The 56,814-nt window shown below is 67.0% G+C and carries 48 protein-coding genes (2 of these 48 cut by a window edge); 26 read left to right on the top strand and 22 right to left on the bottom strand.

What is annotated here, in order from left to right; translation table 11 throughout:
- Window positions 1–854, bottom strand: the 5' portion of a protein-coding gene (locus ACYQ4W_RS10740; RefSeq protein WP_459856296.1) for a transglycosylase SLT domain-containing protein. 439 nt of this gene lie to the left of the window's left edge; 854 of the gene's 1,293 nt are visible here — the first part of the coding sequence; its start codon is at window positions 852–854; its stop codon lies beyond the left edge, outside the window.
- A gap of 151 nt (window positions 855–1,005) precedes the next feature.
- On the opposite strand from ACYQ4W_RS10740, the gene ACYQ4W_RS10735 reads away from it, so the two are divergent.
- Window positions 1,006–2,289 (top strand): adenylosuccinate synthase, encoded by a 1,284-nt coding sequence (locus tag ACYQ4W_RS10735; protein WP_459856294.1) that lies wholly within the window; start codon window positions 1,006–1,008, stop codon window positions 2,287–2,289.
- Between the two features lie 16 nt (window positions 2,290–2,305).
- Window positions 2,306–3,199 (top strand): DNA polymerase III subunit delta', encoded by an 894-nt coding sequence (locus ACYQ4W_RS10730; RefSeq protein WP_459856292.1) that lies wholly within the window; start codon window positions 2,306–2,308, stop codon window positions 3,197–3,199.
- Between the two features lie 5 nt (window positions 3,200–3,204).
- Here the strand turns inward: ACYQ4W_RS10730 and ACYQ4W_RS10725 are convergent, their stop codons facing one another.
- The 3 genes from ACYQ4W_RS10725 to pgm all read right to left on the bottom strand — a co-directional run bounded on the left by ACYQ4W_RS10725 (window position 3,205) and on the right by pgm (window position 9,146).
- Window positions 3,205–3,411, bottom strand: a complete 207-nt coding sequence (locus tag ACYQ4W_RS10725) for a hypothetical protein (protein ID WP_459856290.1) — start codon at window positions 3,409–3,411, stop codon at window positions 3,205–3,207.
- A gap of 181 nt (window positions 3,412–3,592) precedes the next feature.
- Window positions 3,593–7,477 (bottom strand): class I adenylate cyclase domain-containing protein, encoded by a 3,885-nt coding sequence (locus ACYQ4W_RS10720; protein WP_459856287.1) that lies wholly within the window; start codon window positions 7,475–7,477, stop codon window positions 3,593–3,595.
- A gap of 16 nt (window positions 7,478–7,493) precedes the next feature.
- Window positions 7,494–9,146 (bottom strand): phosphoglucomutase (alpha-D-glucose-1,6-bisphosphate-dependent), encoded by a 1,653-nt coding sequence (gene pgm / locus ACYQ4W_RS10715; RefSeq protein ID WP_459856284.1) that lies wholly within the window; start codon window positions 9,144–9,146, stop codon window positions 7,494–7,496.
- A 405-nt stretch (window positions 9,147–9,551) separates the two neighbouring features.
- Between pgm and ACYQ4W_RS10710 the strand changes: the two genes are divergently transcribed.
- Window positions 9,552–10,421, top strand: coding sequence for a tetratricopeptide repeat protein (locus ACYQ4W_RS10710; RefSeq protein WP_459856281.1), 870 nt, complete (start codon window positions 9,552–9,554; stop codon window positions 10,419–10,421).
- Between the two features lie 71 nt (window positions 10,422–10,492).
- Here ACYQ4W_RS10710 and ACYQ4W_RS10705 read toward each other — a convergent pair whose 3' ends face one another.
- The 7 genes from ACYQ4W_RS10705 to ACYQ4W_RS10675 form a co-directional block, all read right to left on the bottom strand.
- Window positions 10,493–12,973, bottom strand: a complete 2,481-nt coding sequence (locus ACYQ4W_RS10705) for a PAS domain S-box protein (protein WP_459856279.1) — start codon at window positions 12,971–12,973, stop codon at window positions 10,493–10,495.
- Window positions 12,974–12,979: 6 nt separating this feature from the next.
- Window positions 12,980–15,037, bottom strand: a complete 2,058-nt coding sequence (locus tag ACYQ4W_RS10700; RefSeq protein WP_459856277.1) for a response regulator — start codon at window positions 15,035–15,037, stop codon at window positions 12,980–12,982.
- 476 nt (window positions 15,038–15,513) lie between these two features.
- Window positions 15,514–15,882 carry a response regulator gene (locus ACYQ4W_RS10695; protein ID WP_459856274.1) on the bottom strand — a complete coding sequence of 123 codons (369 nt, stop codon included), beginning with the start codon at window positions 15,880–15,882 and terminating at the stop codon, window positions 15,514–15,516.
- A gap of 148 nt (window positions 15,883–16,030) precedes the next feature.
- On the bottom strand, window positions 16,031–16,681 hold the full coding sequence (locus ACYQ4W_RS10690) for a DUF1641 domain-containing protein (protein ID WP_459856271.1): 651 nt from the start codon (window positions 16,679–16,681) through the stop codon (window positions 16,031–16,033).
- A gap of 16 nt (window positions 16,682–16,697) precedes the next feature.
- Window positions 16,698–17,936, bottom strand: coding sequence for a type III sulfide quinone reductase, selenoprotein subtype (gene sqr, locus ACYQ4W_RS10685; RefSeq protein ID WP_459856268.1), 1,239 nt, complete (start codon window positions 17,934–17,936; stop codon window positions 16,698–16,700).
- A 45-nt stretch (window positions 17,937–17,981) separates the two neighbouring features.
- Window positions 17,982–18,554: an RrF2 family transcriptional regulator gene (locus ACYQ4W_RS10680; RefSeq protein WP_459856265.1), complete on the bottom strand. Its 573-nt coding sequence runs from the start codon at window positions 18,552–18,554 to the stop codon at window positions 17,982–17,984.
- A gap of 339 nt (window positions 18,555–18,893) precedes the next feature.
- Window positions 18,894–19,328, bottom strand: coding sequence for an RrF2 family transcriptional regulator (locus tag ACYQ4W_RS10675; RefSeq protein ID WP_459856263.1), 435 nt, complete (start codon window positions 19,326–19,328; stop codon window positions 18,894–18,896).
- A gap of 349 nt (window positions 19,329–19,677) precedes the next feature.
- Here ACYQ4W_RS10675 and ACYQ4W_RS10670 point away from each other — a divergent pair, with 349 nt between their 5' ends.
- Together ACYQ4W_RS10670 and ACYQ4W_RS10665 are read left to right on the top strand one after the other, a co-directional pair.
- Window positions 19,678–22,092, top strand: coding sequence for a bifunctional diguanylate cyclase/phosphodiesterase (locus ACYQ4W_RS10670; protein WP_459856260.1), 2,415 nt, complete (start codon window positions 19,678–19,680; stop codon window positions 22,090–22,092).
- Between the two features lies 1 nt (window position 22,093).
- Window positions 22,094–22,567, top strand: coding sequence for a DUF202 domain-containing protein (locus ACYQ4W_RS10665; protein ID WP_459856257.1), 474 nt, complete (start codon window positions 22,094–22,096; stop codon window positions 22,565–22,567).
- Between the two features lie 210 nt (window positions 22,568–22,777).
- Here ACYQ4W_RS10665 and ACYQ4W_RS10660 read toward each other — a convergent pair whose 3' ends face one another.
- The 9 genes from ACYQ4W_RS10660 to ACYQ4W_RS10620 all read right to left on the bottom strand — a co-directional run bounded on the left by ACYQ4W_RS10660 (window position 22,778) and on the right by ACYQ4W_RS10620 (window position 31,771).
- A complete protein-coding gene (locus tag ACYQ4W_RS10660; protein WP_459856254.1) occupies window positions 22,778–23,428 on the bottom strand; it encodes a CatA-like O-acetyltransferase in 651 nt (216 codons plus the stop codon).
- Between the two features lie 650 nt (window positions 23,429–24,078).
- Window positions 24,079–25,932: a methyl-accepting chemotaxis protein gene (locus ACYQ4W_RS10655; protein ID WP_459856251.1), complete on the bottom strand. Its 1,854-nt coding sequence runs from the start codon at window positions 25,930–25,932 to the stop codon at window positions 24,079–24,081.
- Between the two features lie 302 nt (window positions 25,933–26,234).
- Entirely contained in the window at window positions 26,235–26,444 is a 210-nt protein-coding gene (locus ACYQ4W_RS10650) for a TOBE domain-containing protein (protein WP_459856248.1), read from the bottom strand.
- 214 nt (window positions 26,445–26,658) lie between these two features.
- Complete coding sequence (locus ACYQ4W_RS10645; RefSeq protein ID WP_459856245.1) at window positions 26,659–26,868, bottom strand: TOBE domain-containing protein; 210 nt, start codon at window positions 26,866–26,868, stop codon at window positions 26,659–26,661.
- Window positions 26,869–27,002: 134 nt separating this feature from the next.
- Window positions 27,003–28,583 (bottom strand): nif-specific transcriptional activator NifA, encoded by a 1,581-nt coding sequence (gene nifA / locus ACYQ4W_RS10640; RefSeq protein WP_459856242.1) that lies wholly within the window; start codon window positions 28,581–28,583, stop codon window positions 27,003–27,005.
- A gap of 217 nt (window positions 28,584–28,800) precedes the next feature.
- Window positions 28,801–29,574, bottom strand: coding sequence for a sulfate/molybdate ABC transporter ATP-binding protein (locus ACYQ4W_RS10635; RefSeq protein WP_459856240.1), 774 nt, complete (start codon window positions 29,572–29,574; stop codon window positions 28,801–28,803).
- Between the two features lie 10 nt (window positions 29,575–29,584).
- Window positions 29,585–29,764, bottom strand: a complete 180-nt coding sequence (locus ACYQ4W_RS10630) for a hypothetical protein (RefSeq protein ID WP_459856237.1) — start codon at window positions 29,762–29,764, stop codon at window positions 29,585–29,587.
- 21 nt (window positions 29,765–29,785) lie between these two features.
- On the bottom strand, window positions 29,786–30,475 hold the full coding sequence (gene modB, locus ACYQ4W_RS10625) for a molybdate ABC transporter permease subunit (RefSeq protein ID WP_459856235.1): 690 nt from the start codon (window positions 30,473–30,475) through the stop codon (window positions 29,786–29,788).
- Between the two features lie 180 nt (window positions 30,476–30,655).
- Window positions 30,656–31,771, bottom strand: coding sequence for a LeuA family protein (locus ACYQ4W_RS10620; protein ID WP_459856232.1), 1,116 nt, complete (start codon window positions 31,769–31,771; stop codon window positions 30,656–30,658).
- A gap of 307 nt (window positions 31,772–32,078) precedes the next feature.
- Here ACYQ4W_RS10620 and nifH point away from each other — a divergent pair, with 307 nt between their 5' ends.
- The 11 genes from nifH to ACYQ4W_RS10565 all read left to right on the top strand — a co-directional run bounded on the left by nifH (window position 32,079) and on the right by ACYQ4W_RS10565 (window position 42,984).
- Complete coding sequence (gene nifH, locus ACYQ4W_RS10615; RefSeq protein WP_459858536.1) at window positions 32,079–32,909, top strand: nitrogenase iron protein; 831 nt, start codon at window positions 32,079–32,081, stop codon at window positions 32,907–32,909.
- A gap of 33 nt (window positions 32,910–32,942) precedes the next feature.
- Window positions 32,943–33,290 (top strand): P-II family nitrogen regulator, encoded by a 348-nt coding sequence (locus ACYQ4W_RS10610; RefSeq protein WP_459858534.1) that lies wholly within the window; start codon window positions 32,943–32,945, stop codon window positions 33,288–33,290.
- A 4-nt stretch (window positions 33,291–33,294) separates the two neighbouring features.
- Entirely contained in the window at window positions 33,295–33,669 is a 375-nt protein-coding gene (locus tag ACYQ4W_RS10605; RefSeq protein ID WP_459856230.1) for a P-II family nitrogen regulator, read from the top strand.
- Between the two features lie 34 nt (window positions 33,670–33,703).
- Window positions 33,704–35,338 (top strand): nitrogenase molybdenum-iron protein alpha chain, encoded by a 1,635-nt coding sequence (nifD, locus tag ACYQ4W_RS10600; RefSeq protein ID WP_459856228.1) that lies wholly within the window; start codon window positions 33,704–33,706, stop codon window positions 35,336–35,338.
- A gap of 14 nt (window positions 35,339–35,352) precedes the next feature.
- Entirely contained in the window at window positions 35,353–36,726 is a 1,374-nt protein-coding gene (gene nifK, locus ACYQ4W_RS10595) for a nitrogenase molybdenum-iron protein subunit beta (protein ID WP_459856226.1), read from the top strand.
- A 73-nt stretch (window positions 36,727–36,799) separates the two neighbouring features.
- A complete protein-coding gene (locus ACYQ4W_RS10590; RefSeq protein WP_459856223.1) occupies window positions 36,800–38,110 on the top strand; it encodes a NifB/NifX family molybdenum-iron cluster-binding protein in 1,311 nt (436 codons plus the stop codon).
- Between the two features lie 31 nt (window positions 38,111–38,141).
- On the top strand, window positions 38,142–38,444 hold the full coding sequence (locus ACYQ4W_RS10585) for a (2Fe-2S) ferredoxin domain-containing protein (protein ID WP_459856221.1): 303 nt from the start codon (window positions 38,142–38,144) through the stop codon (window positions 38,442–38,444).
- A gap of 71 nt (window positions 38,445–38,515) precedes the next feature.
- Complete coding sequence (nifE, locus tag ACYQ4W_RS10580) at window positions 38,516–39,955, top strand: nitrogenase iron-molybdenum cofactor biosynthesis protein NifE (protein ID WP_459856219.1); 1,440 nt, start codon at window positions 38,516–38,518, stop codon at window positions 39,953–39,955.
- A gap of 2 nt (window positions 39,956–39,957) precedes the next feature.
- Entirely contained in the window at window positions 39,958–41,373 is a 1,416-nt protein-coding gene (locus ACYQ4W_RS10575) for a nitrogenase component 1 (protein WP_459856216.1), read from the top strand.
- 32 nt (window positions 41,374–41,405) lie between these two features.
- Complete coding sequence (locus ACYQ4W_RS10570) at window positions 41,406–42,701, top strand: NifB/NifX family molybdenum-iron cluster-binding protein (protein ID WP_459856214.1); 1,296 nt, start codon at window positions 41,406–41,408, stop codon at window positions 42,699–42,701.
- 64 nt (window positions 42,702–42,765) lie between these two features.
- Window positions 42,766–42,984: a hypothetical protein gene (locus ACYQ4W_RS10565; protein ID WP_459856211.1), complete on the top strand. Its 219-nt coding sequence runs from the start codon at window positions 42,766–42,768 to the stop codon at window positions 42,982–42,984.
- 75 nt (window positions 42,985–43,059) lie between these two features.
- Here the strand turns inward: ACYQ4W_RS10565 and ACYQ4W_RS10560 are convergent, their stop codons facing one another.
- Window positions 43,060–43,668, bottom strand: a complete 609-nt coding sequence (locus tag ACYQ4W_RS10560; protein ID WP_459856209.1) for a hypothetical protein — start codon at window positions 43,666–43,668, stop codon at window positions 43,060–43,062.
- A gap of 541 nt (window positions 43,669–44,209) precedes the next feature.
- Window positions 44,210–45,169 carry a sulfite exporter TauE/SafE family protein gene (locus ACYQ4W_RS10555; protein WP_459856207.1) on the bottom strand — a complete coding sequence of 320 codons (960 nt, stop codon included), beginning with the start codon at window positions 45,167–45,169 and terminating at the stop codon, window positions 44,210–44,212.
- Window positions 45,170–45,410: 241 nt separating this feature from the next.
- Between ACYQ4W_RS10555 and ACYQ4W_RS10550 the strand changes: the two genes are divergently transcribed.
- From ACYQ4W_RS10550 to ACYQ4W_RS10505, 10 genes are all read left to right on the top strand, one after another.
- The gene (locus tag ACYQ4W_RS10550) at window positions 45,411–46,490 is read left to right on the top strand and encodes a TOBE domain-containing protein (protein WP_459856204.1); all 1,080 of its coding nucleotides are present in this window, start codon (window positions 45,411–45,413) and stop codon (window positions 46,488–46,490) included.
- A 16-nt stretch (window positions 46,491–46,506) separates the two neighbouring features.
- Window positions 46,507–47,592 (top strand): AmmeMemoRadiSam system radical SAM enzyme, encoded by a 1,086-nt coding sequence (amrS, locus tag ACYQ4W_RS10545; protein WP_459856201.1) that lies wholly within the window; start codon window positions 46,507–46,509, stop codon window positions 47,590–47,592.
- Window positions 47,592–49,454 (top strand): hypothetical protein, encoded by a 1,863-nt coding sequence (locus tag ACYQ4W_RS10540; RefSeq protein WP_459856199.1) that lies wholly within the window; start codon window positions 47,592–47,594, stop codon window positions 49,452–49,454. Before amrS ends, ACYQ4W_RS10540 begins: the two co-directional genes overlap by 1 nt.
- Before the next feature lie 48 nt (window positions 49,455–49,502).
- Window positions 49,503–50,777, top strand: a complete 1,275-nt coding sequence (locus tag ACYQ4W_RS10535; protein WP_459856196.1) for a radical SAM family protein — start codon at window positions 49,503–49,505, stop codon at window positions 50,775–50,777.
- 188 nt (window positions 50,778–50,965) lie between these two features.
- Entirely contained in the window at window positions 50,966–52,321 is a 1,356-nt protein-coding gene (locus ACYQ4W_RS10530) for a dicarboxylate/amino acid:cation symporter (RefSeq protein ID WP_459856194.1), read from the top strand.
- A 158-nt stretch (window positions 52,322–52,479) separates the two neighbouring features.
- On the top strand, window positions 52,480–53,265 hold the full coding sequence (locus tag ACYQ4W_RS10525) for an ABC transporter substrate-binding protein (RefSeq protein WP_459856191.1): 786 nt from the start codon (window positions 52,480–52,482) through the stop codon (window positions 53,263–53,265).
- Window positions 53,266–53,387: 122 nt separating this feature from the next.
- The gene (locus tag ACYQ4W_RS10520) at window positions 53,388–54,098 is read left to right on the top strand and encodes an amino acid ABC transporter permease (protein WP_459856188.1); all 711 of its coding nucleotides are present in this window, start codon (window positions 53,388–53,390) and stop codon (window positions 54,096–54,098) included.
- A 4-nt stretch (window positions 54,099–54,102) separates the two neighbouring features.
- Window positions 54,103–54,888 carry an amino acid ABC transporter ATP-binding protein gene (locus ACYQ4W_RS10515; protein WP_459856186.1) on the top strand — a complete coding sequence of 262 codons (786 nt, stop codon included), beginning with the start codon at window positions 54,103–54,105 and terminating at the stop codon, window positions 54,886–54,888.
- A complete protein-coding gene (locus ACYQ4W_RS10510) occupies window positions 54,885–55,580 on the top strand; it encodes an amino acid ABC transporter permease (RefSeq protein WP_459856185.1) in 696 nt (231 codons plus the stop codon). Before ACYQ4W_RS10515 ends, ACYQ4W_RS10510 begins: the two co-directional genes overlap by 4 nt.
- Window positions 55,581–55,621: 41 nt before the next feature.
- A protein-coding gene (locus ACYQ4W_RS10505; protein ID WP_459856184.1) for an FAD-binding oxidoreductase crosses the window boundary here: on the top strand, window positions 55,622–56,814 show its 5' portion. Its footprint extends 226 nt past the window's final position; 1,193 of the gene's 1,419 nt are visible here — the first part of the coding sequence; the start codon lies at window positions 55,622–55,624; the stop codon falls past the right edge of the window.

The raw sequence follows: 56,814 nt of genomic DNA, 5'->3' as shown, positions 1-56,814 counted from the left end.
CCGCGCACGCCGGTTGCGCTGACGGCCTCCGGCTTGAAGCGCGACTCCTGGTGGATGACCGCCGTGAGCAGGTATGGGTCCAGGTGCCATTTGCGCGCGGCCCGCTCGATGGTCTTGTGCAGGGGCGGCACTTCCGAGGCCAGGGTGCGGCGCAGGGTCTCCATCTCAAAGGGGTCCGGGTCGACCGGCAAAAAACCCAGGGTGCGCTCGCGCAGGGCGGGCAGGCTGCCGTCGGCCATGACCTTGTCCCAGAAGCCGTGCATGGCCTTGTTCAGGTGGGGCACGTCCGTGCGCCACACGAAGCGGTACGAGGCCACGTGGCGGGTGGGGGCCGTGTCGCGCACCTGGTCCACAAAGGGCAGAAGCAGGTGCAGGGCGTCCAGCGGCAAAGCCGGGGCCTGGCGCGGGCTGGTGGAGAACGAGGCGGCGATGCGCAGAAGCTCGTTCAGCGCGCCCGTGGTCTGCTCCGGCGGGTCGTAGCCCTCGTTCCAGTCTATGGCATAGATGGGCTGGCGGTCGTACTCGGGTCCGAAGGCGATCTTCGAGGCCTTGTTCGAGGCCTTGAGCTCGCGGGCGCTCATGTCCTCCGGCGCGACGCCGAGGGCCAGGCCCACCTGTGCGCGGCCATGCTCCACCATGTCCAGCGCGTCTTCCGGGGTGTCGGTGAAGACAAAGGTGAGATTGACGCCGTGTTCGCGCGCAAAGCGCTCAAGCAAAGTCTTTTCCAGGCTCATGGAGGCGTCGCCCGAAACGCGCGTTTGGCGCGGGGCGGCCACCACCAGGTTCCTGGGCATGGGCAGGGTCAGGGTGTGATGCACCACGAGCCCGGCCAGGGCGGCTGTGAGCAGGCCCAAGACCAGGCGATCTCGCCTGAATCTCGGCCTTGCCGCCGCTAACTTGTCCGGGGGGGTTGTTGACATGTGTGAATTCCTCTTTTACGCAATTGTGCCGCTTGCCGAAAAAATGTCGTCCTTGAGGACGGGCAAGTAGTCATAAGGAGCGTCCATGTCAAATATCGTGGTCTTCGGGTCCCAGTGGGGCGATGAGGGCAAAGGCAAGATCGTTGATATGCTGGCCCAGGAAAGCGCGGCCATCGTGCGCTTCCAGGGTGGCAACAACGCCGGCCACACCTTGGTGGTGGGCGGCGAGAAATGCGTGCTGCACCTCATCCCCTCGGGCATTCTGCACCCGGGTAAAATATGTCTCATCGGCAACGGCGTGGTGCTCGACCCGGCCGTTTTCCTGCGCGAGATCGACACCCTTGCGAAAAAAGGCGTCGATGTGAGCCCCGCCAGGCTCATGATCAGCAAAAAGACCCACGTGATCATGCCATACCATTGCGCTCTGGATGTCGCCAGAGAAAGTTTGCGTTCCGGCGGCGCCAAAATCGGCACCACGGGCCGGGGCATCGGCCCCTGCTACGAGGACAAAATGCACCGCTGCGGCATCCGCGCCGCGGACCTTGCCGACCCGGAGCTTCTGCGCGCCAAGATCGCCCGCGCCCTTGAGGAGAAGAACGTGCTCTTCAAGAGCCTCTACGGCACGGAGGCCATGGACCCCGAGCAGGTCTACAAGGACATGCTGCCCATTGCCGAGCGCGTGCGCCCCTACCTGGGAGACGTCTCCACCGCCATTCAGGTTGCGGTGGCCGGCGGCGGCACCGTGCTGTTCGAGGGCGCCCAGGGCACGCACCTGGACATCGACCACGGCACCTATCCCTTCGTCACCTCCTCCACCACGGTTTCGGGCAACGCGGCCTCCGGCTCCGGCTGCTCGCCGCGCATGCTGGAGCGCATCATCGCCATCGTGAAGGCCTACACCACCCGCGTGGGCGGCGGCCCCTTCCCCACGGAGCTCTTTGACGAGACCGGCGACTATCTGCAGAGCAAGGGCGGAGAGTTCGGCGCCACCACGGGCCGCAAGCGCCGCTGCGGCTGGCTCGACCTCGTGGTCCTGCGCGAATCCGCCCGGCTGAACGGCCCCACGGAGCTCGCCGTGACCAAGCTCGACGTGCTCTCCGGCCTGAAGGAGCTGAAGATCTGCGTGGCCTACGACTACAAGGGCCAGCGCGTGGACTATCCTCCCCAGGAGGAGAACGCCATGGCCCACGTGACTCCGGTGTTCGAGACCCTGCCCGGCTGGGACGAGGACATCAGCGGCGTCACCGCCTGGTCCAAACTGCCCGCCAACGCCATCAAGTATCTTGAACGCATGGAGGAACTCTCCGGCGTCAAGGTCGGTCTGGTTTCCGTCGGCCCGGACAGGAAGCAGACCTTCCCGCGCGGCTAGACGCGAGGAAGACGCCATGCCGAAACCGGCTGCCGGTCAGCCCGCGCCAGCACCTGCCCCGCATACGCCACCGCCTTTGAAGGTGGACGGGCAGGTGCTGGCCCGCATGCGCACGCTCAGTTCGCATGCTCCCCAAAGCCTTGTCATGGAGGGCGGCGGCGCGTCCGACCGCATCGCCGCGGCCCTGGCCTGGGCCGGCATCCTCAACTGCCCTGAGGGCGGCTGCGGCGCCTGCGCCGTCTGCAGGCAGATCACCGAACGCGTGTTCCGCGACCTCATCGTCGTGGACCGGGAGTTTTTTGAGGAGGCCAAGCGCGAGGGCGTTTCCGGCACGGACGCCATGCGCCGCCTGCTGCCGGTGTGGGGCCAGCCCCCCCAGGGCGCGGGCCGCCGGGTGACGATTTTTGTCGAGGCCCAGGACCTGCACGTCTCCGTGGCCAACCTGCTGCTCAAAACCCTTGAGGAGCCGCGGCCCGGCAATGTGTTCGTGCTGCTGGCCCCGCAGCGCGAGCGGCTGCTGCAGACGCTCGTCTCGCGCAGCTTCGTGCTCACGCTGCCCTGGCCCGAGGCCAAGGCGCTGGAGCCGGACGCGGCCGAGTGGATCGGCGCGTTGCTTGATTTCTGGGATTCGGGTCAGGGATGGTTCGAGCGCACGGGCACCAAGGGCGCGGCGGACCGGGCCTTGGCGCTGCGCATTCTCTCCGGGCTGCAGCACGAGCTGGTGGGCGCGCTTTCCGGCGCGTCCTCGCCGGTGGCCAAGCGGCTGGGCAAGCTTGGCCCGGCCGGGCTGCGCCGCCTGGACCTGGTGCTTGCCCAGGCCCAGGAGGCGTTCAGCCAGCCCACGGCGCCGGTGGCCCTGGTGCTGGACTGGCTGGCCACGGCGGTCATTTCCAAAGGCGTGCGGAAATAACGGGCCTATTCGCCGTCGTCGTCCCGCTCGTCGTCGTCGCCGTCGACCTTGTCTTCATCTTCCAGCAGAATATCCTCAATCTCGCCGGCCAGGTCGTCCAGACGGGTGCCGAAGGCGTCAAAGTCGCCGGACTCGTCGGTCTCCAGGTCGGAGAACACTTCGCGGATGAGGATGGCGGCCTTGTCGAGCTTCTTTCTGTAGGCGTTTTTCATTGTCGTATCCTTCTTGTGCGTTTGGTGTTGCGCTGCGTTCCGCTGGGCGCCGCTTCGCCGCGGCGCAGGCCAGGGGGGCTGGCTGTGCGGGCTGGGCAGCCCGCTCCCGGCGGCCCCTCGACCGGCCGGGCGGTCCTCTCTAGCTTTGGCCGCAACGGAACACAAGCCCCCAGAGCCGGGTCTAGATGGGTTTGAGCCTGGGGCAGGCGGCCCGCTTGGGGGTGAAGACCCGCAGGTCCACATTTTGCGGCAGGGGTTTCGCCAGCGAATCGCGCAGGAATCCCAGCGGCGACTTCAGCAGCGGGGGCGGCGGGTTGTCGAAGGTCTGGCAGAACACCTCGCCCCAGTTTGTGGCGTACAGGGCCGACACTGTGACGATCTTGCTCTTGTCCGGCGGCACGGGCAGGTTGACGATGAGATAGCAGCGCACCACGCGCTCCGGCCGCAGGTATTCGTCCAGATCGGGCTCCAGGGTGGCCCGGCGGGGAAAGAACGCCGCCAAATCGGCCAGCAGGGTCTGTAGGTCGGCAATGGCGATGGGCGCGAGGCTTTGCTCGGCCAGCACCGCCTGCCGGGGATCGTAAAGCCCGTTGAACAGCAGCCAGGCCAGCAGGCGCGCCACGTCATGGTCGCGCCGCACGGGCGCAAGCGACTCCACCGCGGCCTTGCCCGAGGCCCTGCCCTTGCCCTTGACCGCCCAGATGGGGCGCTTGCCCGGGGCTTTCTCCGCGCAGAACGAGAGTTCGGTGAAGGTCAGATCCTCGGACAAAAAGGGCACCAGGGCCACCTTGTGGGCCTGCTGCGAAAAGTTGGCCGCAATGCGCCGGCCCAGGCGCGTCAGGTCCTCCGGCGTGATGCGCGCGGCGCCCCCGGCGCGGATGCCCTCCTGAATGCGCAGGTAGGCCTGGACCATGAACATGTTCACCATGCCGCCCAGACGCAGCGCGGCGGCGAAGCTGCCCGCGGGCGCGTCGTCCCGGGGCAGGGCCTCCTGCTCGGGGCTGTCGGCGTCGAATTCCGCGGGCAAATCCTCCGGGGCCACATCGGTCTTGATGCGCAGGCATTCGCCGATGATGGCCAGGCTCGTCGCGTCCGCCAACTGCCGGTAGTGCTTGCGGATGGACGTGAAGAGCGAGAGATAGGGGTCCACATCGGCCATGAGCTTGCGGCCGCGCAGCACCGCCTCCTTGATGCGGTCGCACAGCAGGCGCAGGTCGCGGCCCTGGCCCGCGTATTTTTCCAGCAGGCCCAGCTTCATCACGGACTTGTACGGGCTGTGCAGGGCCTTGACGATCTGCCACAGGCAGGCCCCGAAATATTCCTCGGCCGGAATGGGCTTGGGCTGGCCCAGGTCCACAAGCTCCGCCGCCATGCGCGGGGCGAAGCGGGCCAGCTCGTCCCAAAGCGCCTCGGCCCCGGCCTGGTCGGCCATGGGCGGCGCGGCCCACCAGAGCAGGTCGCGTCCGGCCAGCTTGAGCGCGGTCCTGTAGAATTCCTCTTTCAGCAGCGCGGCCTGGGCCGAGCCGGAACTCTCCTTGTCGCTCATGCCGAAATCGTTGCGGCGCACCTGGGCCATGTCCATGAGGAAGAAGTGGACCTCCAGCCCGCACTGCTCCCAGGCGTAGGTCTCCAGCGCGGCCAGCTTGCGGGCGAGGCCCTCCCGCGCCGGGCCGCTTTTGGCCGGCGTCTCCGGACCGGCGCCGGGCGCTTGTCCCAGGCACACCCAGCAGTCCACGTCGGAGGACGGCTTTTGGGCCACGGAGCCCAGGCTGCCGATGGCGTACACGGCCTCGATGAAGAGCGCCGGAACCGGCCTTGGCGTGGGGGCCACCCCGGGGAACAGGCGCTCCAGCCCGGCGCGGGCCTCGCGCGGCAGCACGCCGGGCCTTGTGTGGCCGCTTATGGCGCAGGCGGGCACGGCCGCAAGGCCCTGCACCCGCTCGAAAACATCCGTGGCCAAGAGCGCGGGCATGAGCCTGAGCAACTGCCCCTGCGGTTCGGCCAAACGCTCCAGGGCCAGCTCGCGGCGGCGCTGGTCCTGGCCGCGCATGGCGGCAAGGGTGCCCTCGGCCTCGTCCACGCGCAGGTGCATGTCCATGCAGGTCCGCACGAACTGCGCGCCAGGGCCTTCCCGCAGGGCAGGGGCCAGGGGGACGGGGTCGGCCAGAGCACCCTCCAGCAGGCGCGCGCGCGTGGCGCGCCGGGCTGCGGCCAGGTCCGGGCTGTCCGTGTGGCCGCCCAGCACCTCCATTCCCGTGGCCGAGGAGCGTGAGAGGCCGAGCCCCAGGCATTCGCAGTCGAGCAGGCGCATGCGCGACAAGGCGCAGGCCTGCCACAGCGAGTCGCGGCAGATGCACTTTTCCCACAGCCCGCCGGAAAGTTCGGAGAGCGTGAAGCTCAGGCGCACCAGCGAGCATTCGCGCAGGCGCATGCCCGAAAGGGCGCAGGCGCGGAAGGTCAGGGCGTCGAGCCTGGACTTGTCCAGCGCGCCGCCCGCCACGCTCGTTTCCGTCAGGGTGCAGTCGATGATGGCGCAGCCGACGAAGCGCGTCCGGCTCAGGTCGCAGGAGTCGAAGGAACAGGACTGGAAGCGGCAGCCGGTCAGGAGGCTGTACGAGAGGTCCGCGCCCGTGAACACGCAGTCCTCGAACAGGCAGTCCTCGAACAGGCACTGGGCCATTTGCGTGCCGCTTATGCGCGCCCGCGCGAACCGGACCCCGGAGAAGCGGCAGCGGCCCAGGTCGCCGCCGCTGAGGGTGAGCCCTTCCAGGGACTCTTGCGCGACGCTGGCGTGCCGGAAATCCGCGTCCTTGAGCGCCGCGCCGCCGGGGCGCAGGCTCTCCGCCAGGCTGGGACGCTTGTCCTTGCCGTTTTTCGGCACGGCCGGGTCCGGGCCCACGGGCCGCAGGGGCGCGCTCTTCCATGCCTGCAGGTTGAACGGCGAGTCCGGGTGCCGCCCGGCGCGCAGCACGGCGGGCAGGTTGAGCAGATCGGCCACGGCCTGCGCGGCCTGGGGATCGAGATTCGTGCCGAAAGCCTTGGCGCAGCGGGTCAAAAAGTCCGGCCGCAGCATGGCGATGCATTCCAGCAGGCGCCCGTACACGGCCATGTGCATGTGCTCGGGCAGGGCCTCCAGGCAGGAGCGCACGCCCAGGCGCGGCAAGAGCGGCGTCAGGCGCAGGCCGGCGACGGCTTGCTGCCCGCCGTTCTGCATCAGGTCGGCCAGGACCAGGCCCAGGGTCTCCGGCTCGGTGCGCGCGGCGGCCAGCAGCTGGGGCGCGGCGGACTGGCCGAGGGCCAAGCTGCGCATTTCCGTGGCCAGGGCCGTGTCGCGCGGCTCCAGGTCCGGCGGCGCGGCCAAAAGGGGGCCCAGGCGGCTGGGGCCGCCGCCGCCTGCCGTGCGCAGGGCATAGGCCAGGGCCGCGGACTGCACGTCGGGCAGGGGCAGCACCTCCGCGGCCAGGAGCAGGATTTCGGCCGTGGCGGCCCCGGGCGAGCCGGCAAAGGCCTGGCTCAACGCCGCGCCCACGCCCGCGCCCAGCAGGGCATCGCGCAGGGGGCGGGCCAGCGGGGTCGACATGGGCACGGTGAGCGCCTTGAGGAACAGCAGGGCCTCGCGCAGGTCCAGGCGGCCCGGCGCGGGCAGAAGCGACCTGAGCCAGGCCGCGAGCTGCTTGTCCTCGGCCGGGGCGTTCAGGAGCATGTCGTTCAGCAGGGCCAGAAAATTGTGCGCGGGCATGGTTTGCAGCATGGGCGCGAACTGGGCCAGGGGAATGGGACGGGACTGGATGTGCTGGCTGGCGAAGGCCCGGCCCAGACGCCCGGCGAGAACCAGGGCCTGGAACAGCCGCGCGGAAAGGGCGGGGTCGCGCTGGGCGCGCAGGGCCTGGGCCAGCAGGAACACCCACTCCCCGGCCTTGGCCGCGGGCTCGCCTGCCGGCCGTCCCTTGGCCAGCGTCGCCGCCGCGCCTTCGATGAGCTGGGGCAGCGCCGTGAGCGCGTCCAGCTGGCCGGAGCGCAGGAAATGGCGCAGTGTTTCCGCTTTGGCGAGTTCAGCCGTGCTCATGCTGTCCTGTTTCAGCTTACGCGCCGGCGGCCTTGAAGGCCGCGTCCACTATGGCCTGGGCCTCGGCCTGGACACGCGCCAGGTGCCCCGCGCCCAGGAAGCTCTCGGCGTAGATCTTGTAGATGTTTTCCGTGCCCGAGGGCCGCGCGGCGAACCAGCCGTTCTCCGTCACCACCTTGAGCCCGCCTATGTCCGCGCCGTTGCCGGGCGCGCGGGTCAGCCGGGCCAGTATGGGCTCGCCCGCAAGGCTGTCGGCCGTGACCATCTCCGGGGTGAGGCGCTTGAAAGCGGCCTTTTGGGCCGGGCTGGCCGGGGCGTCCATGCGCTCGTACACCGGGGCGCCGAAGCGCGCCGTCAGCTCGGCGTAGGTCTCGCCGGGGTCGCGCCCGGTGCGCGCGGTTATCTCCGCCGCGAGCAGGCCCATGATGATGCCGTCCTTGTCCGTGGTCCACACGCTGCCGTCCTTGCGCAGAAAGCTCGCCCCGGCCGATTCCTCGCCCCCGAAGCCGTACGAGCCGTCGATGAGCCCGTCCACGAACCACTTGAAGCCCACCGGCACCTCGGAGAGCCTGCGGCCCAGGCTCGCGGCCACGCGGTCGATCATGGAGCTGGACACGACGGTCTTGCCCACTGCCGCGTCCGCGCGCCAGGCCGGCCGGTTGCGGAAGAGATAGTCCACGGCCACGGCGAGGTAGTGGTTGGGATTCAGCAGCCCGGAGCCCCGCGTCACGATGCCGTGGCGGTCGAAGTCCGGGTCGTTGCCGAAGGCCACGTCGAAGCTGTCCTTGTGCTTGATGAGCCCCTGCATGGCGTAGGGCGACGAGCAGTCCATGCGGATCTTGCCGTCCTTGTCCACGGTCATGAACGAGAAGGTGGGGTCCACGGCGGTGTTGACCACGGTGAGGTTGAGCCCCCAGCGCTCGGCAATGGGCGCAAGAAAGCCGATGCCCGAGCCGCCCAGGGGGTCGGCCCCGATCTTGAGGCCCGCCCCGGCGATGGCCTTCATGTCCAGAATGTCGCCCAGGTCTTCCACATAGGGGCGGATGTAGTCGTGGTGGAAGGTGGTGGCGGCCGTGAGCGCGCGCTCCGCGGGCATGCGCCGCACCCCGGCCAGCTTGGCGCGCAGGATGTCGTTGGCGCGGTTCTGGATGGCCGTGGTGGTGCCGGTGTCGGCCGGGCCGCCCTCGGGCGGGTTGTACTTGAAGCCGCCGTCCTGCGGGGGATTGTGCGAGGGCGTGACCACCACGCCGTCGGCCCTGGGGGCGGCAGCGTCGCGGTTGTGGGTCAAGATGGCGTGCGAGATGACCGGCGTGGGCGTGAAGCCCAGGCCGTCCTGGATCATCACCGTGACGCCGTTGGCGGCGAAGACCTCAAGGGCGGTCAAAAGCGCCGGGCGCGAAAGGGCGTGGGTGTCCATGCCCATGTAGAGCGGGCCTGCGATGCCCTTGGCTGCGCGGTGCTCGCAGATGGCCTGGCTGATGGCCAGGATGTGGTCTTCGTTGAAGCTGCCCTTGGCGCTGGTGCCCCGGTGCCCGGAGGTGCCGAAGCTTACCAACTGGGCCGGGTCTTCGGGGTCGGGACGCACGTCGGCGTAGGCGTCCAGCAGGCGCGGAATGTCGGTGAGGATTTCTTTCGGGGCGGGCTTGCCCGCCAGGGGATGAACAGCCATTTTCGCGCCTCCTGAACGGATTGTGCGGCGGTTTCGAAGCTGGCGCGGCGTGCCCTTGCGCGTTTTTCGCCAGTTCCGCGCGGAGATTGGGCACACTATGCCCGAAGATGACCCTGCGGGCAAGGAACAAGGGGCGCGCGGGTGAGGGTTTACAGGCGTTGGCGCGTTCCGCTTAGCCGTCCTGGTCCGTTCCCCGGGCCTGTGCAGCCGGGCCGCATTTGCGGCGGCAGGGAAAAAACCGTGCAAGAAGAGGCTGCGCCGATGCGGGTATAGAAAAACAAGCTTTGACGGGCTGTTCTGGTGTGATGCTTGATACTGTCTTGTGAATGCGGTATGTGGATGCGTACTGACCGGACTGAAGGACGCGAAGTGCGTCCGAGTTCTCTGCCGGCGGACGGGAGCAGCATGGAAGCAAGCCCGAAAAACGTGCGCGAGCATATCGCCCGTTCCAAATTTTATCTTCAGCGCAAGGATGTGCTGCGCAGCCTGCGCGCCCTGGCCCAGGCCCTGGGCATGCTTGTGGGCGCGCAGATCGTCGGGCGCGAGCGCATCGAGATCGGCATCCTCATGGAGGAGGCCGTGCGCCTGCTTATGGAACAGGAGACCATGAAGCGCGCCGTGCCAGGCGGCCTGGCCTACAAAAAAGGCCAGGAGCGCGAGCTGTGCCTGCAGTTCACGCGCATGGCCGATGTGCTGGAAGCGCTGATGGAAAAGGCCCGCGTGGAGGAGCGCCGCAAGCGCATGGCCGAACTGGACGAGCTGGTGCTGGCGGGGCAGGCCGCGCTGGACGCCAAGGAGCCCATGGAGGCGCGCAAGAACTTCCGGCGGGCGGTGGAGCTCTACGGCGACGAGCCCGGGCTCTACGTCGACCTGGGCAGCCGGCTCATGCTGGCCGGTCTGGTGGGCGAGGCCGTGGAATATTTTCAGAAAAACATCGAGGCCGCGCCCACGGACGCCCGCGCCTACAATTTTTTGGCCCAGTGCCAGGACGCCTTGGGCGACGGGACGAAAGCCGAAGAGGTTCTCAAGGCCGCTTTGCGGCGCTTCGGCCCCAACGAGTCCATGCTGGCCCGCCTGGCCAAGGGCGCGCTGGAGCGCCGGGACTGGAACAACGCCCTGGACAACGCGGTGGCGGCCCTGGCCGTGAACCCCAACAGCCGCGAGGGGCTGCGCTGCGCCGAGGCGGCCAGCACGCACATCTACGGCGACCCCAAGGGCTACTTGACCGGCCAGGAGCGCAAGGCCTCGGGCAAGACGGTGGAGATCAACTTCTAGGTCTGCGCCGCTCCAGCCTGCTTGCAGAGGCCGGTCCGCGCCTTCTGCGTCAGGCCATGCGGGGCGAGCCGCTACAGCTCCCCAAGGGCTTCATCACCCCGCTGGCCTTCCGGGCCGCCGCCAGCCCCCGGCAGCGGAAACACCAGCACGAAGCGCGCCCCGCGTCCGGCGCTTGGCCGCACGTGGATGGTTCCGCCGTAATCCTGCATGATGCCGTAGCTGATGGAGAGCCCCAGGCCCGTGCCCTTGCCCACCTGCTTGGTGGTGAAAAAGGGCTCGAAGATGCGCGCGGCGATTTCCTTGGGGATGCCGGGTCCGGTGTCCGCAACCTCGGCCAAGACGCTGCGCCTGCGGGCGCGGGTGCGCAGGGTGATGCGCCGCGGCCCGCCGCCGCTTCCGGGCGTGGCCATCCCGGCTGTCTCGGTCCCGCCGCCGCCCAATCCGCTTCCGCCCAATCCGCTTCCGTCTGATGCTGTTCCGCTTGTTCCGCTCCCGCCTGCTGCGCTCAAGTCCGGCTCGCTCCCGTCCGTCCCGGCGCGCTGCTCCTCAATGGCGTCGCGCGCGTTGAGCAGCAGGTTCATGAACACCTGCTCCAGCCGGCCCGCGTCGGCCTGCACCGGCGGCAGCTCCTCCGCCAGGTCGAAGACGATCTCGATGCCGCGCACCATGAGCTGCTGGCTGAAGAACTCGCAGGCCCGGCGGATGACCTCGTTGACGTCCACGGGCACGGCGTGCTGGGCCGCGGGCTTGCGGCCGAACTCGCGCATGTGGTTGATGATGCGCACCCCGCGCTCCACGTTGGACTCGATCTTCTCCGCAAGCACGCGCAGGGTTTCCGGGTCCACCGTGTCGCCGCGGGCAAGCTTGCGCCGGAACAAGCCCGCCGCCATCTTGAGCACGGCCAGGGGCTGGTTCAGCTCGTGGGCCACGCCCGTGGCCATTTCGCCCAGGGTGGCCATGCGCGAGGCCTGCACCATCTGTTTTTCGGCCCGTATGCGGTCGGTCACGTCCGTGGCCGTGGCCAGAATCACCGGGCGCTCCTCCGATTCTGAAAGGGCGCTGGTGATGTTGACGAAGAACACGCGGCCGTCCTTGGTCTGGTTGCGCGCGCGCAAAAGGTCGCCGCCCCCGGCCAGGGCCAGTATGCCCGCGCGGGCGTCCTCCGGCGGGAACAGCGCGGCCGCGTTCCGGCCCATCAGCTCGCCCCGGCGGTAGCCGTACAGGGCCGCCGCGCTGCGGTTCAAATCCAGAATGGTCATGTTCTGCGAGCAGATGACGAAGAGTGCGCTCGGAACGTTGTTGAAGATCTCCAGGTAGTTGCGCTCGCTCTTGCGCAACTCTTCCTCCAAGCGCTTGCGCCCGGTGATGTCCAGGCACATCTCCATGGCCGCGCTGACCGTGCCGTCCTCGTCGTACAGCGGCGCGGTGGTCACCAGCCAGTGGGCGCGGGTGCCGTCCTTGTACACGCCGGTCTCCTCGGCGAAGTGCGGGCGGCCGTCCTCAAAGGTCAGGGCCACCGGGCACTGGGCGCAGCGCTCCGTGCGGCCCTTGTAGGCCTCGTAGCAGTATGCGCCCTTGCGGGCGTGGAACAGGTCGGCGAAGGTCTGGTTGTAGCGCAGCAGCTTGTAGTTGCGGTCCTGCACGGTGATGATGCAGGGCACGCCCTCGAAAAGCTTTTGGTACAGCTGCCGCTGGTTGACGATCTCCTGGTGCTTGTGGCTTATGTCGCGGCACATGGCGGTGATGGCGTGGGCCAGCTCGCCCAGCTCGTCGCGCTGTGGAATGCCCAGCTCGCAGTCCATCTCGCCCTTGGCCATGCGCCGCGTGGCCCCGATCATGACGCGGATGGGCCGCTGGATGAGCAGGTACACCACCAGCGAGAGCACGGCGAACACGCCCACCAGGAACGCGCCCAGCGACACGGCGTTGGTCTCCACCAGTTGGGCCAGGGTCTCCTCCTGCTTGGCCAGGTTCATGGTGACCACCAGCACGCCCAGGACCTTTTCCGTGGGCTTGTGCGCGTGGCACGAGGCCGTGGCGCAGCCGTCGTCGTTGCCGATGGGACTGAAGATGGTCAGCTTGCGTCCGGCCGCGCCCGCGCCTGCGCGGTCTTCGATGCGCACGCGGTCCTCCAGGTCCAGAACCGGCGGCACGGGCGCGCGCCCGTGGCAGGCCGCGCACTGAAAGCCCTTGGCCGGCCAGCGCTGGCCCACGTCCTGCTCGCGGCTGGCGAACATGGCCAGGGCTTCCTTGTTCAAAATGGACACCCCGAGCACGCCCTCCATGCGCCCGGCGCGCTCCACAATCTTTTGCAATTCGCCGCGTTCGTTGCGCATCATGGCGCTGGAGGCACCGGACTTGATGGCCTCGCAGATGCGGTCGGCCTCAAGGTCGGCGTTCTTGTCCGCCAGGTCGCGGTAGCTCTTGGTGTTGAAGCGGAAAAGAAAGACCGCCAGCCCCAAAATGAGCGCCACGAGGCAGCCCATGATCTTTGCGCCCAGCGGCAGGCCGGGGCGGAAGGGAGCCAGCGGGCGGAGGGGGTCGCGGGACATGGCGCGCTACACGCCGGAGATGGCCGTCCGGCCGGGGCCGTCGGGCTGCGCCAGGGGCAGCCAGGCGCGGATGGTGGTGCCTTCGCCGAAGCTGGAGACCACGTCGATGCCGCCGTGGTGCTGGGCGAAGACCTGGTTGGAGATGAACAGCCCGATGCCCGTGCCCTTGCTGCCCTTGGACGAGAAGAAGAGCGTGAACATCTTTTCGCGCGCCTCGCGGTCCATGCCCACGCCGGTGTCGGTTATGGTGAACACCGCGCGATCCGGCTCAATCGCCACGCCGAAGGTGAGCTCGCGTTTTCTGCCCGTGGTTTCGCACAGGCAGGCGTCCACGGCGTTTTCCAAAAAGTTCACCAGGGCCGAGGACAGGGCGGTGTGGTCGGCCTGGAAGGAGCCGTGGGCAAGCTCGAAGCGCCGGGTGAAGGCGATGCCGCCCGCCACGGCCTTGGACTCCACGATCATGGCCAGGTCTTCGGCAAAGGTGGCGGCGTCCACCTCGGTCAGGTCCAGGTCGCGGCTCTTAGCGTAGTAGAGGATGTCGAGGACCATCTTGCGGATGCGCTCCACCCGGTGGCGCACGGTCTCCCAACCGCTTTTGATCTTGTCCACGTCGCCCTTGCGCAGGCCGGACTCCACCCGGTACATGCCGCCGTCGAGCCCGGTGAGCAGGCCCTTGACCCCGTGGGACATGCTGCCCAGCATCATGCCCAGGGAACTCAAGTGGTCCTGCAACTGGCGTATCTGGGTGATGTCGGTGCTGACCTCCATGACCTTTTCCACGCGGCCCTCCTCGTCCAGCAGCGGCGCGGTCCAGATGAGCAGGTTGCGCGCCTGGCCGTGGCGGTCGGTGACGGCGGTCTCGGCCTGGTGCCGCTCCCCGTCCTCGAAGGTGGCCAGAATGGGGCAGTCCGGGCAGGGCTCGTCGCGGTGCTTGTAGGCCTCGTGGCAGGTCAGGCCCACCGTGGCGCACTGCTCCATGGGCAGGCCGTCGCAAAAGTCGCGCACAAAGGTCTTGTTGGCCTCCACCACCTTCAGGTTTCTGTCCTGCACGGTGATGGCGCAGGGCACGGCGTCGAAAAGGTCGCGGTAGCGCCGGTGGCTTTTCACCAGCTCCTCGTGCAGGCGCTCCACCTCGGTCAGGTCCACGGCGATTTCCAGCACCATGGCCGCGCCGCTGTTTTCCGAGCCGTCGGCTTTTCGGCTGCCGGAAATGGGCGTGGTGGAGACCAGGGCGTGAAAGGGCCTGCCGTGGCGGTCGATGAGCGTTTCGCTGCGCTGCGCCGGGCTGCCGCTTTTGAGCGTCTGGTCCACCGGGCAGCCCGCGCCGCCGGGGTAGGCGTCGCCATAGGCCGCGGCCGATTCACGGCCCTCGGGCTCGCCCAGGCGTTCGCGGTAGAGCGCGTTGGCGGTGATGACCCGGCCCTCGCGGTTGTGGATGGACACCAGACAGGGCAGCTCGCCCAGGGTGCCCTGGCCGCCTTCCTCGCTGGCCACGAAGCGCATGGCCGAGGACAGGCCCTCCACGATCTGCCGGGCGGCGAGCCTGCGCTCCAGCTCCACAAGGCGGGCGCTTTTCTCCGCCACCAAGCGCTCCAGGTTCTGCGTGTGCTCGCGCACCTGGCGCTTGAGGGAGATGCGTTCGCTGGCCCTGTTCAGACTGTGCTCAAGCAGGCCGTCGTCTATGGGCTTGGTGATGAAGTCCGCCGCGCCCAGCTTGAGGCTCGCGATGGCCAGGTCCATGTCCGCGTGGCCGGAGATCATGACGACCTCCGTGTCCGGGGCAAGCTCCTTCACCGCGGCCAGCAGGCCGATGCCGTCGAGCCCGGGCATCTTGATGTCCGTGAGGACGATGGGCGCGGGGCTGGCGCGGAAGATGGCCAGGGCGGTCTGGCCGTCGGGCGCGGTGCGCACGCAGTAGCCCAGGTCCTCCAGCAGCAGGGAGAGCAGGTCGCGGATGTCCGCCTCGTCGTCCACCAAAAGGACTGTTTCCGGGGAGCCGGCCAGGCACGCGGGCTGTCCGCCCGGCATGTCGGCGAGCATGTCGGTTGGCATGTCGGTTGGCATGGCGGTTGGCATGTCGGTTGGCATGTCGGTTGGCATGGCGGTTGGCATGGCGGCCGGGCGTCTGGCCGCCAGATCGGCGGAATGATTTGTCGTCAGGTCGGCGGATTGGCTTGTGGCCAGATGGGTTGCCAGATCGGTTTCCAGGCCGGTTGCCAGATCGGTTTCCAGGCCGGTTGCCAGACCGGGTGCCAGGCCGTCCGGTTGGCAGGCGGCGCGCAAATCCGCGGTGACGGCGGCCGCAGCGGGAGCCTGTGTTCCGGCCGGCGGAGTCGTGGCCGAAAGAATCGCCGAAAGATCCGGCGAGGCAGCCGGACAAGGGGCTGGCGCTTCGACTGCGGCGGCCGTGGCCGAAGGACGGAAAGCGGGGAGCTCGGACGCGGACATGGCGGGCCTTTCTTCCGGGTTGTCTTGACCGGGCGGGGGGCGGACCGTGTGGCGGAAGTCCGCGCCCCCGTTCGTCCCGGCGCAAAGGAAGTCTAGTTCAGGGCCTTGCCCGCCAGAACCTTTTCCACCATGGCCAGCAGATCGGCCGGGGCCACGGGCTTTTGCAGCACGGGGATGTCCTTGGACAGCGCGGGCGGGCGCGGGCCCACGCCGCTGACCACGATGACCGGCGTGTTCTTCAAAGCCTCGTCCTTGCGCATGCTGATGAAGAACATGGTGCCGGCCTTCTCGGGCATGTCCATGTCCAGGGTGATGAGATCCGGGCCGAAGGCCTTGGCCTTGGCCAGGGCCTCCACGCCGTTGTAGGCCTTTTCGGTGGCGTAGCCGTTGTCGGTGAAGACCTCGGAAAGAAAGTCCACCACGGCGGGATCGTCGTCCACGATGAGGATCTTCTTGCTCATGGCTGCCTCCTGCCGCGCGTGTTTCGCGGCGGATGAAAGGTGGTGTGGCGCGGCCCGGCCGCACCCGGTAGTAACGGCCGGGCCGCGCATAAACGCCAGTGGCGCGGGAAAGGACGGTGTCGGTCGTCCCCGCGCCGCGTCCGGCGTGCTAATCCTTCAGCTTGCCCAGGCTCTTGGTGAACTCGAGCATGATGCCGAGGCCCTTGCGGGCTTCCTTGCTGCTCATGCCGGCCACCAGGCCCAGCGGGCCGCATTCCTTGCTCTTGTTCAGGTCCACGTCGCCCATCATGTCGGCCAGCTTGTCCAGCATCTCGCGCGCCTGCGGGGTGGAAAGCTTCTTGATGAGGGAGAGCATGGAGACGAAGCCGTCGCCCATGATCTCGATGTCGTCCGGCGTGTAGGCGCGGGCGATCTTGCCGCGGACTTCCAGCATGGCGTGGTACATGCGGAACACGCCCTTCTGCTCCAGCTCGTCCAGGAACTCGATGCCCTTGGGCACTGCGGAGTGCAGCAGGGGCTCGATGGTCTGCCAGAGGTCGATGATGTTTTCGAGCTGCTCCAGCGTGTAGGTGAGGTTTTTGATGCTGCGCAAAAAGCGCTTCACCAACGCGTAGACGTCCTCAAGCTGGAAGCCCTGCTCCACGTCGCCCAGTTCCTTCATCAGGGTCTTGACGGCGTCGTGGATGATGGGGGTCAGATCGCTTTTCAGCTCCTGCCAGTCCTTGGTGGCGTCGACCAGATATTTCATCTGGGACTCCAGCCCGCTCAGGCGTTCGAGTACCAGTTCTTCCTGTCCCATTACGTTCCCCCTGGCCTTAGGCGTTGGTCAGCTGGTTGCGCATCTTGCCGGCCATGAACATCTGGGACTCAAGCGGCAGCTCGTGGCCCTTGAGCATCAGGTTGAAGTAGGCCCACTTGAACAGCAGCTTGCCCCAGTAGTTGAAGTGGCTGTCGCCCAGAAGCGAGAAGGGTCCGAGGCCGGGGAAGGGGTATTTGCCCTCCAGCGGCTCGACCTTGTAGTTGAAGTCGATGAGGAAGGCCTTTTCGTAGCCGGAGCAGATGAAGCAGGTGCTGTGGCCGTCGAAGTCGGGCCGGGGCTCTTCGCCGTCGATTTCGCGCAGGAGGTTGGCGCACACGATGTCGGCCTCGTAGTGGGCCACGCTGCCCGCCTTGGAGGTGGGCACGTTGGTGGCGTCGCCGATGACGTAGCAGTTGGGGATCTTGGTGGCCTTCAGGGTGTGCTTGTCGGTCTCCACGTAGCCCATGGGGTCGCCGATGTCGGAGTCGATGATGACCTGCGCGCCGAAGTTGGGCGGAATGCTCACGAGCAGATCGTAATCCACGGTTTCGCCCTTGACGGACTCGATGGTCTTGTCGCCCACGTTGACCGCGGCGATTTCGAAGTTCGGGGTGATCTTGATGTTCTTCTGCTCGCAGACCTTGCCCAGAATGCTGGCGGCCACGGGCTTGGTGAAGGCGCCGGTGAGCGGGGTAACCAGCTCGATCTCCACGTCCTTGCGCACGCCGTTGACGGTGAAGAACCAGTCGGCCATGTACACGAACTCAAGGGGGGCCACCGGGCACTTGATGGGCATTTCGGCGATGTTCAGCACCACCTTGCCCTTCTTGTAGTATTTGAGCTTCTTCTGCAGGGCCAGAGCGCCGTCGGGGGTGTAGAAGTCGTGGATGTTGCCGCGCCAGTCCTCCATCATGCCTTCCACTTCGTCGGGCATGATGCGGCAGCCGGTGCCGATGACAAGCCAGTCGTACTCGTAGGCGCCCTTCTCGGTGGTGACGAGCTTCTTCGAGGGGTCGATGTTGACGATGGAGTCCTGAACGAAGTTCACGCCCTCGGGGATGAAGTCCTTCTTGGGCTTCACGCAGTCTTTCATGGAATACACGCCGAAGGGCACGAACAGCCAGCCGGGCTGATAGTGGTGCTTCCAGTCGCGGTCGATGACCGTGATCTGCCAGTCTTCGTCAAGGGACTTGGCCATCTTGGCAGCCACGATGGTGCCGCCGGCTCCGGAGCCGAGAATGAGCAGTTTCTTCATGATCCTCTCCTTTTGGGGTGCGTGGAAAAGTGGGGCAACTTCGGGTCAAACAAGGCGGGGCCGCCCGGCTGGGCGCGGGGCGGGCTGGCCGCTCCCCGGTTTCCTTCTTCTGGCGAGCCTGGTGCGGCCGCGGGCGGGCGCCGGCTCGGTTCTGCGCTCCGGCGCGTCGAGGGCCCCGTGGGCGAGGCGGTTGGCTCTGGTGGGGCAGGTGTCGCGCGGGGCGGTCATGAAATCGGCCAGGGTGGTGGCGCGGAACTTCTTCTCCATGTGCTGGGCTATGCCTATCCAGACGTTGCCCGTGGGACAGCCCTCCATGAGCAGGCAGTCCGCGTCGGACTCGCAGCACTGGGGCTTGAACACCGCGCCTTCCATGGTGGTCAGCACGTCGGCCAGGGTGATTTGCGCGGGCTGGCGGCCAAGAACGTAGCCGCCCGTGGCGCCGCGCACGCTTTTGATGAGCCCCGCCGCCTTGAGCGGGCGCACGATTTTTTCCAAAAGCTTGATGGAGATGCCGATGGTCACCGAGAGCAGCGAGGCGCGCAGGGGCACTTCTTGTCCGTGGTGCGCCAGCTCGAGCAGAATGCGGGTGGCGTGGCAGGTACGCGCTGTGGGTTTCATGCCTCTCCCGTGGTTGTGGCTTGGCGCTGCATCCTTGTGGCCGAGTCGCCAAGCCGCTTGATCCGATCAATCGCTATTGAATGAATTGCAACTGTATTAATTGCGATAGAAGCAATCACGATTGGACGAGTCGGGAATAAACAGAAAGGCCCACATGGGTCAAGGGAATTGTGAAAAAACGCGCAAAGAAAAACAACGTGGTGCTATTTCAGCGTGATGGACGAATTCCCCCCGGGGGTGGGGGCAAGCGTCAAACCTCCCGGCAAGAGTCGGGATTCGTCATGAGGGAAGGTGAGAGAGGGGGACGCCGGGGCGTCGGAGGGCGGTGCGCGGCCCGCGTTAGCAGGCGCAGCCGTGCTTGTGGTTCAAAATCTCGTCGTCCTGCAGGTCCTTGATGGTGATGCCCTCGAGCTCGGCCTCCATGACCTGGGTGACGCGCACCCACGCGCGGTGGCTGCGGCAGGTTTCGGCGCGCTGGCAGGTCTTGGGGTTCTCGCAGCACTGGGTCAGGCAGAGGTTGCCCTCGATGGTGCGGATGATGCGCGCCAGGCTGATGTCCTCCGGCTTTTCGGAAAGCACATACCCGCCGGAGGCGCCGCGGGTGCTCTGCACCAGTCCGGCGGTCTTGAGGGGCTTCAGGATCTGCTCGATGAAGCGCGCGGAAACTCCTGTGCGCTCGGAGATGTCCGCGGTGCGCACGGGGCCATGCTCGTCGTGGATGGCGAGATCGAGAAGAATGCGAACGGCGTAGCGCGCCTTGGCGGAGAGTTTCATGAGCCTCGCTTGGTCGACGGTTGCTGCCGCGGGCCTTGCCCGCGCAAGGGGCGAAACGTCCCCTAGCGCCAATTTGCCACACCTGCCAGGTTTTGGCAATCCTACTCCAACTGTTGCATATTGCTCCACCCCCTTTGTCCGCGCGCGCCGCAAGGGGCATGTCTGCCTCACGCGCAGCCAAAGCGCGTAGTCCGGTGTTTTTCGATACGTATATTGAGCCGCATCGCAGTCAAATTGCCCTGCGCGTATGGACTTGCTCTTCTGTCTCCGGTACGTGTGGGCCATTCCGAACAAATAGCCCTGGTTGCAGCTTTTGCGAGGTTGTCGCCATCGTGGCGGCTGGAGGCGCATGAAGTCGATTTTCTCCTGGTCCATCAGGACCCACCTGCTGCTGCTGGTGTTCGCCGCGGCCATTCCCGCCTTCGCCCTGGTTTGGTGGAGCGGGCGCGAGCTGGAGCGCCAGGCCGTGGACAAGGCGGGACAGACGACCATGCAGGTGGCCGCGGGCATGGCCAAAAGCCTGGAGCAGGTGCAGGAGCACGCCCACGTGCTGTTGACCACCCTGGCCCAGGTGCCCACCATTCGCCGCATGGACGCGCGGGACTCCGGGCAGCTGCTCGCCCAGTTGAACCGCCAGAACCCGATGTACGCCGTGCTGGCCCTGGCAAACCCCGCGGGCAAGGTCGTGGCCCACTCCGTCGAAGCGCCCCACGCCGATGTCTCGGGCCGCAAGTATTTCAAGGACGCCGTACAGACCAAGGCCTTCGCCGTGGGCGAATACGCCGTCAGCACAACCACAAAGCGCCCGGTGCTGCACTTCGCCCAGCCGGTTTTGCAAGAGGGCGCGCTGGTGGGCGTCATCATCGCCAGCTTCGACCTGGGCTCCCTGGCCCAGAACTTCACCGCCGTGGATCTGCCCGAAGGGTCGGCCATGGCCTTGTCCGACGCGCGCGGCGTGCGGCTGTTCCGCTACCCCGACCCGGAGAAGTGGGTCGGCATGGAGGAGCCCAAGGCCCTGCGCGAGCGTCTTGCCGGCCAGAGCAACGATGGGCTTGTGGTGGCCGATGGCGCGGACGGCGTGCGGCGGCTCTATGCCGTCAAGCGGCTGCGCCGGAACCAGGGCGAGGCCGCCACGCTCACGGCCCGCGTCGGCATCCCCGAGGCCCGCATCCTGGCCGAGGTGCGGCGCATCCAGGTGCGCAACGGCGCGCTCATGGCCGGGGCCACCTTTGTGGCCGTGGTTTTGGCCTGGATGCTCGGCAATCTGTTCATCATCCGCCGGGTGGACCGGCTGATGGAGGCCGCGGGCCAGCTGGGCCAGGGCGATCTGCAGGCGCGCTCCGGCCTGGGGCACGATGAGGGCGAGCTTGGCAGGCTGGCGGAATCCTTCGACAACATGGCTCTGGCTCTGCAGACGCGCGACCAGGAGCGCCACGAGTTCGAGGCCAAGCTGCACCATCAGGCCCTGTACGACACCCTGACCGGGCTGGCCAACCGCACCCTGGCCCTCGACCGCATCCAGCAGGCCCTGGAGCGCTGCAAGCGGCGCGACGACGTGTTCTACGCCGTCATCGTCATGGACCTGGACCGCTTCAAGGTCATCAACGACAGCCTGGGCCACGCCGTGGGCGACCAGGTGCTGGAGGCCATCGCCCGGCGCGTGGTGGGCGTTTTGCGCGGGCTGGACACCGTGGCGCGCTTTGGCGGCAACGAGTACATTTTGCTGCTGGAGGAGCTGGCCACCCCGGGCGAGGCCATCCGCGTGGTCAAGCGCCTGCGCCAGGTGGTCATGGAGCCCGTGCCCGTGGGCGGCCGCGAGGTGCAGACCTCGGCCAGCTTCGGCATCGTGCTTTCGCCCAACGCCTTCGAAAGCGCGGAGGAGCTGCTGCAAAGCGCGGCCATTGCCCTGCATTCGGTCAAGTCCAGCGGCCGCGGGCGCTTCAAGGTCTTCACCCCGCGCCTGCTGCTGCACGCCGTGGAGCGCCTGACCCTGGAGCAGGAGCTGCGCCAGGGCTTGGAGCGGGGCGAGTTCGTCGTGTATTACCAGCCCATCTGGGACCTTTCGAGCACGCATCTTGTGGGCTTCGAGGCGCTGGTGCGCTGGGAGCACCCGGTGCGCGGCCTGGTGGGGCCGGGGTCGTTCATCGCCCTGGCCGAGGAGACCGGCATCATCCTCGAACTGGGGCGCCAGGTGCTGACCCAGGCCTGCGCCGACCTGGCCGACTGGCGCGAGCGCGACCCGGCCGCGCGCAAACTCTTCGTGGCCGTGAACCTTTCGAACAAGCAGTTCTCCCAGCACGCCCTGGTGGAGCAGGTGGCCGAGACCCTCAAGCGCACCCGCCTGCCCGCCGACCGCCTGAAGCTTGAGATCACCGAGTCGAACATCATGGTCAACGCCGAAAGCGCCCTGGTGATGCTCAAGCGGCTCAAGGCCCTGGGCGTCACCATCAGCATCGACGACTTCGGCACCGGCTATTCGTCCCTGTCCTACCTGCAGCGCTTCCCGGTGGACACCCTGAAGGTGGACCGCAGTTTCGTGGGCCGCCTGGGGCTCGACCCCGAGAACCAGGAGATCGTGCGGGCCATTGTGGCCCTGGCCCACAGCCTTGGGCTCGACGTGGTGGCCGAGGGCGTGGAGGAGAGCGGTCAGGCGGCCATGCTGCGCGCCCTGGGCTGCGAATGCGTGCAGGGCTTCTATTTCTCGCGCCCGCTGGACGGCGAACGGGCCGAGGCGGCCATAGGCAAGGACGCGGCGGGGCGCTAGCATGGACGAGCGGGAAAAAGCACAACCGGGCTCGCACCCGGACACAACTGGGCAGGCCGGTGCTTCGACCGGATCGCCAAGCGGCCAGCCCCCCGTCGGCCTGCCGGCCCCGCAGTCAAGCGGACAGTCCAGCGGACAGTCCAGCGGACAGTCCAGCGGACAGACCACAGCACAGGCCACAGGGCAGGCCAGCTTGGCGCGCGTGCGCCTGGACCTGCGCGAGCACCTGGCCGCGGCGCGCTCCATTCTGGCCAACGAGCGCACCTTTCTGGCCTACCAGCGCACGGCGCTCACCCAACTGGCCGTGGCCGCCACCTTCATCCATTTCTTCGATCATCCCGCGCTCACCGTGGTGGGCTGGGTTCTTGTGCCGTCCTCGGTGGTCACCATCGGCCTTGGCGTGCTGCGCTACCAGCGCATGCGCAAGCTCATCCATCGCCTGGAGGCCGCGACCCGGCAGGCCCGCAGGGTGTAACGCTCCGCACGCCTGCGCGGCGAAAGAGGCTGGAAGAAGAGGCTGGCCTGGCCCCGACGGGTTGGCCCTGTTAAAAAGGACGGGCAGAGCGGGTTCCTTCAAGCGTGGGCCCGTCAGATTTGGACTCTCAATCCCCCATCAGCCTGGCAAGGCGCGCAGCCCGGCGAAGCCCGGTTGAGGCCGGCGCTAACAGGCTCACACTCGAAGTGCTCAGCCGCACAGGCCCGTGAAGCCCGTTTCCGGCTCGGCGCAGAACCCGCCCAGATTCCCCATGAACTGCGCAATGTGCGCGCCGTCGGCCAGACCGTGGTGCGCCAGCAGATCCACCGCCATGACGATCCGGCCGCCCTTGGGCTCGAACCGCCCCCACGTGATGCGCGGGATGGCGTCCTGCGGGGTCAGGTCCATGGGGTGGCTCACGGAGGTGAAGTGCACCCAGGGCAGGCAGCTTAAGTAGAGCTCGTCGTGGCCTGTGGACGACAAGGCCTGCTGCGGCGTGGTCTTGGCCCGGTCCATCTCCGCCCGCGTGCGGGGCAAGAAGTCGTTGGGATCCTCGCTGTAGCGCGCCTTGCAGAAGGCGAGCTGCCCGTTGACGTTCTGCACGGTGAAGGACGGATGCACGACCTCGTGCTCGCACACCGCGCCGTCCTCGATGCGCAGGCGCAGCTCCGGCACGTGGTTGGCCGCCTTGGCCACCAGATAGATCATGCCGAGATAGGCGCCGATGCCGCGCTCCTTCATGAAGGCGCGGGCAGGGGTGACGTCGAGCTCGCAGGTGACCGAGCAGTAGGGCCACTGCTTGGCGCTGAAGAAGGCGTACTGCTCGCGTCTGTCCCATTTCTGCATGTCGATGCGCTTCACGTGCGGCTCCTGTCTGGAAGGCTGTCGTTGTTCTGATTTCGGTCCGATGCCCGCGCGCCGCGTGGCGTGTCGTCCGGCCTGCCATGCGGTCCACCAGCCCGGCCTGAGGAGGGCAATGGCGGCCCGGAAGGACGGCGACCCGAAAAATGGCTGCTGCGGCGTCCCGCCCCGCGTCCTGTGTGCGGCGGACCTGCCGCGCCGGCCATCCCGTGCATCGGTGCGGACGATAGCCGCCCCGGCGTCCCGGCACAAGTCCCGGGGGCGGCGATGCATGAGGCCTGACCTCGGGCCAGCCAGGAGGTTGGGCAGGATATCGGGCAGGATATCGGGCAGGATGCAGGACAGGATGCCCGGCGGAAAGCTAGGCGGGCAGTAGGCGGAAAGCCAAGCGGGAAGGAGGCGGGGGCCAGCCAGGATGCCAGCCAGGATGTCGGGCAGGATGTGGGCAGGAGGCATGCGGAAAGCCCGGCGGAACGTCTGATCCCAGACCGGGCATGAGGGCGGGAGGGCCGGGCGCAAGGTCTGGCAAGAGGCCAGGCCGGAGGCCGGAGACGAGGCCGGGACGTTCCGGCTGTCCCCCCGGCTCAAACAAAAAGCCCCCGGATCGCTCCAGGGGCTTTGTTGTTGCGTCGGGTCAGGGGCCGGTTTGGCTAGGCGTTTTCCAGCTCATGCATCAGGGCCAGCAGGTTCTCCGCCTGGGAGAGCAGCCCGCTCACGGCGTCGACGGCTTCGCTCATGGCCTCTGCGGTTTCGGAGGCGATGCGGTTGATGTCGTCCAGGGAGCGGTTGATCTCCTCGCTGGCGGTGGACTGCTCGCCGCTGGCGGCGGCGATGCTGCGCACCTGCGTGGACGAGCTTTCCACCAGGGAGACGATGCCGGTCAGGGCCTCGCCGGACTCCTGGGCCAGCTCCGTGGCCTGCTCGATGCGCTGGTTGGCGAGGTCCACGCTCGTGATGTTCTCCCGCGTGCCCTGCTGGATGCCGCTGATGGCCTGGGCCACTTCCCTGGTGGCGGCCATGGTCTTTTCGGCCAGCTTGCGCACTTCGTCGGCCACCACGGCAAAGCCGCGACCGGCGTCGCCCGCGCGGGCCGCCTCGATGGCGGCGTTGAGCGCCAGCAGGTTGGTCTGGTCGGCAATGTCGTTGATGACGCCCATGACCTGGCCGATGCCGTCGGCCTGCTTGCCCAACTGGCCCATGTTGGTCTTGAGCCCCTGGGCCTGGGCGTACACGTCCTTGATGGCCTTCACGAGGTTGTTCACCACGTCTGCGCCGTCCTGGGCCTTTTGCTTGGCCTGGTCCGCGGCCTCGGCCGCCTGGCCGGCGTTGCCCGCAACGGTCAGCACCGTGGCGTTCATCTCTTCCATGGCCGTGGCGGTCTCGTTCAGGCGGTCCTTTTGCAGATCGGACCCCTGGCGCGAGGAATCGATGCGGGCGGAGAGTTCGCGGGTGGCGCCGCTGATGGCCTGGCTCACGTCGCGCAGCTTTCCGGCGGCCTGCAGCAGGCCCGCGCGGGTGGCCTCGGCCGCCTGGCGCTTGGCCTCGTCGGCCTCGGCAACGGCGGCGCGGGCCACGTTGGCCTCGTCCTCGGCCAGGCGCGTGCTCTTCTCGGCTTCGCCGATCTTGTCGCGCAGGGCGACGACCATCTTCTCCATGGCGCCCTGCAGGGTGCCCATTTCGCCGAAGAACGCCTCGTCCGTGCGGGCGTTCAGGTCGCCCCCGGCGATGTGCCCGGCCATTTGCGAGAGCTTGGCGATGGGCCGGGAGATCATGCGCACGATGAGGAACACGAGGACGCTGAGCGCCACAACCAGGCCGGCCATGATGCCCGCCAGCCAGACGCGCAGGGTGGCCACCTTGGCGTGGATGTCGTCTACGTAGAGCCCTGTGCCGACGATCCAGCCCCAGGGCTTGTACAGGCGCACAAAGGAAATCTTGGGATAGGTCTCTGTTGTGGCGCCGCCGCCCTTCTTGGGCTTGGGCCACTCGTAGGCCACAAAGCCCTGGCTGCTCTTCTCGCAGACTTCCGCAAAGGCCTGAAACAGATTCTTGGCGCCGCCGGGGTAGTCCTGGCTGGGAGCCTCCACGTCGTCGCCCGGCCAGAACATGGTGGCCTTGTTGAACTTGGCGTCGTCCAGCACCTTGCCCTCAAGGGCGGGCACCGTGGGGTGCATTATGGTTGTGGGGAAGGGCTTGTCGTTGTTGGTGATGAAGAAATACTCGTTATTGCCGTAACGCATGTTGCGCAGGCGCGCGGCCGCGCGCTTCCGGCCTTCCTCGGGCGAGAACTCGCCCTTTTGGATGCGCGCCTCATATTCCGCGATGAGCGAGGTCGTCATGTCGATGGTGTCGGTGAGGCTGTCGCGTCGCGCCTTGAGCAGGTCCTGCTCGTAATACGGCAGGAAAATGAAGAAAACCGCAACCAGGAACAAGCCAAGAATGCAGCCGAAAAGGGTGTACAGCTTGGTGGAGGTCTTCGTGTTCAGCAATTTTTCGCGCAGCATGGAGGCTCCTCAAAAGGTGGATTGAAGACATCGCGGGAAGGCATGCCCTGCCCGTTGTTCTGTGCGGCGTCTCGTTTGGCGCTTTGGCTTTCTCTCTCAGCATCCCTGCGGGAATGGATCGGCCCACTCCAGGCATCATATCGGCCGGATGCGTCGGCAGGTGTAGGGAGCCATACGTAATAGTTATCAGCAAAGGACTATCGACGCAAGCAACAGGCCGTGATTGCCGCGTCTTTTGCCGAAAAAAAGGCCGGCCCCCCTGCGGGAACCGGCCTTGTGCAGACGAGAGGCGCTTGCGCCGACTAGTCGGTGACGAGCATGACGTTGGAGGCCTTGACCATGGCCTTGACCTCGGAGCCCTGCTTGAGGCCCATGGCCTTGACCGAGTGGGCGGTGATGACGGACACGACCTCGATGCCGGGGGCCACTTCGACCACGACCTCGGCGTTGACGGGACCCATGGTGATCTCCTTGATCTTGCCGGGGATGAGATTGCGGGCGCTGACCTTCATGGTTTGCTCCTTGGCTTGGGGTTAGGGGGAAGAACGCGCACGTTCATGGAGGCAATGTGTCACGAAAAATATAATTTCCGTCAACACAGTCCGCAAAAGGACAGTAAAATAATCGGCCCCGGTGGGGTGTCTCCTACAAAAATGTCGCAACGGCGCAAAAAAGCCGGCCTTCCGAACGGAGGACCGGCCTGGGGGAATGTCTGTTCGCTGCGTCCTAGTCGGTGACGAGCATGACGTTGGAGGCCTTGATCATGGCCTTGACCACGGAGCCCTTCTTGAGGCCCATGGATTTGACCGAGTGGGCGGTGATGACGGACACGACCTCGATGCCGGGGGCCACCTCGACCACGACCTCGGCGTTGACCGGGCCCATGGTGATCTCCTTGATCTTGCCGGGAATGAGATTGCGGGCGCTGACTTTCATGACGGTCTCCTTGTGTTGCGCCAACGCCTTGGACGGCGCTGGACCATTGGCATCTACGTAGCACATCCGCGCGGGGCGTCAATGCCCCAGACGGAGAAATACGCAGAAAGGAGCAGGCGCGGCGGCGGCGCCGGTCAGCGGCGGGGCGCGGTGGCGGCCTCGTGGTCGATGACGGCGGACAGCCCGTACTTCTTGATGCGGTAGCCTATTTGCCGGGGGGTGATGCCCAGGTCCTCGGCGGCCTTGTACTGCACCCAGCCGTTGCGCCGCAGCGCGGCCAGCACCTCGCTGCGTTCCATGGCCTTGAGGGAGCTTATGCCCGGCTGGGGCCGCGCCGCCGCCATGCCGCGGTCGGGCTGGTGCAGACCGGCCTGGATGGGGCTCTGGCTCAGGTAGGGCTTGAGGAAGGTGGCGTCCACGCGTTCGCCATCGCTCATTATGACCAGCCGCTCGATGAGGTTCTCCATCTCGCGCACGTTGCCGGGCCAGTCGTAAAGCGTCAGGTCGGAAAGGGCCCGCGGGGTGAAGACCACGCTGCGGCTGTACTCGCGCGCAACCTTGTCGATGAAGTGGTTCAGCAGGACCGGGATGTCCTCCTTGCGCTGGCGCAGGGGCGGCACCTGGATGGGGAACACGGACAGGCGGTAGTACAGATCAGGGCGGAAGGCTCCGCGCTCGGCCAGTTCGCCCAGGTCGCGGTTGGTGGCGGCCACCACGCGCACGTCCACCTTGCGGGTGGTGTTGGAGCCCAGGCGCTCGAACTCGCGGTCCTGCAGCACGCGCAACAGCTTGGCCTGAATGCCCAGGGGCAGCTCGCCTATTTCGTCGAGGAAGATGGTGCCCTCGTGGGCGTCCTCGAAGCGGCCGGGCTTGGAGCCGACAGCGCCGGTGAAGGCCCCGCGCTCGTAGCCGAAGAGCTCGCTCTCCAGCAGATTCTCGGGGATGGACGCGCAGTTGACCTTCATGAACGGGTGGCCCTTGCGGCCGGAAAGCTCGTGGATGACGCGGGCGATGAGCGTCTTGCCCGTGCCGGACTCGCCCAGGAGCAGCACCGTGGCCTTGGTGGGGGCCACCTTGCTCACCTGATGCTCCACGTCCTGCATGGACTGGCTTTTGCCGACGATGTACGGGCCGCGCTGCTCGCGGGTTATCTGCGAGCGCAGGGACAAGTTCTCCCGTACGAGGGCTTCCTCGCGCGCCTTGATCTTTTCGTTCAGGGACAAAAACTGGCCGATGAGCGTGGCCACGACCGTGAGGAAGCTCAGGTCCTCCTCAAAGGCCACCTCGTCGCCGAAGAGCCTGTCCACGTTGAGCACGCCCAGGCAGCGCCCGTGGGAGGTGATGGGCACGCCGATGAAGCTGACGCGCCCGCGCTCCAGGTGGCGGGAGCCGGTCTTGTCCAAAAACAGGGGCTCGCGGCGGATGTCGGGCACGATGTACGGCTTGCCGGTCTGGAAGATGAGGCCGGTGACGCCCTCGTCCAGCTCGTACACGCCGCGCTGGCGCTCCTCGCGGCTCAGGCCGTGGGAGGCGGTGATGGCCAGCCGCTCGTTTTCCGGGTCCGCCAGGGTGATGGTGGCCCGTTTCATGGACAGGGTTTCAGAGAGTATGCGCAAGACCTCGGACAAGGCCCTTTCAAGGTCGAGCGCCGTGTCGATGATCTGGCAGATGGACGAGAGCACCTGGAGCTTCAGGTTGCCGAGCATGAGCGTCATGCGCGGGGTAAAGCAATATCAGTGCCGTTGCGGTGTGGATGGGATTGTGTGTGATATAACCATGCGGTTTAGCTCTTGTTGTCTTTGAAAAGCGGAGATGCGGGGCGGTTTATCGGAAAGACAAAAATGACAAATATGCAAATTTGGAGCTGTGGCGTATCACAGGAATGCGAATAGCGTCGGGCCCGGGCCGTGGCCGGCCTCGTGCCTGTTTTGGTCAGGCGCGCGCCGCCGCCGCCCGCCCCTCGGCATAGGCGCCGAAATGCGTGGCGAGCAGCATCTCGCGCGCGGCCGCGCCGCCGGCCGGGCCGTCCTCGAACACGCGCACCTCGCGCACCGCGCCGGTTTCGTACAGGGCCACGGCCCCGCCGAACTCCAGCACGTCGTCCGGGTCGTGGGTGATGAGCACGGTGGGCGCGCCCGCGGCCAGGCACAGCGCCCGGACCTCTTTGCGCATGCGCCGCCGCAACAGCGGGTCCAGGGCGGCAAAGGGCTCGTCGAGCAGCAGCACCTTGGGACGCCGCGCCAGGGCGCGCATGAGCGCCACGCGCTGGCGCTGCCCGCCGGAGAGCCTGCCGGGACGAGCCTTGGCCAGGTCTTCGAGCCCGGCCAGGGCCAGCAGCTCGGCCACGCGCGCCTTGCCCGCCGCGTCGAGCCGGCCGCACAGGCCGTGGCTGAGGCCGAAGCCGACATTCTCCGCGACCGTCAGGTGCGGGAAAAGCGCGTAATCCTGAAACACGTAGCCCACGCCGCGCTCCCGCGCGGGCAGGTTGACCTTGGCGGCGGAGTCGAAAAGAACCTCTCCGTCCAGCGCAATGCGCCCGGCGTCCGGGGGCAGCAGCCCGGCCACGGCGCGCAGGGTCACGGTCTTGCCCGAGCCCGAGGGCCCGAAAAGCACAGTGGAGCTGCGGTCGGAGCTGAAGCGGGCCGCAAGGGTGAAGCAGCGCCCGCTGCCCCGCAGGGTCTTGGAGATGTCGATTTCGAGCGTCATGCCGCGTTCCTTAGGGCTTGATTCCCGTTGCGCCGGAGGCGTCGAACAGTTGCGCGGGGCAGGGGATCTCCGCCACGGAGATGCTGCTCGCGGCGGAGAGCATGAGCTCCTCGGCCAGGTCCGGCGCAGTGCGCGCGGCCAGCAGGGTGGCAAGGGCCAGGGCGCCGATGAGGGGACGCAGATGCGACATGGGGGACCTCCTTTGTTTGCGTTATGCGTGCTTGTGGTTGAGAAGCTTGCCCGAGGCCAGCAGCAGGGTCACGCAGACCAGCGAGGTGAGGATGACCAGGAAGGTGGCCTCGTCCTCGCGTCCGGCCTGCACGGCTTCATAGACGGCCAGGGAGAGGGTTTGGGTACGCCCCGGCAGGTTGCCGGCTATCATCAGCGTGGCGCCGAACTCGCCCATGGCCCGGGCCAGGGCCAGCATGGTGCCGGAGACGATGCCCCGCCAGGCCAGCGGCAGGGAAACGCGCATGAACACCCGCGCCTCGCCCGCGCCCAGGGTGCGCGCAGCGTTCTCCAGGCCTTCGTCCACGCCCTCAAAGGCCGTGCGCGCGGCCTTGCACACCAGGGGAAAGGCCACCACGCTGGCGGCCAGGGCCGCGCCCTGCCAGGTGAACACCAGGGTGAAGTCGAAGCGCTCCAGCAGCCACTGCCCCACAACCCCCCTGCGGCCGAAAAGCACCAGCAGGTAATAGCCGATGACCGTGGGCGGCAGCACCAGAGGCAGCGTGCACACGGCGTCGAGGACCTCGCGGCCGGGCAAGCCGCGCCGCGACAAAACGAACCCGGCGGCCACGCCAGCGGCGCAGGCGCAGGCCGTCGCGGTCAGCGCGACCTTGAGGGTCAGCTGCAGCGGTATGGCCGCGTTGGCAAGAAGCAGGAGCAGGCTTTCAGGCACTGGGGGGCCTCCAACTGGAACAAAAGGGATACGTCGCCTCGCGCGGGCGGGGTTCGCATGGCCCGGGGCAGGAGTCCTCAGGACTCGGCTCCGCTGCCGCGCTTACTCCTCCTGCCGTGCAAAGGCAATCCACATCCGGGGCGAAACCATGGTGCGGCGTTGCCATCCTCTTAAACACAATCACAAAACGCCCAAAAGTTCCTTGTCCGTCAAGGGGCGGCCCAAATGCTCGGCCAGGGCGCGCACGCGGCCCACAAGGCCGTTGTCGCCCACGCCCGCGCCCAGGCGGGCCATGGCGGCCTTGAGCGCCGCGCCGCCGCTTTTGGCGCCCACGCCCACGCGCCGGTGCGCGCCGACGGTCTCCGGCGCAAAGGGCTCGAAGAGCGCGGGATCGCGCAGCAGGCCGTGCACGTGGATGCCGGACTCGGCCGCGAAGATGTCTTCGCCCACCACGGGCCGGTTGCGCGCCACCGTGGACTTGGACGCCTGCGCGGCCAGCAGGCACAAAGCCCGTAAAACCAACAGGTCGTAGCCCTTGGCGGCGTTATTACATTTTTGTTGCATGATCCAAGCGGCCACCTGCTCCAGCGGAGCTATGCCCGCGCGCTCGCCCAGCCCCAGGGCGGAAACATCCACAAAGGCCGCGCCGCACTCCAGCGCGGTGACGGCGTTGGCCGCGGCCATGCCCAGGTCGTTGTGCGCGTGCAGGGCAATGGGCACGGGCAGGGCGGCCACGAAGCGCCGCACCAGGTCCGCCGTGGCCAGCGGGGTCAGCAGACCCACGGTGTCGGACAGGCGCACCCGCGCGGCCCCGGCCTCCACAGCCGCGCGCGCCAGGCTCAACGCCTCGTCCGGGTCGGCCCGGGAGATGTCCTCCAGGCCGACGGTGATGTAACCGACGCCTTCCGCCTTGGCCGCGGCCACAACGGCGCGCACCCGCGCGGTCATCTCCGCCAGGGTCAGGCCCAGGCGCTTTTCGCGGTGCAGGGCCGAGGACGGCGCGCCGATGTTCAGCCTGTGCAGCAAACCCGCGGCGGCCAGCCTGGCGGATTCGCGCACGTCGGCCTCGCGGCAGGGGCACCAAAGGGAGAGGGCCGGGCCGCCGTTCTCCGGCGCGGGCAGGCCGGCCTGGGTCCAGGCCAGAAATTCCGCCAGGTCCGGCTGCCCCGCCCAGCCGCATTCCAGCTCGTCCACGCCGGCCGAGGCCAAAAGCTCGGCCATGCGCCGCTTGGCGCCGCCGCCAAAATACACGCCGTATGCCTGTGCGCCTTCCCGCAGGGTGCTGTCGATCAACATGTCGCGCTCCTTGTTCTGGGAAGGGCAACTGCACCTCTGGTGCCAGTTGGCGCAATGCGCACAATCGCCTGCTAAATCGACATATTAACCTGTGGTCGGATGGCGGCGCAGTCTGCATACAAAAGTGTAGTAACGACAATTTTCGTATGTAGGCCAATGTCGGAAGTGTAGCTCACTTTGAGGCCTGTGGCGAGAAAAAACCGCTGATATCACGCAGTTGCCATAAAACGTGAGTCCTGGCACGGCCCTTGCCTTATGCTCCGCGTCCACCAACCAAAACCGAGCGGAGGAATTGAACATGAAGAAGATGAGAAAGGTTGCCATTTACGGCAAGGGCGGCATCGGCAAGTCCACCACCACGCAGAACACCGTGGCCGGTCTTGTGGAAATGGGACGCAAGGTCATGGTCGTGGGTTGCGACCCCAAGGCCGACTCCACCCGCCTGCTGCTTGGCGGCCTGGCCCAGAAGTCCGTTCTCGACACCCTGCGCGACGAGGGCGAAAACGTGGAGCTCGAGGACATCCGCAAGCGCGGCTTCGGCGACTCCTGGTGCGTGGAGTCCGGCGGCCCCGAGCCCGGGGTCGGCTGCGCCGGCCGCGGCATCATCACCTCCATCAACATGCTCGAGTCCCTGGGCGCCTATCATGAGTCCGAGGACCTCGACTACGCCTTCTACGACGTTCTGGGCGACGTCGTGTGCGGCGGTTTCGCCATGCCCATCCGCGACGGCAAGGCCGAGGAAATCTACATCGTCTGCTCCGGCGAGATGATGGCCATGTACGCCGCCAACAACATCTGCAAGGGCATCATGAAGTACGCGCAGAGCGGCACCGTGCGCCTGGGCGGCCTTATCTGCAACAGCCGCAATGTCGACAACGAAAAGGAGATGATCCAGGAGCTGGCCCGTCAGATCGGCACCCAGATGATCTACTTCGTCCCCCGCGACAACATGGTGCAGCGCGCCGAGATCAACCGCAAGACCGTCATCGAGTTCGACCCCGCGGCCGGACAGGCGCAGCACTACCGCAACCTCGCCAACGCCATCGACAAGAACGAGATGTACGTCATCCCGAAGCCGCTCGAGATGGACGCCCTTGAGAAGCTGCTCATGGACTTCGGTCTCATGGAAGCCGTTTAACACCCCACACACGAGAGAGAGCGAGGAGGATTCATTATGATCATGGTGAGAGCAATTGTCCGTCCCGAGAAGTCCGACGACGTCCTGGCCGCCCTCATGGACGCGGGCTTCCCCGCGGTGACCAAGTTTTCCGTCGCCGGCCGCGGCAAGCAGCGCGGCATCAAGATCGGCGAGGTGACCTACGACGAGATTCCCAAGACCATGCTGGTGAGCGTGGTGAAGAACGCCGACCGCGACTTCGTCATCGAGACCATCATGACCGCCGCCCGCTCCGGCAAGAAGGGCGCGTTTGGCGATGGCAAGATCTTCGTCTCCCCCGTGGACGAGGTCTACACCGTGAGCTCCGGCGTTTGCGAAACGGCCACTCCCGAGGAGGCGTAGCCCCATGAAGGAAGTCGTTGCAGTGGTGCGCATGAACATGATGAACCGCACCAAGCAGGCCCTTACCGACGCCGGCATCGACGGCTACTTCGCCCACGAGGTGCTCGGACGCGGCGTCGGCCTGGCCAACCCCCATGTGCTTGAGGGCGCGGCCAGCGGGTACGAGGAAGCCGTGGCCCTGCTTGGCGAGCGCGGCAAGCTCTACCCCAAGCGCATGATCACCGTCGTGGTTCCGGACAAGGACGTGAAGGCCGTGGTCAAGACGCTCATCGAAGTGAACCAGACCGGCAAGCCCGGCGACGGCAAGATCTTCGTTCTGCCCGTGGGCGACGCCGTGCGCGTGCGCACCGCCGAAACCGGCGAAAAGTCCATCATCTAACGGGCCACTCTCTAAAGCTAAGGAGCCTTCAACCATGGCCACAAAGAACAAGCTCGTGCAGTGGACCCCCACCGACGTCAAGGAGGAGTTGCTCAAGAAGTATCCTCCCAAGGTGGCCCGCAAGCGCGCCCAGTCCATACTCATCAACGAGGCGCTCTCCAACACCACGCCTGAGATTCAGGCCAACGTGCGCACCATTCCGGGCATCATCACCATGCGCGGCTGCACGTACGCGGGCTGCAAGGGCGTCATCATGGGCCCCACGCGCGACATCGTGAACATCGTGCACGGGCCCATCGGCTGCAGCTTCTACGCCTGGCTCACCCGCCGCAACCAGACCGACGCGGGCGAGAAGGGCGAGAACTACATGCCCTATGCCTTCAGCACCGACATGCAGGACTCGGACATCATCTTCGGTGGTGAGAAGAAGCTCAAGGCCGCCATCCAGGAAGCCTACGACCTCTTCCATCCCAAGGGCATCTGCGTGTTCGCCACCTGCCCGGTCGGCCTCATCGGCGACGACATCCACGCCGTAAGCCGCGAGATGAAGGCCAAGTTCGGCGACTGCAACGTCTTCGCCTTCTCCTGCGAGGGCTACAAGGGCGTCTCCCAGTCCGCCGGCCACCACATCGCCAACAACCAGGTCTTCAAGCACCTGGTGGGCACCGGCGGCGAGGCCAAGCAGGGCGAGTACAAGATCAACCTGCTGGGCGAGTACAACATCGGCGGCGACGGTTTCGAGATCGACCGCATCCTGAAGCTGTGCGGCATCACCAACATCGCCACCTTCTCCGGCAACTCCACCTACGACCAGTTCGCCACGGCGAACGAGGCCGACCTCTCCTGCGTCATGTGCCACCGGTCCATCAACTACGTGGCCGACATGCTGGAGACCAAGTACGGCATCCCCTGGATCAAGATCAACTTCATCGGCGCCGAGGCGACGGCCAAGAGCCTGCGCAAGATCGGCCAGTACTTCGGCGACAAGGCCCTCATCGACCGCATCGAGGAAGTCATCGCCACCGAGATGGTGAAGGTGAAGGAAGTGCTGACCGAGCTGAAGCCGAGGACCGAGGGCAAGACGGCCATGCTGTTCGTGGGCGGCTCGCGCGCGCACCACTACATGGAGCTCTTCAACGAGCTGGGCATGAAGACCGTGAGCACCGGCTACGAGTTCGGCCACCGCGACGACTACGAAGGCCGTCACGTCATCCCCGACCTCAAGGTCGACGCCGACTCCCGCAACATCGAGGAGATCGAGGTCGAGGCCGATCCCGAACTGTACAACCCGCGCAAGAGCCCCGAACAGTTGAAGGCCCTTGAGGACAAGGGGTTTGAGTTCAAGGACTACAAGGGCCTCATCCCCGATATGGAGAAGGGCACCCTCATCATCGACGACCTGAACCAGTACGAGGCGGAAAAGCTTGTGGAGATCATCAAGCCGGACCTCTTCTGCGCGGGCATCAAGGAAAAGTACTCCATCCAGAAGCTCGGCATTCCGCTGAAGCAGCTGCACAGCTACGACTACGGCGGACCCTACGCCGGATTTGTGGGCGCGGTGAACTTCTACAAGGAAATCGACCGCTTGGTTAACAGCAAGGTCTGGAGCTACATGAAGGCCCCCTGGCAGGAGAACCCTGAACTCTCGGCCACTTACGTCTGGGAATAGCGAGGATTACCATTATGTTGCTCAGACACACACCCAAGGAAGTCACCGAGCGCAGCGCCCTGGTCATCAACCCGGCCAAGACCTGCCAGCCCATCGGCGCCATGTACGCGGCCTTAGGCATCCACGGCTGCCTGCCGCACAGCCACGGCTCGCAGGGCTGCTGCGCCTACCACCGCAGCGCGCTCACCAAGCACTACAAGGAGCCCGTCAGCGCGGCCACCAGCTCCTTCACCGAGGGCGCCAGCGTCTTCGGCGGACAGGCCAACCTGCTGCAGGCCATCGAGAACATCTTCACGGTGTATGAGCCCGAGGTCATCGCCGTGCACACCACCTGCCTGTCCGAGACCATCGGCGACGACATCAAGCAGATCCGCGACAAGGCGGACAAGCAGGGTCTCATTCCCAAGGGCAAGCACGTCATCTACTGCAACACGCCCTCGTATGTGGGCAGCCATGTGACGGGCTTCTCCAACATGGTGAAGGGCATGACCGAGCTCTCCACCAGCACCGGCAAGAAGAACGGCAAGGTCAACGTCATTCCCGGCTGGGTCGAGCCCTCGGACATGGAGGAGATCAAGCGTCTGGCCGCGCTCATGAACGTGCCCATCACGCTGTTCCCCGACACCTCCGGCGTGCTCAACGGCCCCCTTTCCGGCGAGTACCACATGTTCCCGGAAGGCGGCGTGACCATCAAGGAGCTCATCGAGGCCGGCGACGCCGTAGGCACCCTGGCCCTGGGCGAGTGGTGCAGCGCGGACGCCGCCCGCAACCTGGACACCAAGTGCAAGGTGCCCTGCAAGGTGCTGGACATTCCCTTCGGCCTGGCCGCAACCGACCGCTTCATCGACGCCCTGCGCACCATCGCGGGAACCAGCGTGCCCGAGGAGATCAGCCGCGAGCGCGGCCAGCTGGTGGATATGATCAGCGACACGCACCAGTACTATTACAAGAAGAAGGCCGCCATCTACGGCGACCCCGACCAGGTCATCAGCATGGTGGAGTTCCTGGTGTCCATCGACATGTGCCCCGTGCACGTGGTCACCGGCACGCCGGGCAAGAAGTTCGAGAAGCGCATCAAGGAGCTGACCGCCCACCTGCCCTATGAGGTGAACGTCCGCGCCGCCGGCGACATGTTCCTGCTCCATCAGTGGATCAAGAACGAGCCCGTGGATCTGCTCATCGGCAACACCTACGGCAAGTACATCGCCCGCGACGAAGACATCCCGTTCCTGCGCTGGGGCTTCCCCATCCTGGACCGCGTGGGCCATCAGTACTTCCCCACCGTCGCCTACAAGGGCGGGCTGCGCCTGCTCGAAAAGATCCTGTGCCTCTTCCTCGACCGCAAGGATCGCGACGATTCCGAAACCGTGTTCGAGCTGACTCTGTAACACTCCGCGTCTCCCGGCCGGGGAATTTGTCCCCGGCCGGGGGCCGGTAACCGCAAAACAAATCGGAGTCCCCATGTCCTGCGCATCCAAGAAGCCCAAGAGCACAAAGCCCGGCTGCATGCACCTGCCCGTGGCGCCCCGCGCCAACGCCCGCCGCCGCTTCGGCGAGCCGGAAAACCCCGGCCGCGCCCTGGGACCGGCCGACGTGCTGCAATGGCTGGAGCGCGTGCTGGCCGACGGCGTGGTCCTTTCCGGCGTGGGCATAAGCGGCCCCGGCGAGCCCCTGGCCGAACCAGCCCCCGTGCTGGAGACCCTGAAGGCCGTGCACGCAGGGCACCCGGAGCTGGCCCAGAGCCTGACCACCAACGGCTTGTGGGCCCAGGACGCGGACATCAAGGCCCTGGCCAAGGAATTGGTCCAGGCCGGTCTCTCCAAGGTCACCGTGCTGGTCGACGCCATCGACCCCGTCATCGTGGAGCAGGTGTACGCCTGGATCCGCCCGGGCCGGCGCACCGTGCCGCTGCCCCAGGCCTCCACGCTGCTGGTGGACGCCCAGGCCAGCGCCATCCGCGCCTTCCGCGAGGCCGGGCTGTTCGTCACCGCGCGCATGACCGTGTACGCGGGCATCAACGACGCCCACGTGGAAGACGTGGCGGGCGTCATGGCCAGCCTCGGCGCAGACCTGTTGCAGCTGGTGCCCTTTGTGCCCGGCAAGACGGCAGCCGTCATGGCCCCGGTTCCCGCGGCCCCGGCTTCCGGCTGCGCGCCCTCGGCCTGCGCCTCTTGCGGCACGGCCTCCACCTGCGCCTCCAAGGCCCCGGCCCCGGCGCCGGAGGAAGAAAGCGACGAGGCCGCGCCCCTGCCCAGCCTGGCCCCGGGCCGGTTGGACGAGCTGCGCACCCTGGCCGCCCGCTACATCGCCCTGGTCCCCGGCGAGGACTCCTGCGGCGAAGACATTTTGTGGATGGAGCATGCGGGCGAGGCCGGCGTGCTGAGCGAATGCGCCCCGGCGCTGCCCACGCCCGTGGGCGCGCGCGTCAACGTGGCCGTGGCCAGCTCCGGCGGCATGGACGTGGACCTGCACCTGGGCCAGGCCATCAAGTTTCTCATCTTCGGCCCCCGCGCCCAGGACGGCCTGCCGAGCCTGCTCGGCGTGCGCGACGCCCCGGAGCCCGGCGGCGGCGACAAGCGCTGGACCGACCTGGCCGAGACCCTGGGCGACTGCTTCGCCATCTTGGCGGCCAGCGCCGGGGCCCACCCGCGCGAGGTCCTGGCCGAGGCCGGAATCACCGTGCTCACGGCGGAGACGGACATCAAGGGCGCCGTGGACCTGCTTTTCGGCGGGGGCAAAAAAAACGGCAAAAAGCGCGTCAAGGCGAACTAACCCCCTAACCTCAAGCTTCAAGGAGTTCAGCATGGCCCTTCCCGAGAAACTCATCCTCGTTTGTCAGAGCTTCCGCCTCGGCAAGGAGCCCAAGGGCATCTGCCACAAGCAGACCGACGGGCTGCTGCAGTACATCGAGGAAGGCATCCTCGACCGCGGTCTGGACGTGCAGGTGGCCACCACCGGCTGCCTCAAGCAGTGCGAAAAAGGCCCCATCCTGGTCATCCAGCCCGACAACCTCTGGTTCAAGGGCGTGAACAGCGAAGAAGCCATCGACGCCATTCTGGACGGCATCGAGGCCGGCGAGCCCGCCGCGGACTACCTGCTCTCCTAACCCGGGAAGGCAGACGGACAGGCGGCAGGGGCGGCATGCAGGCAACCACGGGACAAAGCGAGAAAAGAGCCATGACAGAGACAGCGACGGCCACCTGCGCGGAGCGCCCGGCCATCTTCGAGGAACGCAAGGACCAGATCCACCGCACCGGCTCCGAGCCCTTCAGCATGGCCTGCAACCGCGACAGCCTGGCCGGGGCCGTGAGCCAGCGCGCCTGCGTGTTCTGCGGCTCACGCGTGGTGCTCTATCCCATAGCCGACGCCCTGCACCTGGTGCACGGGCCCATCGGCTGCGCCGCCTACACCTGGGACATCCGCGGAGCGCTGAGCTCCGGCCCGGAGCTGCACCGCCTGTCCTTCTCCACGGACCTGCAGGAGCTGGACGTCGTTTTCGGCGGCGAAAAGAAGCTCGCCAAGGCGCTGGATGAACTCATCACGCGGCACAGCCCCAAGGCCGCCTTCGTCTACTCCACCTGCATCGTCGGACTCATCGGCGACGACCTGGGTGCCGTGTGCAAGGCCGCAAGCCTGCGCCACGGCATCCCGGTCATCCCGGTGCAGAGCGAGGGCTTCAAGGGCAACAAGCGCGAGGGCTACCAGGCCGCGTGCAAGGCCATGCGCACCCTGGTGGGCACCGGCGACACAAGCGGCATCAGCCCCCTTTCCGTGAACATCATGGGCGACTTCAACCTCGCGGGCGAAACCTGGATCATCAAGCGCTACCTGGAGCGCATGGGCATTCAGGTGGTGGCGGGCATCACGGGCGACGGCCGGGTGGACGACATCCGCCGGGCGCACGGCGCGGGGCTGAACATGGTGCAGTGCTCCGGCTCCACCCAGGACCTGGCCAAGATGCTGCGCGACGACTTCGGCATCCCCTTCATCCGCGTCAGCTGGATCGGCATCGAGGACGTGGCCGAGAGCCTGTACGCCGTGGCCGAGCATTTTGAGCTGAAGCACCCGGAGCTGGCCGCCGGGTTGGTTGCGCGCACGGCCGATCTGGTGCGCGAGGAGCTTTCAAGCCTCATGCCCAAGCTCGCGGAATACCGCCGCGACCTGGAAGGCAAGCGCGCCGCGGTCTACGTGGGCGGCAGCTTCAAGGCCTTCTCGCTGGTCAAGGCCTTCCGCCACCTGGGCATGGAGGTGGTCATTGTGGGCAGCCAGACCGGCACCGAGGAAGACTACCGCGAGCTGGCCGCCATCTGCGCGCCCGGCACCATCGTGGTGGACGACGCCAACCCGCTGGAACTCTCCGCCTTCATCAAGGAGAAGGACGTGGACATCTTCGTGGGCGGCGTGAAGGAGCGGCCCATCGCCTTCAAGCTCGGCGTGGGCTTTTGCGACCACAACCACGAGCGCAAGATCGCCCTGGAAGGCTTCGAGGGCATGCTCAATTTCGCCAAGGAGGTCCACTCCTCGGTCATGAGCCCAATCTGGCGCTTTGTGCCCCGGCGCGAATGCGGCCTGAACGTGAGCGAGAGCAGCCCGGAAATGCAGGGAGCGAGGGGGTAGCCATGACCAAGGACATCGCGGACGACATCGTGCTCGACAGCCTGAACGACTACAAGGGCGAAAGCCACGTGGCCACCACCAACGCCTGCAAGCTGTGTACGCCCCTTGGCGCGACCATCGCCTTCAAGGGCGTGGAGGGGGCCATTCCCTTCCTGCACGGCAGCCAGGGCTGCGCCACCTACATGCGCCGCTACATCATCAGCCATTTCCGCGAGCCCATGGACATCGCGTCCTCGGCGCTGGGCGAAAAGAACGCCATCTACGGCGGCGGCCCCAATCTCAAGAAGGGCCTGTTGAACGCCATGCAGAAGTACGGCGCCAAGGTCGTGGGCGTGGCCACCACCTGCCTCACCGAGACCATCGGCGACGACGTGGCGCGCATTCTGACCGAGTTCCGCGAGGAGTTCGGCGACCTGCCCCTGGCCGACGTGGTGCACGTGTCCACGCCCAGCTATTCCGGCACGCACATGGACGGCTTCCACGGCGCGGTGAAGGCCCTGGCCGACCAGCTGTGCCCCGGCGGCCTGCCGGACAAGGCCGCGCCCACGGGCCGCGTGAACCTCATGCCCGGCATGGTCTCCCCGGCGGACATCCGCCACCTGCGCGAGATCTGCCTGGGCTTCGGCATCACGCCCACCATGCTGCCCGACTACTCCGAGACCTTGGACGGCCCGGCCCTGCTGGAATACGAGAACATCCCCTCCGGCGGCACGTCCGTTGCCGAAATCCGCGCCATGAGCGGCTCCGCGGCCAGCATCGAGTTCGGCCGGGCCATAACGGCGCAGGAGACGGCGGGCACCTCCCTCGAAAGCCGCTTCGGCGTGCCGCTGCACCGGCTGGGCCTGCCCATGGGCATCCGCGAGACCGACGCCTTCTTCAACGCGCTCAAGCAGATCACCGGCAACGAGCCCCCGCGCGAGCTCTCCCTTGAGCGCGGCCGCTACATCGACTCCCTGGTGGACGGCCACAAGTACGTGTCCGGCATGCGGGCGGTGGTCTACGGCGAGGAGGACCTCATCATCGGCCTCACCACCTTCCTGGCCGAGATAGGCGTGAAGCCGGTGCTGGTGGCCACGGGCGCCAAGAAGCGCGGCGTTGCCGAGCACATCAAGGCCGCCTGCGGCGACGTGCTGCGCGAAATGCCCATCGTGCGCGAGGGCGTGGATTTCTTCGACATCGTGGACGAGGCCGCCGCGCTTTCGCCGGACATTCTGGTGGGGCACAGCAAGGGCCAGAAGGCCGCGCGCGACTGGAACATTCCGCTTCTGCGCTGCGGCTTCCCCATCCACGACCGCTTCGGCGGGCAGCGCATGCTGCACCTGGGCTACCGGGGCGCGCAGAGCCTCTTCGACCGCCTGGTGAACATCGTGCTCGAAAAGAAGCAGACCGACTCCGACATCGGCTACGGATACCTCTAGTCCCCGCACTCATTCAGGAAAAGGAGCCGACCATGAACGTCCTCATCGATCCCAAGAGCGTCAAGCACCCCTGCTTCAACAAGGCCAGCTCCGGCTCCTGCGGGCGCGTGCACCTGCCCGTGGCCCCCAAGTGCAACATCCAGTGCAACTACTGCAACCGCAAGTACGACTGCGTGAACGAGTCGCGCCCGGGCGTGACCAGCGGCGTGCTCAAGCCCTACCAGGCCTTTGAGTACACCAAGCAGGTGCTCGACAAGGAGCCGCGCATCACGGTCATCGGCATCGCCGGCCCCGGCGACCCCATGGCCAACCCGGCGGAGACGCTGGAGACCATGCGCCTGATCCACGAGACCTACCCGCACATGCTCTTCTGCCTTTCGTCCAACGGCCTGGCCATGCCGGAGTACGTTGACGACCTGGCGGCCCTCGGCGTCACCCACGCCACCATCACCATGAGCACCATCGACCCCGAGATCGGCGCCAAGATCTACTCCTGGGTGCGCGACGGAAACGTCGTCTACCGCGGGCGCGACGCCGCGGAGCTGATCCTCTCGCGTCAGCTGGCGTCCATCGCCGCGCTCAAGGCGCGCGGTCTGGCCGTCAAGGTCAACACCATCATGATTCCTGGCGTGAACACCATCGAAAACGGCGCGCCGCTCAAGGCCGTGGCCGAGAAGGCCCAGGAGCTCGGCGTGGACCTCATGAACCTTATGCCCATGCACCCCACTGCGGGAACGCCGTTCGGCGAATTGCCCGAACCCACCAAGGAGGAGGTCACCGCCGTACGCGACGTGATCGGCCACCTGGTGCCGCAGATGACCCATTGCCGTCGTTGCCGGGCGGACGCCGTAGGACTTCTCTGCGCCGACCGCTCCGGTGAACTGGGCGGCGTCCTGGCGGCCTGCGGGAAGCTGCCCCCGCAGGGCCAGGACGATCGTCCGTATATCGCCGTCGCCTCGCGCGAGGGCCTGCTCATCAACCAGCACCTGGGCGAGGCCAAGCGCTTCCAGATCTGGGGCAAGGCCGAAAACGGCGGCTTCCGTCTCGTGGAGGAGCGCCCGGCTCCGGGCCTTGGCTGCGGACCTTCCCGCTGGGAGGACTTGGCCAAGCTGCTGAGCGACTGCCGGGCCGTGCTTGTGGGCGCGGTGGGCGAAACCCCGCGCAAGATCCTCACCGAGCGCGGCGTGGTGCCCGCGGCCTGCTCCGGGTTCATCGAGGACGCCCTGCGGGTGGCCTACGGCGAGCGCGGCGTGGGCGGGCTGGAGGTGCTGCGCGCCAAGGCCGGCGGCTCCGGCAAGCAGTGCTGCGGCGCGGGCGACGGCTGCTAGGCCGCATTGGCCGGGTCATCCGGGACCCGTGGGCGACGGCCGGGCGCGCTGCGCCGGAGGTTTTATGGATGCTTTGACTCTTTTCGGCCTCGTGGCCGTGAGTTTGATGCTGCTGTTCTATGCCTTGGAGGACAGGAGCCACTGGTTCGTGCTGGGCTTCGCCGGTTCCTGCGTCCTGGGCTCGGCCTACGGCTTTTTGCAGGGCGCGTGGCCCTTCGGCCTGGTCGAGGGCGTGTGGAGCCTGGTGGCGGCCAACCGCTGGCGCAAGCTGCGCTTCGGCTGAAAATGTTTTGATGGTTGGCGTTGGCTGGACACGGCCCCCTGGAGCGTTGGCGCGTTCCCGGGGGCTTTTTCGCGTCTAGCGCACAAAACGCAGGTCCTGGATGTAGAGCGTCACGCCCTCCTTGGGCAGGCGGCGGGCTTCCGCGCCGATGCAGATGTCCTCCACGCTGTCCGGCCGCAGCACCAGGTCGCCGGGGGCGAAGCCTTGGCGCGCGGCTTCTTCCGGCCAGCCGGGCAGCGGGGCCAGGGTGCCGTAGGGCAGGCGCAGCCGTTTCCATTCCGTGCCGATGACGAAGGAGCCGAAGAAGCGGTCGCGGGCGCGCGGGTTCTCGGTGTTGGAGCTGCCGATGGTCAGCAGCCCGGCCACCGGGCGCGAGGCGCGGATCAGCAGCGTGATGGCCCGCGTCTTGTACAGGTTGCGGCGCACGCCGCTGGCCAGCCCCACGCAGGTGCGAAGGCCGGGCTGTTTGTCCGGGCCGGGCCTGGGGCGGATCTCCACCTGGAACGTGTCGGGCGCGCCGTCCGCTCCGGAAACGGAGACGGTCACGTCCGCCTCTGCGCTGGCCGTGGCGCCCAGGGGCCAGGTGGCATCGCCGGGCCGGGCCTGGTCGCCGGGTTCGGCGCGCAGGGCGGGCAGGGGCTCGGCCTGTGTGGCGTCGGGCAAAAAGAGGCAGAGCAGGGCCAAAAGCAGCGGGATGAGCAGCGGCGCGGGGCATCCCGACCGGGCAGGGCGCTGTGTTGCCGTCTCGGAACCTGCCGTGCCGGCGTTTGCCGAACCGGAGTCCGCCGGGGCAGGGGCGGCCAGTCGTGCTTGCGGCGCACCCTGCTGGAACGGCCAGCTCAATTGTCGACGAACTGGGCGACGAGCTGGACGACGAATTGGGCGGGCAAGGGGCCGGGCAAGGGGATGGGGAAGAGGGCGGCCAAGGGGGCGGCCAGTCGGCCGGTCTGTCGGCCGGTCTGGTACCCGATTCGGCTGCGGCGCAGCAGGGGCGTGGGGAAGGCATCGGCGCAACGGAAGCTCCTTGGGCGGACGTTGCCGGGAGTCTAGCCCGCGGGGGCGGAGCGGCGCAAGGCGCAAAAAGGCAGCCCCCGGCGGATCGTGCGGACGCGCGGGGGCTGCGGAGGGCTGCGGGGGATGTTGCGCCGGGCGGGGTGTGTGGAGCTCCCGCCCTGTTGGAACTATGCCCGCGTCTTCGCCCTGATGAAAACGCAGTCGGGTGCCGTCAGCCGATAAAATCCTTCACGTACTTCAAGGCCAGGAACACCAGCAGGCCGGAGAGCATCCACTTGATGTAGCGGGCGGGCACGTGCTTTTGGCAGCGCGCGCCCAGGTACATGCCCGCCATGCCGCCAATGCCGAACAGGAAGCCGAGCATCCAGTCGGGCGCCACGGACATGGTGGGGTAGAAGGGGGCAATGGCCTGGTAGAAGGCCACCCCGGCCACGCTTGTGATGAAGGTGCCCATGAGCGCCGCGCCCGCCACCGTGTACACCGGCAGGCCGAAGAACGACACGAAGAACGGCGCGATGATGGCCCCGCCGCCGATGCCGTATGTGCCGCCGATGACGCCCACGATGAGCGACAGGCCGAGGATGCCGAAGGTCGGCACGTCGTAGGTCTCGCCGTAGAACTCATAGGCTATGCGCGTGGAGGTGAAGCGCACCACCCGCACGGCGGCCAGCTTTTCTCCGCAGGCTTCGCGGCTCTTGGCCTTTTCGCAAAAGCGCGCCACCTGCTCCTGGAAGCGCTTTTCGGCCGCGGCCGCGCCGCTGGTCTGGCCCTTCATCTGCTTGATGAGGTCGCGCACCATGCGCAGGCCGATGTACAGCAGCACCAACGCGGCGAATAGCTTGAAGTTGCGCGCGTCGGGCAGGTACTGCACGCGGATGTACGCGCCCAGGAACACGCCGGGCAGCGTGCCCACGATGACCACCCAGGTCAGGGGCCAGACCATGCGGCCCTCGCGGATGTAGCGCCACACGCCGCTGGGTATGGCCACGATGTTGTAGAACTGGTTGGTGGAGCTCACCGACGGGTTGACGTAGCCCAGCACGCTCATTTGAAAGGGCAGCAGCAAGAACGCGCCGGAAACGCCGCCCATGGAGGTGAAGAACGAAAGGACAAGGGACACCAGCGGGGGGACCCAGGGCTGCACTTCGATGCCTGCGACCTGGAAGAGCATGGCGACCTCCTGTGAGGCGGCCGGGCGGCGTGGGCCGCGCCGGGTTGCGGGACACTTGTTGTCACGCGAAATAGAATTTTCGTGACTTCAAAATAAGACAGCTCCCGCGCTTTGTCACGAAAAAAATTGCGCCAGGTTGAGCAAAGGCGTATTTTTCTCAAAGTTCCGGCCTTGGCAGGCGCGTTGTTTCCCCCTAAGCTTGCCCACAGCCCGTAAACTGTAAAGACAAAACGAGCAGCGCATGACCACGCCCGGATCAAAAGCCCAATCCACAAGCGCCAAAACAGCACCCGTGGCGGGCGCAGACGCCCGCTGCCTGGACGCGGCGCAGATCGTCCAGCTGGAACAGTCCTTCCGCTCGTGGATGGACGCCTCGCGCCGCCGGGCCGACTATGCCTCGCGCCGGCGGCTTTGGCTCATCTTTCTTTTGCTGCGCTCCACCGGGGCGCGCCTGGGCGAGGTGCTGAGCCTTGACCCCACGCGCGACCTGAGCCTGGAGCAGGAGCGCCCGGTGGCGCGCTTCGGCGGGGCGGATGGCCGCGAGGTGCCCCTGCCGGCCGATGTGACCCGCGCCCTGCGCGAGGCCCTGGAGGACCCGGAGCTGGCCGAGGGCGCCTCCCGCCTGTTCGACATGGACCAGGGCCACGTGCGCCGCAAGTTCTACGAGCGCGCCCAAGCCGCCGGGCTCCCGCGCGATCTGGCCAGTCCCAGCGTGCTGCGGCGCTCCCTGGCGCGGCAGCTCATGCGTCAGGACGTGCCCCTGCCCGTGGTGCAGCGCCTGCTCGGCCAGTCCTCGGCGGACCTCACCGCCGCCTTCTCCGACTACTCCGAGGTCGAGGCGGGCGACATAGTTGAGGAATACCTCAAGCGCGAAGAGCGGCGCAAGTCCAGCGCGCGCAACCGTTTCTTCGGAGCGGTCAGCGCGGTCGTCGCCGGTCCCGTGGTCTCCAGCGTGGAGATCACCAGCCTGGGCGGCTTCAAGGTCGTCAGCGTCATCACGCAAGAGAGCGTGCAGCGCCTGGGCATCAAGCCCGGCGTGCTGGCCACGGCGGACATCAAGGCCCCCTGGGTGCAGCTCACCGCGGGCGACGTGGAGCCCACGACCACGGCGGCCAACCGCTATCCGGCCATCGTGCGGCGCATTTTGACCGGCGAAGCGGCGGGCGACCAAGTCTCGGCCGAGATCATGGCCGAGCTTTCCGACGGCACCATGCTGGCCGCGGTCATCACCGCGGAGAGCGTGCGCCGCCTGGGGCTTGCCGTGGGCTCCCCGGTGTGGGCGAGCTTCGGGGCCTTCTCGGTGATTCTGAACTTCGGCTAGCGCGAGGGAGGCGGTCATGGGCGAGGCGATGGGCGAGGCGATGGGCGGGTCAGGCGGCGAGGCGGTGCGCGAGGCCAGGCTGTGGAAGGCGCTCAGCGGGGCCGCCGGGGAAGGCGCAAAGGTGCAGTGTCGCCTGTGCAGCCACTTCTGCGCCATCGATGACGGCGGCAAAGGCCTCTGCGCCGTGCGCCGGAACCAGGGCGGCGCGCTCCAGACCCTGGTCTACGGCCTGCCCTCGGCCATCAGCGTGGACCCGGTGGAGAAGAAACCGCTGTATCATTTTTTGCCCGGCTCGCGCACGTTCTCCTTCGGCACCATGGGCTGCAACATGTCCTGCTCCTTTTGCCAAAACGCCCAGCTGTCGCAGTCTCCGCGCCTGGGCCGCCCGGTGAACGGGCACGCCGTCTCGCCCCAGGCCCTGGTGGACGCGGCCGCGCAGTCCGGGTCCAAAAGCATCTCCTACACGTACTCCGAGCCAACCGTGTTTTTTGAGCTGGTGGAGGACACGGCCCGGCTGGCCCGCGCGCGCGGCCTCAAGAACATCCTGGTGACCAACGGCTTCATGAGTCCGGAGTGTCTGGACGCTCTCGGCGCCGCGCAGGACGGGCTCATCCAGGCGGCCAACGTGGACCTGAAAGCCTTCACCGAAGCCTTCTACAAGGACCAGTGCGGCGCGCGGCTGGCCCCGGTGCTGGCGAATCTTGCGCACATGCGCGCCCTGGGCTGGTGGCTGGAGCTCACGACCCTCGTCATTCCCGGCCTGAACGACAGCCGCGCCGAACTGGCCGCTCTGGCCGCGTTCATCGTGCGCGAGCTGGGACCGGACACGCCCTGGCACATTTCGCGCTTCCACCCGGCCTACCGACTGCTCGACACGCCCGTGACGCCCACGGAGACGCTCTTGCTGGCGCGGGAGGAAGGCCACGCCGCCGGGCTCAAACATGTCTACATCGGCAACGCCAGCGGGGCCGGCTTCGGCGACACGCGCTGCGGCTCTTGCGGTGCGCTGCTGCTGGAGCGCGAGGGCTTCCAGACGCGCGGCGGCCTGGTCGACGGATGCTGCGGCTCCTGCGGGACCGCGCTGCCCGGGGTCTGGGCCTGATGACCGGGCGTGGGCGGGTGCTCGGCGATGGGGCGTCCGCCCCGGCCAAAACGCTAGCTGATGCCTCCGCCTTCACCTGGCGGCTCGCGGCCCTGGTGTTCCTTCTGGCGCTCATCCCCCGACTGGCGCACGTCTGGTTCGTGCGCGCCACGCCCCTGGCGGGCGAGTATGTGCCCGATCTCTCGGCCTATCTCTTCGCCGTGGAAAAGCTCATGCAGGGCGCGTATTTCTTTGCCGAGCCCATGCTCATGAGCCCGGGCTACGCCCTGGTGCTGGCCCCGCAGTACATCCTCGTCGGGCCGGACATCCCCGTTTTTGTGCTGGTGAACGCGGTGCTCGACGCGGCCTCGGCCGCGCTGTGCGCCTGCCTGACGGCTGGAATCGCCGGGCAGATGTTCTGCCCGCCATCCTGTTCGCCGTCGGCCTCGGCTGGGCGCGTCCGCCTGGCCGGGCTTTTGGCCGGGGTGCTCTACGCCTTCTGCGGGCCGCTGCTGTTCTACGATCTGCTGCCTTTGGGCGAGGGGCCAGCGGCGTTTTTCCTGCTGGCCGGGCTTGTGCTGCTGTTCGCCGCGGGCAGACCAGCCAGACCAAGCGGGCCCCTTACTGGCAGGTCGACCGGCTCACAGACCGGTTCGCTGACCGCCTGGCTGGCCGGAGCCGTGCTGGCCCTGGCCGCGCTCCTGCGGCCGAATCTTGCCCCGGCGGTGCTTTTGGCCCTGGCCGCGTGGTGTGTTGCGCCGGGCCAGGCCGGATCACGTCCGGGCATGTCGAGCCAGGACAGGCGGGCGCGGCTTTCGGCGGCCGGGCGCTGCCTGGCCGGGATGCTCCTCGTGTTCGCGCCGTTCATGGTCCACAACGCCGCGGTGGCCGGGCGGCCCTCGCCCTTCGGCTTCCAGGGCGGGTTCACGCTCTACACCGGCAACCATCCTGGAGCCAGCGGCGTGGGCGACCCCTTGCCCGGCTTCGACAACACGCCCTATCTGGTGATCATGCAGGCCTGGACCGAGGCCAGGGCGCGCACCGGCCAGCCGCTCAGCCTCGCCGCTGCGGACGCCTACTGGTACGGCCGGACCTGGGATTTCTTCGCCGGGCATCCGGCCGAGGCGGCCGGGCTTTTGGCCCGCAAGACGCTGTTGCTGGTGAACGGGCACGGGGTGGACGCCACGGCCGATGTGGAATTTTGCGCGCGCTTTTCGCCCGTGCCGGGCTGGCTGCGCCTGCCGGTTGGGCTGCTCTTCGCCCTGGCCGCGGCTGGCCTGTGGAATGTTTGCCGGAGCGTGTGCCGGAGAGCGGACCAGCATGCGGGCCAAAACACCTGCGGAATATCGGCCCAGGCCGTGGCCCTGGCCGTGCTGCTCGCGGTCTCTGCGGCCCTGGTGGTGCTGTTCCAGGTGACGCCGCGCTACCGCGCGGTGCTGCTGCCCCTGGCCATTCCCTTCGCCGCCCTGGCCCTGACGGAGATTCCCTTTGGGCGGCGCACAGGCTGGCGGGGCCGCGTTGTGCCTTTGGCCCTGGCCTGCGCTGTGCTGGCCGCGTCCGTCATCCCGCTGCGCCTGCTGGTGGACAAGCCCGGCCTCGCGGTCATGGAGCACGCGCGCCTGGGCCGCTATTATCTGCTCAAGGGGCAGCATGCCCTGGCCGCTCAGGAGTATCGCGGCGCGCTACGCCTGCTTGCGCCTGGAGAGGAAGGCGCGGGACAACTTGACCACCCTCCTGCCGGGCAAGCTCGGACGACGCCGATACCGGCAGGTTCCGGCCAGTCCGGTTCCGGCGCGGCAGCGGGGCTGGATCCGGCCGAGTTGCGGGCCGGGCTCGCCGCCAGCCTGCTGCTGGGCGGGCAGCTCCCGGCGCCGCGTCCCTGAGGCTGCGCGACGGCTTGCCGCCGGGGCCCCGGCGAGGTATTGGGGGGCATGAGCACCACCAAGCGCATCGAACCCTACCTCGTCTTCGCGGACGCCGCCGGCAACATCTACGACCACCCGGAACTCTTGATGCTGTGCCGCCGCGGCAGCGAGCTGACGCCGCCCCGGCCGGACGAGCTCATCCCCCTGCCCGAGGGCAGCGAGTTCTTTTTGCTGCCCGGCCGCAGCGCCCTCGGCCTGGACCCGGAATCCGGCCGGGTGGAGGAGCTTGGCGAGCCGGACGAGCTGGCCGTGGCGGTGTTCGCCAGCCCGGCGCACACGCTTTCGGCCACGGCGGCCTACAAGACCCGCCCGGGCGCGCCCGTGCTGCCGCTGTTCGCCTATGGCGCGCTGGGATTTTACGAGGGGCAGTTCTACGTGTGCGCCAAGCGCGTGGACATGGACCACCGCCAGGAGTTCTGCAACATTCCCCGGGCGCGCATAGAAAACGGCGCGCGCAAGCTGCTGGCCGAATTGCCCGACAACCGCCTGGCGCGCCACCTGACCTGCTGCGCGCTGACCTACGGCTGCCCGGCGGCCCGCAACCTGGCCCTGGGCCGGTTCGAGGCCCCGCTGCCCACCTCGCGCACGTGCAACGCCCGCTGCGTGGGCTGCATTTCGCACCAGCCGGAGGACTCCGGCTTTCCCTCCACCCAGAACCGCATCACCTTCAAGCCCACGCAAAAAGAGCTGGTGGACATCATGCGCCGGCACCAGGGCAAGGAGAAGCGGCCCATCTATTCCTTCGGCCAGGGCTGCGAGGGCGAACCCTTGACCGAGGCCGCGCTCATCGCCTCGTCCGTGGGCAAGTTCCGCAAGGCCGGGGGCCTGGGCACAGTGAACGTGAACACCAACGCCAGCCTGCCCGGCACCTTGCCCGAGCTCGCCGCCGCCGGGGTGGATTCCATACGCGTGAGCCTGAACAGCGCCCGCAAGGCGCCCTATGAGGCTTACTACCGGCCCAACGGCTACCAGTTCGCGGACGTGGTGCAGAGCATCCATGCCGCCAAGGACGCCGGACTGTTCGTCTCGCTCAACCTGCTGTACTTCCCCGGCATCACCGACGGCGAGAACGAGTGGGACGCCCTGAACGAGCTTGTGGCCGAAACCAAGCTCGACTTCATCCAGATGCGCAACCTGAACCTGGACCCGGAGCTGGTCATGAAGCTCATGGCCGGGTTCGACTTCGGCCCCTGCATGGGCCTGGTCAACTTCTTGAAGCGCCTGAAGAAAGCCAACCCCTGGCTGAACTTCGGCTACTTCAACCCATACCTCGAAAAATAGCCCGCGCAGGGCGGCACGGCTTTCCGGTCCAAAGGCCCCGCAGGGCGGCCTTTGGCAAGAACCATTTGTAAGCGCTCACTTTTATTTAAAGTGGGGGGAGAGACCGGAAGTCCGCAACAATATGCTTGCCGGATATTGCTAACACGTCTATGGTGGTCTGAAATCCAAACCCCGGATGGAGGATACTTATGGGCGCAGGGAAACCAATTTACAAGTCTCTCTATTTTCAGGTCATCACCGGTATCTGCATCGGCATTCTTGTGGGCATTCTGTTGCCCGGCAAGGCTGGCTTCGCCGCGCAGATGAAGCCTTTCGGCGACGCTTTCATCAAGATGATCAAAATGATCATCGCCCCCATCATTTTCTGCACAGTCGTTGTGGGCATCGCCAAAATGGGCGACATGGGCAAGGTCGGCCGCGTGGGCATCAAGGCCATGCTGTATTTCTGGACCATGACCCTCATCGCCCTGGCCATCGGCCTGGTGGTGGTCAAGATCTACGAGCCCGGCGTGGGCATGAACATCGACGTGGCCTCCCTGGACGCCGCCTCCGTGGCCAAGTACGCGGGTGAGAGCAAAAAGCTGTCCACCGTCGACTTCATCCTGAACATCATCCCAAGCAACGTGGTGGACGCCTTCGCCAAGGGCGAAATCCTCCAGGTGCTGTTCTTCTCCATCTTCTTCGGCCTGGCGCTTTCAGCCCTGGGAGAAAAGGCGAAGACAGTCACCCGCTTCGTCGATGAATTCGGCAAGGGCCTGTTCAAGGTCGTACACTACATCATGTACTTCGCGCCCATGGGCGCCTTCGGCGCCATGGCCTACGTGGTCGGCTCCTTCGGCGTGGGCACGCTGCAGCAGCTCATGTACCTCATGGCCGGCGTGTACACCACGTGCATCGTCTTCATCTTCGTGTTCCTCGGCATCGTCTGCAAACTCACGGGCTTCAGCCTGTGGCGCTATCTTTGCTTCATCAAAGAGGAGATCCTGCTCGTGCTCGGCACCAGCTCCTCCGAGGCGGCCCTGCCGCGCATGATGGCCAAGATGGAGGTTGCCGGCTGCGACCGTTCCGTGGTGGGCCTCACCCTGCCCATGGGCTACTCCTTCAACCTCGACGGCACCTGCATCTACCTCACCATGGCCAGCGTGTTTTTGGCCCAGGCCACCAACACGCCGCTGTCCTTCGGCGACGAGATGTACATGATGGGCATTCTGCTTCTGACCAGCAAGGGCGCGGCCGCTGTCACCGGCGGCGGCTTCATCACCCTGGCGGCCACCCTGGGCAGCCTGGGCACCATCCCGGTGGCGGCCATGGCGATCCTGCTCGGCGTGGACCGCTTCATGAGCGAGGCGCGCGCCATCACCAACCTCATCGGCAACGGCGTGGCCACCATCGTCGTGGCCAAGTGGGAAGGCGCGCTGGACATGCCGGCCCTGCAGAGGGCCTTCTCCGGCAAGGACGAAATGGCCGAGGATTCGCCCGAGGAGATCCTCGACGGCTCCGTGAGCGAAGCCATTCCCGGCGCCGGACAGGGCGAAAAGGCTTAGAACCACTCACGCGACAGATACCGACGCGCCCCTGCAGGTCCTTGCCTGCGGGGGCGCAGTCTGTTATGCGCTGGCGATCAGGAACTGGCTGTCCTTGGGGGCGCGTGGGGCGCTTCGGGGAATATCCGCACTTAGTGTTTGAACAAAGGGGTTCGCGCATGAAACGTCTTGCTTTTGCTGTTGCCCTGGTTCTGGGCCTGGCCCTGGTGGGCTGCCAGAAGGCGCCCGAGAAGGCCGCCGAGAACGCCACCGCCGCTGAGGAAAAGACCATCATCAACGGCATCGACGGCGGCGGCTTCCCCCCGTATGCCTTTGTGGACAAAGAGGGCAAGACCGTCGGCTTTGACGTGGAAGCCATCGAGTGGATCGGCAAGAAGATGGGCTTCAAGGTCAAGCACCAGCCCGTCGAGTGGTCCGCCATCATCCCCGCCCTTGAGGCCAAGAAGATCGACATCATCTGCTCCGGCATGAGCGCCACGGCCGAGCGCGCCCAGCGCGTCACCTTCTCCGACCCGTACTACAAGGTCACCCAGCAGCTGGTGGTCAAGGGCGACAGCAAGGCCACCCTGGAGCAGATGCTGACCACGAACAAGAAGATCGGCGTGCAGCGCGGCACCGTGACCGCCAAGTACCTTGAGGACCTGGCCAAGAAGCCCGGCATGAAGTTCAAGCTGGTGCAGTACGACTCCACCGACCTGGCCATGCAGGACCTTCCCGTGGGCCGCATCGACGGTTCCGGCATGGACAACACCATCGCCAAGGAAGTGCTGAAGAAGGACAAGAACGTGAAGGTCGTGGGCACCTTCGACGCCGAGCCCGAGAATTACGGCTACGCCATGCGCAAGGACGACGCCGAGCTGCAGAAGAAGGTCAACGAGGGCCTCAAGCTGCTCATGGCCGATCCGTACTGGCAGGAGCTGAAGAAGAAGTACGACGTCGACTAGACCCCGCATTCGCGCCTGAAAAGTCAACCGGAAGGCTTCGGGATCACGCCGGAGCCTTTCGGCCTTTTCAGGGGCGGCGCAACTCCGCGCAACCCGTCATCCACAGGAACGCCCAGGCATACATGGATTTCAACGTCGCCTTCACCGCCGCCCGCGAGTCGCTGCCCTACATGCTGGGCGGGGTCACCTGGACCGCCGGGCTCATCATCGGGGCCATGCTGCTTGGGCTCGCCCTGGGCGTGCCGCTCTCCGTGCTGCAGGTTTATGGGCCAAAGCCCGTGCGCCGCGTGGTCTCCACCTACGTCTGGCTGTTCCGCGGCATTCCCATCCTGGTGCAGCTCTATATTTTCTACTTCGGCCTCCTGGCCTGGATTTCCGGCCTGCCGGGCCTGACCGGACTCGGGCTCGACAGTCCCTTCGTGGCCGCCGTGCTGGTGCTTGGCCTCACCTCGAGCGCGTACCAGTCGCAAATTTTCCGCGGCGCCATCCAGTCGCTGCCGGCCGGCCAGCTCAAGGCCGCCCGCGCCCTGGGCATGACCGACGCCCAGGCCATCCGCAGCATCATTCTGCCCCAGGCGCTGCGCCTGTCCATTCCCGGCTGGAGCAACGAATACTCCATCCTGCTCAAGGACTCGGCCCTGGCCTTCACCATCGGCGTGGTGGAGATAATGGCCCGCATGCGCTCCATAGCCTCCACCACCCACGAGCCGGTGAGCATGTCCTTCGTGGCGGGCATCATCTTCTTCGCCCTCACCTGGGTCGGGGTGAAGGCCCTTTCGCTTTTGGAAAACAAGGTCCGCATCGCGGGCTATACGCGCCAAGGAGCAGCCTGACCTCATGTCCCCAAGTGAAACCACTCCCATTCTGGAGGCCAGAAACCTCATCAAGATCCTGGGCGGCAACCGTGTGCTCGACTCCGTGAGCCTGAACATCGGCCGCGGGCGGGTGAAGGTGCTCATCGGGCCCTCCGGCGCGGGCAAAAGCACGCTGCTCCAGTGCCTCAACTTCCTCATGCCGCCAGACTCCGGCCACATTCTGCTGGAAGGGCGCGAGGTGGACGGCGCGAACAAGAAGGAATTGTGCGCCCTGCGCCAGCAGGTGGGCATGATCTTTCAGGACTTCAATCTTTTCGATCATTTGAGCGCGCTGGAGAACGTCCGCGTGGCGCTCATCAAGGTCAAGGGCATGAGCAAGCTCGACGCCACGGAGCGCGCCATAGCCGAGCTCAAGCGCGTGGGCCTGGCGGACAGGGCCACGCACTATCCGGCCAACCTCTCCGGCGGGCAAAAGCAGCGCGTGGCCATTGCCCGGGCCCTGGCCATGGACCCCAAGGTCATGCTGCTCGACGAGCCCACCAGCGCGCTCGATCCCGAACTCATCGGCGAAGTGCTCGCCGTCATCCGCGACCTGGCCCAGGGCGGCATGACCATGATCATGGCCACGCACCAGATCAGCTTCTCCGCCAGCTTGGCCGACGAGTTCATCTTCATGGAAAAGGGCCGGCTGGTGGAGCAGGGCTCCCCGGCGGAGCTTTTGGGCAAGGGCTCCAGCTCGCGCACCCAGGCCTTTTGCTCCAAGATCAGCGAGCTCACCGGCGACTCGGACGGGGAGTGCCGTTTGTGAGCACGCCGTACCTCGAGTTCCTGCGGGCCGACCTGGCGCCCGGACTTGTTGAGGGCCTGTGGGTCAGCATCATCGTCATTGCGCCCTCCGCGCTTTTGGGCGCGCTCATCGGCCTCACCGCCGGCGTGCTGCGCGTGTACGGCCCCTGGCCCGTGCGCAAGTTCGCGGAAGGCTATGTTTCGTTGTTTCGCGGCACGCCGCTGGTCGTTCAGGTGTTCTTCTGGTACTTCGCCCTGCCGTACATCAAGTTCGGCGAATGGAGCCTGGTGCTCGACCCCATCCCCGCAGCCATCCTGTCCTTTGGCCTGTGCAGCGGGGCTTACCAGTCCGAGTACATCCGCGGCGGCCTCAACTCCATCAAGCGCGGGCAGATACGCGCGGCCCTGGCGCTGGGCATGACCACCCGGCAGGCCGTGGTGAACGTGGTGCTGCCCCAGGCCTTCCGCCGGGCGCTTCCCGGCTGCGGCAACGAAGTCATCTACCTCATCAAATACTCGTCGCTCGCGTCCATCATCACGGTGAACGAACTCACGGGCACGGCCACCACCATCGCCAAGAATTCCTGGCGCAACATCGAGGTGTTCTGCACCCTCGGCGTGTTCTACCTGCTGCTGGTCACGGTGGCGGGCTGGCTCTTGCGCCTGCTGGAAAACGCCCTGAGCGTGCCCGGCTTCGAACGCCCCAAGGCCTGACGCTTCACCCCGCCACGCAAAGCCCCCAATTGGAGTCGGCCATGCCATACCCTGGCGCCCCCAGTCCCGACACGCTTTCCCTGCTGGCCCGCGAATTCGGCCCCGACCTGCTCACCGACGCGGCAGCCCTGGCCCCGCGCGGGCGCGACGAATCCGGCCTGCACCTGCCGCCCGCGGCCGTGCTGCTGGGGCGCAACGAGGCCCAGGCGGCGCGCCTTGTGACCCTGGCCAACGAGCACGGCTTCGCTGTGATTCCGCGCGGCGCGGGCACGGGCCTGGCCGGCGGCTGCCTGGCCGAGACCGGCGGCGTGGTGCTCGACATGTCGGCCATGAACCGCATCATCGCCATCGACGCGGACAGCGTGACGGCCACGGTGGAGCCGGGCGTGCTCACGGGCGATCTGCGCCGCGCGGCCCGGGCCAAGGGGCTGTTCTATCCGCCCGACCCGGCCAGCCTGGACACCAGCACCATCGGCGGCAACGCGGCGACGAACGCGGGCGGCCCGGCCTGCGTCAAGTATGGCACCACGCGCGACTACGTGCTGGGCCTCACCGCCGTGCTGCCCACGGGCGAGGTCATCAAGACGGGCACGGCCACGCGCAAGGGCGTGGTGGGCTACGACCTGACGCGGCTCATTGTGGGCAGCGAGGGCACCCTGGGCGTCATCACCCAGCTCACCCTCAAGCTTTTGCCGCACCCCGGGCACCAGGCGTGCCTGGCCGCGGTGTTCGCGGACCTGGACGCGGCCATGCGCGCCATCATCGGCGTCATGACGCGTGGGCACCTGCCCTCGGCCATGGAGTTTTTGGACGCGCGCTGCCTGCGGCTCGTGGGCGACCTGCTGCCGGAGCACGTGCGCTCCGGCCTGCCCGGCGCGCCGGGCGAGGGCGGCGAGGCCCTGGTGCTCATCGAGTGCGACGGCTCCGAGCTGGAGACCCTGCGCGCCGTGGACGACATCGAGTCCATTTGCCGCAGGCTGGGCGCGCTGGACATTCTGCCCGCGCCGGACGAGGACGGCCGCGAGGCCGTGTGGAAGGTGCGCCGCAGCGTGAGCACGCGCATCCACGACTCCTGCGCCGTGTACATTCCGGAGGACATCGCCGTGCCCATCGGCAAGATAGCCGACATGGTGGCCGCCCTGCCCGCGGTGGAGAACAAGCACGACATCGTCATCTACGCTTTTGGCCACGCGGGCGACGGCAACATCCACCTGAATCTGACCGCCCCCCGCGA

The organism is Humidesulfovibrio idahonensis (assembly GCF_054657715.1).
This window is presented reverse-complemented; position numbering and strand designations above follow the sequence as displayed.

Bases quoted from the DNA above. Each gene is read 5' to 3' on its own strand.
- nifE (WP_459856219.1), top strand. From the start codon at position 38,516: ATGACAGAGACAGCGACGGCCACCTGCGCGGAGCGCCCGGCCATCTTC.
- ACYQ4W_RS10575 (WP_459856216.1), top strand. From the start codon at position 39,958: ATGACCAAGGACATCGCGGACGACATCGTGCTCGACAGCCTGAACGAC.
- ACYQ4W_RS10710 (WP_459856281.1), top strand. From the start codon at position 9,552: ATGGAAGCAAGCCCGAAAAACGTGCGCGAGCATATCGCCCGTTCCAAA.
- ACYQ4W_RS10620 (WP_459856232.1), bottom strand. From the start codon at position 31,771: ATGTTGATCGACAGCACCCTGCGGGAAGGCGCACAGGCATACGGCGTG.
- ACYQ4W_RS10520 (WP_459856188.1), top strand. From the start codon at position 53,388: ATGGATTTCAACGTCGCCTTCACCGCCGCCCGCGAGTCGCTGCCCTAC.
- nifH (WP_459858536.1), top strand. From the start codon at position 32,079: ATGAGAAAGGTTGCCATTTACGGCAAGGGCGGCATCGGCAAGTCCACC.
- ACYQ4W_RS10695 (WP_459856274.1), bottom strand. From the start codon at position 15,882: ATGAGCAAGAAGATCCTCATCGTGGACGACGATCCCGCCGTGGTGGAC.
- ACYQ4W_RS10645 (WP_459856245.1), bottom strand. From the start codon at position 26,868: ATGAAAGTCAGCGCCCGCAATCTCATTCCCGGCAAGATCAAGGAGATC.
- ACYQ4W_RS10720 (WP_459856287.1), bottom strand. From the start codon at position 7,477: ATGAGCACGGCTGAACTCGCCAAAGCGGAAACACTGCGCCATTTCCTG.
- ACYQ4W_RS10655 (WP_459856251.1), bottom strand. From the start codon at position 25,932: ATGCTGCGCGAAAAATTGCTGAACACGAAGACCTCCACCAAGCTGTAC.
- ACYQ4W_RS10725 (WP_459856290.1), bottom strand. From the start codon at position 3,411: ATGAAAAACGCCTACAGAAAGAAGCTCGACAAGGCCGCCATCCTCATC.
- ACYQ4W_RS10565 (WP_459856211.1), top strand. From the start codon at position 42,766: ATGGATGCTTTGACTCTTTTCGGCCTCGTGGCCGTGAGTTTGATGCTG.
- ACYQ4W_RS10535 (WP_459856196.1), top strand. From the start codon at position 49,503: ATGAGCACCACCAAGCGCATCGAACCCTACCTCGTCTTCGCGGACGCC.
- nifD (WP_459856228.1), top strand. From the start codon at position 33,704: ATGGCCACAAAGAACAAGCTCGTGCAGTGGACCCCCACCGACGTCAAG.
- sqr (WP_459856268.1), bottom strand. From the start codon at position 17,936: ATGAAGAAACTGCTCATTCTCGGCTCCGGAGCCGGCGGCACCATCGTG.
- amrS (WP_459856201.1), top strand. From the start codon at position 46,507: ATGGGCGAGGCGATGGGCGAGGCGATGGGCGGGTCAGGCGGCGAGGCG.
- ACYQ4W_RS10540 (WP_459856199.1), top strand. From the start codon at position 47,592: ATGACCGGGCGTGGGCGGGTGCTCGGCGATGGGGCGTCCGCCCCGGCC.
- nifA (WP_459856242.1), bottom strand. From the start codon at position 28,583: ATGACGCTCATGCTCGGCAACCTGAAGCTCCAGGTGCTCTCGTCCATC.
- ACYQ4W_RS10680 (WP_459856265.1), bottom strand. From the start codon at position 18,554: ATGAAACCCACAGCGCGTACCTGCCACGCCACCCGCATTCTGCTCGAG.
- ACYQ4W_RS10515 (WP_459856186.1), top strand. From the start codon at position 54,103: ATGTCCCCAAGTGAAACCACTCCCATTCTGGAGGCCAGAAACCTCATC.
- ACYQ4W_RS10670 (WP_459856260.1), top strand. From the start codon at position 19,678: ATGAAGTCGATTTTCTCCTGGTCCATCAGGACCCACCTGCTGCTGCTG.
- ACYQ4W_RS10550 (WP_459856204.1), top strand. From the start codon at position 45,411: ATGACCACGCCCGGATCAAAAGCCCAATCCACAAGCGCCAAAACAGCA.
- ACYQ4W_RS10525 (WP_459856191.1), top strand. From the start codon at position 52,480: ATGAAACGTCTTGCTTTTGCTGTTGCCCTGGTTCTGGGCCTGGCCCTG.
- ACYQ4W_RS10630 (WP_459856237.1), bottom strand. From the start codon at position 29,764: ATGTCGCATCTGCGTCCCCTCATCGGCGCCCTGGCCCTTGCCACCCTG.
- ACYQ4W_RS10605 (WP_459856230.1), top strand. From the start codon at position 33,295: ATGAAGGAAGTCGTTGCAGTGGTGCGCATGAACATGATGAACCGCACC.
- nifK (WP_459856226.1), top strand. From the start codon at position 35,353: ATGTTGCTCAGACACACACCCAAGGAAGTCACCGAGCGCAGCGCCCTG.
- ACYQ4W_RS10555 (WP_459856207.1), bottom strand. From the start codon at position 45,169: ATGCTCTTCCAGGTCGCAGGCATCGAAGTGCAGCCCTGGGTCCCCCCG.
- pgm (WP_459856284.1), bottom strand. From the start codon at position 9,146: ATGGCTGTTCATCCCCTGGCGGGCAAGCCCGCCCCGAAAGAAATCCTC.
- ACYQ4W_RS10735 (WP_459856294.1), top strand. From the start codon at position 1,006: ATGTCAAATATCGTGGTCTTCGGGTCCCAGTGGGGCGATGAGGGCAAA.
- ACYQ4W_RS10585 (WP_459856221.1), top strand. From the start codon at position 38,142: ATGGCCCTTCCCGAGAAACTCATCCTCGTTTGTCAGAGCTTCCGCCTC.
- ACYQ4W_RS10590 (WP_459856223.1), top strand. From the start codon at position 36,800: ATGTCCTGCGCATCCAAGAAGCCCAAGAGCACAAAGCCCGGCTGCATG.
- ACYQ4W_RS10675 (WP_459856263.1), bottom strand. From the start codon at position 19,328: ATGAAACTCTCCGCCAAGGCGCGCTACGCCGTTCGCATTCTTCTCGAT.
- ACYQ4W_RS10690 (WP_459856271.1), bottom strand. From the start codon at position 16,681: ATGGGACAGGAAGAACTGGTACTCGAACGCCTGAGCGGGCTGGAGTCC.
- ACYQ4W_RS10530 (WP_459856194.1), top strand. From the start codon at position 50,966: ATGGGCGCAGGGAAACCAATTTACAAGTCTCTCTATTTTCAGGTCATC.
- ACYQ4W_RS10700 (WP_459856277.1), bottom strand. From the start codon at position 15,037: ATGCCAACCGACATGCCAACCGACATGCTCGCCGACATGCCGGGCGGA.
- ACYQ4W_RS10650 (WP_459856248.1), bottom strand. From the start codon at position 26,444: ATGAAGGTCAGCGCCCGCAATCTCATCCCCGGCAAGATCAAGGAGATC.
- ACYQ4W_RS10665 (WP_459856257.1), top strand. From the start codon at position 22,094: ATGGACGAGCGGGAAAAAGCACAACCGGGCTCGCACCCGGACACAACT.
- ACYQ4W_RS10635 (WP_459856240.1), bottom strand. From the start codon at position 29,574: ATGACGCTCGAAATCGACATCTCCAAGACCCTGCGGGGCAGCGGGCGC.
- ACYQ4W_RS10730 (WP_459856292.1), top strand. From the start codon at position 2,306: ATGCCGAAACCGGCTGCCGGTCAGCCCGCGCCAGCACCTGCCCCGCAT.
- ACYQ4W_RS10705 (WP_459856279.1), bottom strand. From the start codon at position 12,973: ATGTCCCGCGACCCCCTCCGCCCGCTGGCTCCCTTCCGCCCCGGCCTG.
- ACYQ4W_RS10570 (WP_459856214.1), top strand. From the start codon at position 41,406: ATGAACGTCCTCATCGATCCCAAGAGCGTCAAGCACCCCTGCTTCAAC.